This is a genomic window from Nocardia sp. NPDC047654 (assembly GCF_043205035.1).
Lineage (GTDB): Bacteria > Actinomycetota > Actinomycetes > Mycobacteriales > Mycobacteriaceae > Nocardia.
The window spans coordinates 340,190-397,195 of sequence record NZ_JBIDDF010000001.1 but is presented as its reverse complement, the minus strand read 5'-3'; the positions used below and the strand labels follow the sequence as shown (position 1 = coordinate 397,195).

53 protein-coding genes are annotated in these 57,006 nt (G+C 69.2%); 24 read left to right on the top strand and 29 right to left on the bottom strand.

Going from position 1 to position 57,006, the window contains the following annotated elements:
• Positions 1–158: 158 nt before the first annotated feature.
• The 3 genes from ACGF7Y_RS01820 (at position 159) to ACGF7Y_RS01810 (ending at position 2,105) form a co-directional block, all read left to right on the top strand.
• Positions 159–371 carry a hypothetical protein gene (locus ACGF7Y_RS01820; protein WP_040868487.1) on the top strand — a complete coding sequence of 71 codons (213 nt, stop codon included), beginning with the start codon at positions 159–161 and terminating at the stop codon, positions 369–371.
• A gap of 97 nt (positions 372–468) precedes the next feature.
• Positions 469–1,356, top strand: a complete 888-nt coding sequence (locus ACGF7Y_RS01815) for an HNH endonuclease (protein ID WP_393228283.1) — start codon at positions 469–471, stop codon at positions 1,354–1,356.
• Positions 1,357–1,490: 134 nt separating this feature from the next.
• Positions 1,491–2,105 carry a GNAT family N-acetyltransferase gene (locus ACGF7Y_RS01810; protein ID WP_393228281.1) on the top strand — a complete coding sequence of 205 codons (615 nt, stop codon included), beginning with the start codon at positions 1,491–1,493 and terminating at the stop codon, positions 2,103–2,105.
• A 213-nt stretch (positions 2,106–2,318) separates the two neighbouring features.
• Here the strand turns inward: ACGF7Y_RS01810 and ACGF7Y_RS01805 are convergent, their stop codons facing one another.
• On the bottom strand, positions 2,319–2,669 hold the full coding sequence (locus tag ACGF7Y_RS01805; protein WP_393228279.1) for a DUF6463 family protein: 351 nt from the start codon (positions 2,667–2,669) through the stop codon (positions 2,319–2,321).
• A 30-nt stretch (positions 2,670–2,699) separates the two neighbouring features.
• Between ACGF7Y_RS01805 and ACGF7Y_RS01800 the strand changes: the two genes are divergently transcribed.
• On the top strand, positions 2,700–3,308 hold the full coding sequence (locus ACGF7Y_RS01800) for a TetR/AcrR family transcriptional regulator (RefSeq protein WP_393228277.1): 609 nt from the start codon (positions 2,700–2,702) through the stop codon (positions 3,306–3,308).
• 21 nt (positions 3,309–3,329) lie between these two features.
• Here the strand turns inward: ACGF7Y_RS01800 and ACGF7Y_RS01795 are convergent, their stop codons facing one another.
• The 6 genes from ACGF7Y_RS01795 to ACGF7Y_RS01770 form a co-directional block, all read right to left on the bottom strand.
• Entirely contained in the window at positions 3,330–4,751 is a 1,422-nt protein-coding gene (locus tag ACGF7Y_RS01795) for a VWA domain-containing protein (protein WP_393228275.1), read from the bottom strand.
• A gap of 465 nt (positions 4,752–5,216) precedes the next feature.
• Positions 5,217–6,110, bottom strand: a complete 894-nt coding sequence (locus ACGF7Y_RS01790; protein ID WP_393228273.1) for an AAA family ATPase — start codon at positions 6,108–6,110, stop codon at positions 5,217–5,219.
• 21 nt (positions 6,111–6,131) lie between these two features.
• A complete protein-coding gene (locus ACGF7Y_RS01785; protein WP_393230857.1) occupies positions 6,132–7,106 on the bottom strand; it encodes an acyl-CoA thioesterase in 975 nt (324 codons plus the stop codon).
• Positions 7,107–7,553: 447 nt separating this feature from the next.
• Positions 7,554–8,555 (bottom strand): ketol-acid reductoisomerase, encoded by a 1,002-nt coding sequence (gene ilvC, locus ACGF7Y_RS01780; protein ID WP_174550026.1) that lies wholly within the window; start codon positions 8,553–8,555, stop codon positions 7,554–7,556.
• A gap of 229 nt (positions 8,556–8,784) precedes the next feature.
• Entirely contained in the window at positions 8,785–9,288 is a 504-nt protein-coding gene (gene ilvN / locus ACGF7Y_RS01775; protein ID WP_039799659.1) for an acetolactate synthase small subunit, read from the bottom strand.
• Entirely contained in the window at positions 9,285–11,219 is a 1,935-nt protein-coding gene (locus tag ACGF7Y_RS01770; RefSeq protein WP_393228270.1) for an acetolactate synthase large subunit, read from the bottom strand. Before ACGF7Y_RS01770 ends, ilvN begins: the two co-directional genes overlap by 4 nt.
• Positions 11,220–11,577: 358 nt before the next feature.
• On the opposite strand from ACGF7Y_RS01770, the gene ACGF7Y_RS01765 reads away from it, so the two are divergent.
• Both ACGF7Y_RS01765 and ilvD read left to right on the top strand, forming a co-directional pair.
• On the top strand, positions 11,578–12,132 hold the full coding sequence (locus tag ACGF7Y_RS01765; protein ID WP_393228268.1) for a PH domain-containing protein: 555 nt from the start codon (positions 11,578–11,580) through the stop codon (positions 12,130–12,132).
• A 322-nt stretch (positions 12,133–12,454) separates the two neighbouring features.
• Positions 12,455–14,296 carry a dihydroxy-acid dehydratase gene (ilvD, locus tag ACGF7Y_RS01760; protein WP_357131689.1) on the top strand — a complete coding sequence of 614 codons (1,842 nt, stop codon included), beginning with the start codon at positions 12,455–12,457 and terminating at the stop codon, positions 14,294–14,296.
• A gap of 79 nt (positions 14,297–14,375) precedes the next feature.
• On the opposite strand, the gene ACGF7Y_RS01755 is transcribed toward ilvD, so the two are convergent.
• On the bottom strand, positions 14,376–15,251 hold the full coding sequence (locus ACGF7Y_RS01755) for a DoxX family protein (protein ID WP_051175411.1): 876 nt from the start codon (positions 15,249–15,251) through the stop codon (positions 14,376–14,378).
• Positions 15,252–15,369: 118 nt separating this feature from the next.
• On the opposite strand from ACGF7Y_RS01755, the gene ACGF7Y_RS01750 reads away from it, so the two are divergent.
• A complete protein-coding gene (locus ACGF7Y_RS01750; protein ID WP_063048540.1) occupies positions 15,370–16,476 on the top strand; it encodes a PQQ-dependent sugar dehydrogenase in 1,107 nt (368 codons plus the stop codon).
• A 290-nt stretch (positions 16,477–16,766) separates the two neighbouring features.
• Here ACGF7Y_RS01750 and ACGF7Y_RS01745 read toward each other — a convergent pair whose 3' ends face one another.
• Entirely contained in the window at positions 16,767–17,651 is an 885-nt protein-coding gene (locus ACGF7Y_RS01745; protein WP_393228265.1) for a LysR family transcriptional regulator, read from the bottom strand.
• Between the two features lie 78 nt (positions 17,652–17,729).
• On the opposite strand from ACGF7Y_RS01745, the gene ACGF7Y_RS01740 reads away from it, so the two are divergent.
• From ACGF7Y_RS01740 to ACGF7Y_RS01730, 3 genes are all read left to right on the top strand, one after another.
• Positions 17,730–18,662 carry an EamA family transporter gene (locus ACGF7Y_RS01740; RefSeq protein WP_393228263.1) on the top strand — a complete coding sequence of 311 codons (933 nt, stop codon included), beginning with the start codon at positions 17,730–17,732 and terminating at the stop codon, positions 18,660–18,662.
• Complete coding sequence (locus ACGF7Y_RS01735; protein WP_393228261.1) at positions 18,659–19,246, top strand: NAD(P)-dependent oxidoreductase; 588 nt, start codon at positions 18,659–18,661, stop codon at positions 19,244–19,246. The genes ACGF7Y_RS01740 and ACGF7Y_RS01735 overlap by 4 nt, the downstream gene beginning before the upstream one ends.
• Positions 19,247–19,357: 111 nt before the next feature.
• Positions 19,358–20,296, top strand: coding sequence for an SMP-30/gluconolactonase/LRE family protein (locus ACGF7Y_RS01730; RefSeq protein ID WP_393228259.1), 939 nt, complete (start codon positions 19,358–19,360; stop codon positions 20,294–20,296).
• 4 nt (positions 20,297–20,300) lie between these two features.
• Here ACGF7Y_RS01730 and gatB read toward each other — a convergent pair whose 3' ends face one another.
• The 5 genes from gatB to ACGF7Y_RS01705 all read right to left on the bottom strand — a co-directional run bounded on the left by gatB (position 20,301) and on the right by ACGF7Y_RS01705 (position 26,105).
• Positions 20,301–21,806 carry an Asp-tRNA(Asn)/Glu-tRNA(Gln) amidotransferase subunit GatB gene (gene gatB, locus ACGF7Y_RS01725; RefSeq protein ID WP_357116497.1) on the bottom strand — a complete coding sequence of 502 codons (1,506 nt, stop codon included), beginning with the start codon at positions 21,804–21,806 and terminating at the stop codon, positions 20,301–20,303.
• A gap of 64 nt (positions 21,807–21,870) precedes the next feature.
• Positions 21,871–23,247 (bottom strand): alpha/beta hydrolase family protein, encoded by a 1,377-nt coding sequence (locus ACGF7Y_RS01720; protein ID WP_393228257.1) that lies wholly within the window; start codon positions 23,245–23,247, stop codon positions 21,871–21,873.
• Positions 23,248–23,283: 36 nt separating this feature from the next.
• On the bottom strand, positions 23,284–23,727 hold the full coding sequence (locus tag ACGF7Y_RS01715) for a hypothetical protein (protein WP_393228255.1): 444 nt from the start codon (positions 23,725–23,727) through the stop codon (positions 23,284–23,286).
• 202 nt (positions 23,728–23,929) lie between these two features.
• A complete protein-coding gene (locus ACGF7Y_RS01710; protein ID WP_062969957.1) occupies positions 23,930–24,964 on the bottom strand; it encodes an ATP-dependent 6-phosphofructokinase in 1,035 nt (344 codons plus the stop codon).
• Positions 24,965–25,046: 82 nt separating this feature from the next.
• On the bottom strand, positions 25,047–26,105 hold the full coding sequence (locus ACGF7Y_RS01705; protein ID WP_393228253.1) for a hypothetical protein: 1,059 nt from the start codon (positions 26,103–26,105) through the stop codon (positions 25,047–25,049).
• Between the two features lie 691 nt (positions 26,106–26,796).
• On the opposite strand from ACGF7Y_RS01705, the gene ACGF7Y_RS01700 reads away from it, so the two are divergent.
• The 5 genes from ACGF7Y_RS01700 (at position 26,797) to ACGF7Y_RS01680 (ending at position 31,419) form a co-directional block, all read left to right on the top strand.
• Positions 26,797–27,927, top strand: coding sequence for a Gfo/Idh/MocA family protein (locus tag ACGF7Y_RS01700; protein WP_393228251.1), 1,131 nt, complete (start codon positions 26,797–26,799; stop codon positions 27,925–27,927).
• 114 nt (positions 27,928–28,041) lie between these two features.
• A complete protein-coding gene (locus tag ACGF7Y_RS01695) occupies positions 28,042–28,629 on the top strand; it encodes a TetR/AcrR family transcriptional regulator (RefSeq protein WP_393228249.1) in 588 nt (195 codons plus the stop codon).
• A gap of 566 nt (positions 28,630–29,195) precedes the next feature.
• Positions 29,196–30,296 (top strand): cytochrome P450, encoded by a 1,101-nt coding sequence (locus ACGF7Y_RS01690; protein ID WP_393228247.1) that lies wholly within the window; start codon positions 29,196–29,198, stop codon positions 30,294–30,296.
• Positions 30,297–30,475: 179 nt separating this feature from the next.
• The gene (locus tag ACGF7Y_RS01685; protein WP_393228245.1) at positions 30,476–31,024 is read left to right on the top strand and encodes a cysteine dioxygenase; all 549 of its coding nucleotides are present in this window, start codon (positions 30,476–30,478) and stop codon (positions 31,022–31,024) included.
• Positions 31,021–31,419 carry a rhodanese-like domain-containing protein gene (locus tag ACGF7Y_RS01680; RefSeq protein WP_062969921.1) on the top strand — a complete coding sequence of 133 codons (399 nt, stop codon included), beginning with the start codon at positions 31,021–31,023 and terminating at the stop codon, positions 31,417–31,419. The genes ACGF7Y_RS01685 and ACGF7Y_RS01680 overlap by 4 nt, the downstream gene beginning before the upstream one ends.
• A 43-nt stretch (positions 31,420–31,462) precedes the next feature.
• Here the strand turns inward: ACGF7Y_RS01680 and ACGF7Y_RS01675 are convergent, their stop codons facing one another.
• The 3 genes from ACGF7Y_RS01675 to ACGF7Y_RS01665 form a co-directional block, all read right to left on the bottom strand.
• Positions 31,463–33,928, bottom strand: coding sequence for a protein kinase (locus tag ACGF7Y_RS01675; protein WP_393228243.1), 2,466 nt, complete (start codon positions 33,926–33,928; stop codon positions 31,463–31,465).
• A gap of 70 nt (positions 33,929–33,998) precedes the next feature.
• The gene (locus ACGF7Y_RS01670) at positions 33,999–34,652 is read right to left on the bottom strand and encodes a response regulator (protein WP_393230854.1); all 654 of its coding nucleotides are present in this window, start codon (positions 34,650–34,652) and stop codon (positions 33,999–34,001) included.
• Between the two features lie 199 nt (positions 34,653–34,851).
• Positions 34,852–36,165, bottom strand: coding sequence for a sensor histidine kinase (locus ACGF7Y_RS01665; protein WP_393228242.1), 1,314 nt, complete (start codon positions 36,163–36,165; stop codon positions 34,852–34,854).
• Positions 36,166–36,323: 158 nt separating this feature from the next.
• Here ACGF7Y_RS01665 and ACGF7Y_RS01660 point away from each other — a divergent pair, with 158 nt between their 5' ends.
• The 3 genes from ACGF7Y_RS01660 (at position 36,324) to ACGF7Y_RS01650 (ending at position 40,029) form a co-directional block, all read left to right on the top strand.
• On the top strand, positions 36,324–36,632 hold the full coding sequence (locus tag ACGF7Y_RS01660) for a hypothetical protein (protein ID WP_062969959.1): 309 nt from the start codon (positions 36,324–36,326) through the stop codon (positions 36,630–36,632).
• A 51-nt stretch (positions 36,633–36,683) separates the two neighbouring features.
• The gene (locus ACGF7Y_RS01655; protein ID WP_393228239.1) at positions 36,684–37,391 is read left to right on the top strand and encodes an ABC transporter ATP-binding protein; all 708 of its coding nucleotides are present in this window, start codon (positions 36,684–36,686) and stop codon (positions 37,389–37,391) included.
• 145 nt (positions 37,392–37,536) lie between these two features.
• On the top strand, positions 37,537–40,029 hold the full coding sequence (locus ACGF7Y_RS01650; protein WP_393228238.1) for an FtsX-like permease family protein: 2,493 nt from the start codon (positions 37,537–37,539) through the stop codon (positions 40,027–40,029).
• Between the two features lie 4 nt (positions 40,030–40,033).
• Here the strand turns inward: ACGF7Y_RS01650 and ACGF7Y_RS01645 are convergent, their stop codons facing one another.
• On the bottom strand, positions 40,034–41,821 hold the full coding sequence (locus tag ACGF7Y_RS01645; protein ID WP_393228236.1) for a protein kinase: 1,788 nt from the start codon (positions 41,819–41,821) through the stop codon (positions 40,034–40,036).
• Between the two features lie 267 nt (positions 41,822–42,088).
• Here ACGF7Y_RS01645 and ACGF7Y_RS01640 point away from each other — a divergent pair, with 267 nt between their 5' ends.
• Entirely contained in the window at positions 42,089–42,991 is a 903-nt protein-coding gene (locus ACGF7Y_RS01640) for a hypothetical protein (protein ID WP_393228234.1), read from the top strand.
• Positions 42,992–42,997: 6 nt separating this feature from the next.
• Here ACGF7Y_RS01640 and ACGF7Y_RS01635 read toward each other — a convergent pair whose 3' ends face one another.
• Positions 42,998–43,663, bottom strand: coding sequence for a response regulator (locus tag ACGF7Y_RS01635; protein ID WP_393228232.1), 666 nt, complete (start codon positions 43,661–43,663; stop codon positions 42,998–43,000).
• 103 nt (positions 43,664–43,766) lie between these two features.
• Positions 43,767–44,999 (bottom strand): sensor histidine kinase, encoded by a 1,233-nt coding sequence (locus tag ACGF7Y_RS01630; RefSeq protein WP_393228230.1) that lies wholly within the window; start codon positions 44,997–44,999, stop codon positions 43,767–43,769.
• Between the two features lie 167 nt (positions 45,000–45,166).
• Here ACGF7Y_RS01630 and ACGF7Y_RS01625 point away from each other — a divergent pair, with 167 nt between their 5' ends.
• The 3 genes from ACGF7Y_RS01625 to ACGF7Y_RS01615 are packed head-to-tail and all read left to right on the top strand — an operon-like array spanning position 45,167 to position 47,845.
• On the top strand, positions 45,167–45,955 hold the full coding sequence (locus ACGF7Y_RS01625) for a hypothetical protein (protein WP_393228228.1): 789 nt from the start codon (positions 45,167–45,169) through the stop codon (positions 45,953–45,955).
• Positions 45,952–47,343 (top strand): alpha/beta-hydrolase family protein, encoded by a 1,392-nt coding sequence (locus tag ACGF7Y_RS01620; RefSeq protein WP_393228226.1) that lies wholly within the window; start codon positions 45,952–45,954, stop codon positions 47,341–47,343. Before ACGF7Y_RS01625 ends, ACGF7Y_RS01620 begins: the two co-directional genes overlap by 4 nt.
• Before the next feature lie 55 nt (positions 47,344–47,398).
• The gene (locus ACGF7Y_RS01615; protein WP_393228224.1) at positions 47,399–47,845 is read left to right on the top strand and encodes an SRPBCC family protein; all 447 of its coding nucleotides are present in this window, start codon (positions 47,399–47,401) and stop codon (positions 47,843–47,845) included.
• Positions 47,846–47,900: 55 nt separating this feature from the next.
• Here the strand turns inward: ACGF7Y_RS01615 and ACGF7Y_RS01610 are convergent, their stop codons facing one another.
• Complete coding sequence (locus ACGF7Y_RS01610) at positions 47,901–48,488, bottom strand: TetR/AcrR family transcriptional regulator (RefSeq protein ID WP_393228222.1); 588 nt, start codon at positions 48,486–48,488, stop codon at positions 47,901–47,903.
• Positions 48,489–48,596: 108 nt separating this feature from the next.
• Here ACGF7Y_RS01610 and ACGF7Y_RS01605 point away from each other — a divergent pair, with 108 nt between their 5' ends.
• Positions 48,597–49,487 carry an SDR family NAD(P)-dependent oxidoreductase gene (locus ACGF7Y_RS01605; protein WP_393228220.1) on the top strand — a complete coding sequence of 297 codons (891 nt, stop codon included), beginning with the start codon at positions 48,597–48,599 and terminating at the stop codon, positions 49,485–49,487.
• A gap of 67 nt (positions 49,488–49,554) precedes the next feature.
• On the opposite strand, the gene gatA is transcribed toward ACGF7Y_RS01605, so the two are convergent.
• On the bottom strand, positions 49,555–51,078 hold the full coding sequence (gatA, locus tag ACGF7Y_RS01600; RefSeq protein WP_393228218.1) for an Asp-tRNA(Asn)/Glu-tRNA(Gln) amidotransferase subunit GatA: 1,524 nt from the start codon (positions 51,076–51,078) through the stop codon (positions 49,555–49,557).
• Positions 51,075–51,374: an Asp-tRNA(Asn)/Glu-tRNA(Gln) amidotransferase subunit GatC gene (gene gatC, locus ACGF7Y_RS01595; protein ID WP_040868555.1), complete on the bottom strand. Its 300-nt coding sequence runs from the start codon at positions 51,372–51,374 to the stop codon at positions 51,075–51,077. The genes gatA and gatC overlap by 4 nt, the downstream gene beginning before the upstream one ends.
• Positions 51,375–51,684: 310 nt before the next feature.
• Here gatC and ACGF7Y_RS01590 point away from each other — a divergent pair, with 310 nt between their 5' ends.
• Positions 51,685–52,335, top strand: a complete 651-nt coding sequence (locus tag ACGF7Y_RS01590) for a hypothetical protein (RefSeq protein ID WP_062977055.1) — start codon at positions 51,685–51,687, stop codon at positions 52,333–52,335.
• A gap of 210 nt (positions 52,336–52,545) precedes the next feature.
• Here the strand turns inward: ACGF7Y_RS01590 and ACGF7Y_RS01585 are convergent, their stop codons facing one another.
• The 6 genes from ACGF7Y_RS01585 to ACGF7Y_RS01560 form a co-directional block, all read right to left on the bottom strand.
• Positions 52,546–53,079, bottom strand: coding sequence for a GNAT family N-acetyltransferase (locus ACGF7Y_RS01585; protein WP_393228216.1), 534 nt, complete (start codon positions 53,077–53,079; stop codon positions 52,546–52,548).
• Between the two features lie 235 nt (positions 53,080–53,314).
• Positions 53,315–53,638, bottom strand: a complete 324-nt coding sequence (locus ACGF7Y_RS01580; RefSeq protein ID WP_393228214.1) for a hypothetical protein — start codon at positions 53,636–53,638, stop codon at positions 53,315–53,317.
• Positions 53,639–53,658: 20 nt separating this feature from the next.
• Complete coding sequence (locus ACGF7Y_RS01575; RefSeq protein WP_393228212.1) at positions 53,659–54,903, bottom strand: ATP/GTP-binding protein; 1,245 nt, start codon at positions 54,901–54,903, stop codon at positions 53,659–53,661.
• Between the two features lie 240 nt (positions 54,904–55,143).
• On the bottom strand, positions 55,144–55,950 hold the full coding sequence (locus ACGF7Y_RS01570) for an SAM-dependent methyltransferase (RefSeq protein WP_393228210.1): 807 nt from the start codon (positions 55,948–55,950) through the stop codon (positions 55,144–55,146).
• A gap of 11 nt (positions 55,951–55,961) precedes the next feature.
• A complete protein-coding gene (locus ACGF7Y_RS01565; protein ID WP_393228208.1) occupies positions 55,962–56,321 on the bottom strand; it encodes a DoxX family protein in 360 nt (119 codons plus the stop codon).
• Positions 56,318–56,596, bottom strand: a complete 279-nt coding sequence (locus ACGF7Y_RS01560) for a hypothetical protein (RefSeq protein ID WP_393228206.1) — start codon at positions 56,594–56,596, stop codon at positions 56,318–56,320. Before ACGF7Y_RS01560 ends, ACGF7Y_RS01565 begins: the two co-directional genes overlap by 4 nt.
• Positions 56,597–57,006 lie beyond the last annotated feature (410 nt).

The following is a 57,006-nucleotide window of genomic DNA, read 5'->3' as shown; positions in this document are numbered from 1 at the left end:
TGTCGAGACCGAAACCTTTCGGCCGCTTCTCCGTCGGCAAGACAAACCATGCTTGCCGCCTATACCGATCCTCCGGGCGGAGGGTACGTCGGAGGACGCGGCGAAGTGCAATGGCTCGATGAGGTCTCGACAGCATCGACAACTGATGAGGATCAACGATGACGTGGGATCGGTTGACGATCGGCAGTTGGGTCAGCACGAGTGAAGGCTGCCCTGTCAGGCTCGTCAGAGGCGAGGACGGTGAATCTGTCACCTTCGTGTTCGGCACGTCCGGCAACGAATTCGAGCTCACGATCGACCGCTCGACCTTGACCGCCATGCTTCAGCTCGGCTCCAGAGCGTTGGGTGAGGCGATGTCCGCTCAGACGTGACTCGAAGAGCGCACTCGCACGCGCGGCGCGGATTACGACAGCGCACTACTGCGCGGAAGCGTCGACACCGATCCGACGTCCGTGCCACACTCCACTTGTGGAGAGCGGGGCAGAGTTGGAACTGCGCCAGATGATCTTCGATCATCTCGCGCAGCGTGTCGCTGAACAAGGCACACTGACACGTGCAGAACTGACAGCTCTCCCGGTGAACGGGGGGACTCGACGTCTTATCGACCTGAACCGCGGCATCTGGAACCCGCGCGACTTGCAAGCAACACTGTCCATCGTTTCGAAGCCTGACAGTCCGTACTCGGATGGGGAAGTCGGCGAGTCACTCTTCGCGTACTCGTACCGTGAAGGGAGTACAAACGGCGACAATACGAAGCTGCGCCGAGCATGCGAGCTGGAACTTCCGATCATCTTGCTGCGGTGGATCCGCCCTGGCGTCTACGTCCCCGTGTTCCCGGTGTACGTGGTCGCAGACGACACCGAAGGCCGCAGGTTTATCTTGGCGCTCGACGAAAGCCTCCGGTTCGTAACGGATCCGCTCAAACTGAAGCCAATCGAGCGCAAGTACGCCCAGCGCGCCATACGCCAGCGGCTGCATCAGCCCGAGTTTCGTGGCAGGATACTGCTCGCCTACGATCGCAGATGCGCTGTGTGCGACCTAAGGCAACCACAGCTTCTCGATGCAGCGCACATACTCGCGGATAACCACCAAGAAGGCGTCCCCGAGGTCGATAACGGCCTGTGCCTTTGCAAGATCCACCATGCCGCGTACGACATGCAGCTTCTCGGCATATCGCCCAACTACGAAGTTGTGATCGGGGAGAAGATGATGCAGGACCCAAATGACGGTCCCATGCTCCGACATGGTTTCCGCGAGATGAACGGTCGCCAACTGTCTTTACCACACCGACGCAGTGACCGGCCATCAAGAGATCGGCTCGCTGAACGTTTTGCCGAATTCAAGGCCGCTAGCTGAAAATCGCAGCCGATTAGGCCAGTGTCCTCTACTCGAACGCTGCGGCTACTCGAACCCGTACGGGTAGTGACGGAAGGCCCGTCCGAGAAGTTCTCGACGCGATTCGATGAACTGGAGGGAAGGACGATCACCGTATGAGCTCACGGCATTCCGCGTTACCAGTGGATGGCATCGACTTTCGGCACTACACCGCCGCACAGGCTCGCGGACTGCGCGACGAAGTCGAGCTGATCTTCCGAGACTCCTACGTCGATGCGATCGAGTCCGGTGAAGAGTTCGAGTCGCCCGAGGCGTTCATGCACCGGTTCGATGCCTACACCGACCCCTCCCGCGCCGGCGCGTTCGAGTTGGTGATCGCTCGTCTCGACGGCGAACTCTGCGGGCAGGCGTGGGGTTGGCCGCTCACCGCCGAGACCGCGTGGTGGGATGGGCTGCGGCTCGACGAAGGCGACCACGTGGCGTTCACCGCCGAGAACGGTTCGCGCACATTCGCCTTCAGCGAGATCATGGTGCGCAAGCAATTCACCGGGAGGGGTATCGCGCGGGCCCTGCACGACGAACTGCTCGCGGGACGGCCCGAGCAGCGCGCGACACTGCTGGTCCGTCCGGATAATCAGCGGGCGTATGACAACTATCGCCGGTGGGGGTGGTACCGCGTCGGCACTTTGCGACCGAGCTGGCCGGAGGCCCCGCGTTTCGATGTTCTGATGCGTGGTCTCGAGCGAGTTCGGAGGGACGCGACCGACTGATCGCCGACAAGGAGTAAGCCGTCTGACCACATGGATCGCGGGTGGCGGTGTAGACCGGCCAGAGGAATTCGCGAATTACCGTGCGAAGTTTCTGCGGCTCTATGTCGGCCGCAACCGCGCGATGATCTCGGTCAACTGCGTAGCGTTCCGATTTCGGTCGGGCTCGCGGCGGCGGATACGGAGTCGGCTCACCTCCGCTGAGCGGGGCCGGACTTACCCTGCCGGAACCGCGGCGACGCGGCGATGGCGTAACCATCCGCGGACGCCGATGGCGAGCGGCAGCAGGACGGTGAGAAACCCGGAGACCGGCTCGAACGCGAGGCCGAACGCGGTGAGCACAGCGATCGCGGCGAGGATCGGCGCTGGAACGTAGCCGCGCGTTCGCTCCGTCTCGATCACGGCGACACCGAAACCGACGGCGGCGACTCCGAACGCGGTGAACCAGAAGGCAAGTTCGGTCTGTTCTCGGCCGGCTGCCCAGATGACGACGCCGAGTGCGGTATGCGCCGATCCGATGAACGCGAGCAGACTGCCCGTCACCGGGAACGGAGTTTTTGAATCCATATTCCTAAACATTGCCCTAAGCTCTTCCCCATGGCAAGACCCCGGCGATTCACCGATGACCAGATCCTGGATGCCGCGCGCGACTTGCTCGCCGATCCGGCGACGACCAGGCCGACCATCGCCGCGATCAGCGCTGCCTCCGGCGTCCACACCGGATCGATCTACGTGCGCTTCGCCTCCCGCGAAGAGTTGCTCGCACGACTGTGGCTGCGCTCGATCCAGCGCTTCCACACCGGATTCGTCGCCGCGCTGTCGGGAGCCGACCCGCTGCTCGCCGCCGCGATGCACCTGCCGCGATACTGCCGTGCACATCCCACCGAAGCTCGTGCGATGAAGATGTTCCGGCGTGAGGAACTGCTCGAGGTGGGCTCTGCCGAGTTGCGCGCCGACATCGCCGAGGTCAACGACCGCATGAACGACGCGCTACGCGCCGCCGTCGCGACGGAGTTCGGCGAAGCCGACGAGCATCACATGGCGATCGCGATGGCTGCCGTCAAAGCTATTCCCTACGGGCTCGTTCGCGAGTACATCGCGGGCGCGGCGCCCATTCCGGACTGGGTCGATGAGGTCATCGCCACCGCGACGGCCGCCGTGGTCCACAAGTTGCGTCCGGCGGTCAGTGAGCGGGCATCCCGCTGAGGCGCCATTCCGGCGGCCGAGTCAGGCCGGCAGCAGCCGCGCGATGACCTCGGTCAACTGCTTGACGTTCCGGCACTCGTGCATCGTCACGCAGTCCGCGTACACGTGGGCGGCGGAATCCCCCGTCGACCAGGCCCGCGACGGTTCCGGATTCAGCCAGTAAGTGTGTTTCGCTCGGTCGACAATGGTCTGCATCGCAGCGAGATTCGGGTCCGTGCGGTTGGTTCGCCCGTCCCCGAGGATGAGTACGGATGTGCGCGGCCCGAGGGCGTCGGCGTAGTCGTCGAGGAATCCTTGGAACGCTTCGCCGTAGTTGGAGCTGCCGAAGCGGGCGACTCTGGTGGAGCGGATGATTCGGGCGGCGGTGCCGGGGGTCGGTGGTTCGCCGGGGGTGAAGAAGTGGGTGATCTCGTCGCAGGTGTCGACGAAGCCGAAGCTGCGGACCTTGCTGAACTGGTCTTGCAGGGCCTGGATGAGGTGGAGGGTGAATTCGGCGAAGCCGGTGACCGAGCCGGAGATGTCGGCGAGGACGACCAGGTCGGGGCGGCCGTGTTTGCGGGCGCGCAGGACCGGGTCGATGGGGACGCCGCCGGTGGACATGGAGCGGCGCAGGGTGCGGCGGAGATCGATCCGGCCGCGCACGGCTTTGCGGCGGCGAACGGCCAGGCGGGTGGCGAGTTTGCGGGCCAAAGGGTGTACGAGGCGGCGCATTTCGGCGAGATCTTGTTCGCGGGCGCCGAGGAAATCGATCTGGTCGGTGCTGGATTCGACGCCGCGGCGAGCGATGTATTCGGTGCCGCGCAGTTGCGCCGAACGCAGCCGGGCCTCGGTCTGGACGGCCGTGCGGAAGGCGGCGAGGCGGCGGTTGGCTTCGATGGTGTGGACGGTGGTGTCGAGTGGGGAGGAGCCGTTCATACCCGCGACGATGCGATCGACGAGTTCTTCCGGGCGTAGGGCTTTCATAGTCAGGTAGGAGGACCAGCCCGCGCCGGACGCGGTGGTGACGGGCGCGGGGGACTGCCCGGTGCCGACTCCCCCGTAGCCGCCGAGTTCGGTCAGCGCCTGGCGGGCAAGTGCGGCGACCGACTCCGAATCATCCTGTGCCAGTGCGGCGACGAGCCGATCGCGCAGCTCTTCGATGGATTCGGGTGTCGATGGCTCGACGGGCTGCGGCTGCTGAGGGGTCAGGAAGTAGAGGTCGAAGAGTTGATCGAACACGGCGCGTTGACCATTGCGGCGCAGCAGGCACGCGGCCACGCCGGAGCGCAGGCGGTTGCGGTCATCGATGCCGAGGGCGATCATCGCCTCGGCCGCATCGATGGTTTCGCTCGGTCCGGCATTGATGCCGTGATCGCGCAGGAGGCCGACGAACTCGACGAGCCGATCGGTCATCGAGTCGGCTCGGCGGTCGGCTTCGGCGGCACGCCGCTCAGCCGTGCTCATGCCCGACTCCTGAACAACACCTCGTGCCTGCGACCCGGACGGTAGACGTGCGGGCCGCCCGGTTCCGCGTCGCCGCAATGCCACTGCGCTCGCCGATCCGGTCCTGACCTGCTCCGGATGCCTGGTCCGACTGCGAATATCCGGTGTGCCGGGACATGAGCGATGGCGTGAGGGGGCGCGTCGACATGACGGTGTGTCGAAGTGGATATGCCGCACAACATCTTGTGTCCCGCATCAGCCAGCGGCACGGCCGGGCTCCTGTGCAGGGTGGCATCTGGGCCGGCTCCGGCATAAACCCGAGTTCGTGCCGCGCCCTCGGGTAGGTGTTCACTTCGAGTTCTGGCACGGCCGACGCGGCTCGCCCAGACGATGCGTAGACGGGCCCGTTCGGGGGAATGGTGGCACCGCTCCAGGTGGCGAGTCCGGTTCCAACAGGTCGGCGTAGCGCATGATCCCGTACACGCTTCATTGCGAGGTCCGCCCTTGCTCGGCATCCGTATCGAGTAACCCGAGCCGTTCGATCGCCACGCGATGGTCGGACTGGTACTTCAAGAGCACGCCCAGCGTCGAGCGGACGACGCTTCCGCTGAGGTTTCGCGCACCGAGCGCGACCAATGTCTTCGCCCAGTCGACGGTCTCGGCTATAGAAGGCGCCTTCCGCAACGACAGCTGACGCAACGCGCCGACCACGCCGACCACCGGCTCCCCCAGCGCCTCGTCCAGCTCCGGAACCCGCATCCGCACGATCGCCCGTTCCAGCTCCGCCGTCGGGTAATCGATGTGCAGATAGAGGCAGCGCCGCTTGAGCGCTTCGGATAATTCGCGGTGCGCGTTGGACGTCACGATGACGAACGGCTTGCGCACCGCGGTGACGGTGCCGAGTTCGGGGATGCTGACCTGGTAGTCGCCGAGCACCTCCAGCAGCAGCCCTTCCAGCTCGACGTCGGCCTTGTCGAGTTCGTCGATGAGCAGCACCGTGGGACGCGGGTTACGGATGGCGGCCAGCAACGGGCGGGCGAGTAGGAACTCTTCGGTGAAGACGTGGTCGCGGGTGCTGTCCCAGCCTTCGCCGTCCGTGGCGGTGATGCGGAGCAGTTGCTTGGCGTGATTCCACTCGTAGAGGGCGCGGGCCTCGTCGATGCCCTCGTAGCACTGCAAGCGCACCAGGTCGGAGGTGGTCGCGGTGGCGACGGCCTTGGCCAGCTCGGTCTTGCCGACGCCCGCCGGACCCTCGACCAGCAGGGGCTTGCCGAGATGGCCTCCGAGGAACACGGCGGTGGCGATATCGAGGGACGGGAGATACCCGGCCTCGGTGAGGCGCTCGGTCACCTCGTCCACCGACGCGAAGAACTTACTCATCGGTAACTAGTCTAGCCGGGGTCAGCTCGGTGTCGGTATCCGGAAATGACTGGGCTCGGCGTCGGACGGCACGGCGCCGGCCGTGGTGAACGGTTCGACCAGCGACCGCAGCTCGATCAGGTGCCGGGCGTGCGCGTCGAGCGCCCGATCCTCCTCGGAGACCGGCTCCCACTGCCGCACGGCTCGCGCCTTTCCGTCGTCGTCGATCGCGACGACCACGGCGAGGCCGTGCGCCGCCAGCGCGGGTTCGTCGGAATGGGTGTCGGTGGAGGTGACGTGCACGCTGACATGCATGCTGCGCGGGCCGGTGTGGATCAGTCGCGCGGTGACCTCGACGACGTGGCCGATCACGATCGGCCGATAGAAGCGGATCCCGCCGAAGTAGGAGGTGAGGACGCGCTGCCCGACCCAGTCCGCGCCGCACACGTACGCGGCCTCGTCGATCCACCGCATGGTCCGGCCACCGTGAACCTTGCCGCCCCAGTTGATGTCCGAAGGCGCGGCGAGGAAACGCAGCGTGGCGCTCGGCGCGGTGCCCGCGGAGGTGTAGCGCTGCGCCGCCATCGCCTCCTCGATGTGCTTGCGCACGGAGACGCGGGCCCGGGCCTGCCGGTGCCGCTGCGATTCGAGCAGCGTCGTCGGATTCCATTGCGGGACTTCGACGGTGCGCCGATCGTCGTCCACCGCGACGAAAATCGTCAGGCATTGCGCCGACTGCACCGGCTTCACCCGGGTGGGATCGGTCGAATAGACCGTGACGAGGATGTGCATGCTGGTGCGGCCGGTGTGGACCAGATTGGCATGCAATTCGACCAGTTCACCGACCGCGATGGGCCGGTCGAGATGGATGTTCCCGACGTAGGCGGTGACGCAGTAGCGGCCGCTCCACTGGGCCGCCGCCGCGTAGGCGACTTTGTCGATCCACTCGAGGAGCTTGCCGCCGTCGACCGACCCCACGATGCCCGCGTCGGCGGGTTGAACGAGAAAGCGGTGGATCGCCTCTGGACGCCGACCGGCCGAGGCCGGATGCGAGACGGTCGCGCGAGGGTCGATATCGGTCGGGTTGGGCAAGGCTCACCATCCGTTCGGTCAGAGAATCTTCGGCTACCTGACCTCGTTGTCCGGGAGAACCTTAGGCCCCGACATCGGTACGAGCGAGTAACGAATCACCAGCCATGCGAAACGACCGCATCAGCCGACCCGCGAATAGTCTTCGGCGATCGATGAGCAACGCGCATGGGGGCGCCCCTGATGCCGCGGTTCGATTTTGCCCGCAGGGGAGGCGACACCCGTGACCTTTCGAGGCAAGTGCGCGAGTGAAGTCGTGCAGTCGCTGCCTCTTCGGTAAGCGCGACCGTGAAGCAGTGACCATCAGGAAGCCGCGAAGACGCGGGTGGCCCGCTCCGGAATCCGGAGCGGGCCACCCGTGAATCAGGAGATGTGTCAGGCGGTCTCGGTGATCGGACGATCGACCCAGCTCATCAGGCCGCGCAGCTTGGCGCCGGTGACCTCGATGGGGTGCTCGGCGTTCTGCTTGCGCAGCGCCTCGAGTTCCTTGTTGCCGCCCTCGACGTTGGCGACCAGACGCTTGACGAAGCTGCCGTCCTGGATGTCCTTGAGGATGTCCTGCATGCGCTTCTTGGTGTCGGCGTCGATGACCCGCGGGCCCGACAGGTAACCACCGAACTCGGCGGTGTCGGACACCGAGTAGTTCATCCGCGCGATGCCGCCCTCGTACATCAGGTCGACGATCAGCTTCAGCTCGTGCAGCACCTCGAAGTAGGCCATCTCCGGCGCGTAACCGGCCTCGACCATGACCTCGAAACCGGTCTTGACCAGTTCCTCGGTGCCACCACACAGCACGGCCTGCTCACCGAACAGGTCGGTCTCGGTCTCTTCCTTGAAGGTGGTCTTGATGACGCCCGCGCGGGTGCCGCCGATGCCCTTGGCGTAGGACAGCGCCAGCGCCTGGCCCTCGCCCTTCGGGTCCTGGTCGATCGCGATCAGAGCCGGAACGCCCTTGCCGTCGACGAACTGACGACGCACCAGGTGACCGGGGCCCTTCGGCGCCACCATGCCGATGGTGACGTTGGCGGGCGGCTTGATCAGGCCGAAGTGGATGTTGAGGCCGTGGCCGAAGAACAGCGCGTCGCCGTCCTTCAGGTTCGGCTCGATGTCGTTGGTGAAGATCGACGCCTGCGCGGTGTCCGGCGCCAGCACCATGATGAGGTCCGCCCACTCCGAGACCTCCGCGGGCGTGCCGACGGTCAGGCCGGCCTCCTCGGCCTTCGGACGCGACTTCGAACCCTCGGCCAGACCGACGCGGACCTCGACGCCCGAGTCGCGCAGGCTCAGCGAGTGCGCGTGACCCTGGCTGCCGTAGCCGATGACAGCGACCTTGCGGCCCTGGATGATCGACAGGTCGGCATCGTCGTCGTAGAACATCTCGACTGCCACTGTGGTTCCTTCCGGGATCATCCCCGCGCGAGGCGGGGCACACCGTGCTTGCGCCGGTGTTGATTTTCGTTGTTCTGGATCGGATCAACCCCCGCAGCAGCGGGAGGGGATCATTCCCGCGTAGGCGGGGAGGGCGGCACGCCAACCGTCGATCGCAAAAAGACTAGCGCGTGGCCGCCGTCGGCCGGCCGGCCCCATCGGTGTGCCGCTCGCTACCTCATCGAGTGGCGGTGATGGACTTCGGTCCACGTCCCACCGCGACGACACCGGACTGCACGATCTCGCGGATGCCATACGGTTCGAGCATCCGCAGCAGCGCGTCGAGCTTGGACCGGGTTCCGGTCGCCTCGACGGTGAGCGCGTCCGGCGACACGTCGATGACCTTCGCGCGGAACAGCCCGACCGCCTCGATCACCTGGGTCCGCACACTGGCGTCGGCGCGCACCTTCACCAGGATCAGTTCGCGGGCCACCGAGCTGTCGGAGTCCTGCTCCACGATCTTGATGACGTTCACCAGCTTGTTGAGCTGCTTGGTGACCTGCTCGAGCGGCAGGTCCTCGACGGTGACCACGATGGTCATGCGCGAGATCTCGGGCAGTTCGGTGCCGCCGACCGCCAGGGATTCGATATTGAAGCCGCGGCGGGAGAACAGCGCCGCGACCCTGGCCAGCACGCCCGGTTTGTCCTCGACGAGAACGCTGAGGGTATGCGTGGTACTCATCCGTTGTTCACCCTGTTCTGTTCCTGCGACATCGCCGCGTGGATGACCGCCGGCTCGGCGGCCTGCTCGTCCTCGTCGAACAGCGGGCGGATGCCGCGCGCGGCCATGATCTCGTCGTTGCTGGTGCCCGCCGCGACCATCGGCCACACCTGGGCGTCCTTGCCGACGATGAAGTCGATCACCACGGGGCGGTCGGTGATGGACTGCGCCTCGCGGATGGCGGCCTCCACGTCCTCCTCGCGCTCCACCCGGATGCCGTGGCAGCCGAGGGCTTCGGCGAGCTTCACGAAGTCGGGGATGCGCAGCGAGTGCGTGCCCAGGTCGGTGTTGGAGTAGCGCTCCTGGTAGAAGAGCGTCTGCCACTGGCGCACCATGCCGAGGTTGCCGTTGTTGATCAGCGCGACCTTGATCGGGACGCCCTCGACGGCGCAGGTGGCCAGCTCCTGGTTGGTCATCTGGAAGCAACCGTCACCGTCGACCGCCCACACCTCTTTGTCCGGCGCGCCCATCTTGGCGCCCATGGCCGCCGGGACGGCGTAGCCCATGGTGCCGAGGCCACCGGAGTTCAGCCAGGTGCGCGGCTTCTCGTACTTGATGAACTGGGCGGCCCACATCTGGTGCTGGCCGACGCCCGCGCAGTAGATCGCGTCGGGTCCGGCCAGACGGCCGAGCGCCTCGATGACGAACTCCGGCGACAGCGACCCGTCGGCGGGCGGGGTCCAGCCCAGCGGGTAGGAGTCGCGCACGCCGTCGAGGTAGGTCCACCAGTCGGTCAGCGCCAGCGGCAAAGCGTCACCCGCGGCGGGATCCGCCTTCAGCGTCTCGATGAGCTCGACGATCACCTCGCGGCAGTCGCCCACGATCGGGACGTCGGCGTGCCGGTTCTTGCCGATCTCGGCCGGGTCGATGTCGGCGTGGATGACCTTGGCGCCCGGCGCGAAGGAGTCCAGCTGGCCGGTGACGCGGTCGTCGAACCGCGCGCCGAGCGTGATCAGCAGGTCCGAGCGCTGCAACGCGGCGACGGCGCCCACGGTGCCGTGCATGCCGGGCATGCCCATGTTCAGGGTGTGGCTGTCGGGGAACGCGCCGCGCGCCATCAGCGTGGTGACCACGGGGATGCCGGTCAGCTCGGCCAGTTGCAGCAGCTCGGCCGAGGCGTCGGCCTTGATCACACCGCCGCCGACGTAGAGCACGGGGGCCTTGGCCTCCATGATCATCCGCGCGGCCTCGCGCACCTGCTTGCCGTGCGGCTTGGTGACCGGACGATAGCCGGGCAGCCGCATCTCGGGCGGCCAGCTGAAGGTGGTCTGCGCCTGCAACACGTCCTTGGGGATGTCGACGAGCACGGCGCCCGGGCGGCCGGACGCGGCGAGGTAGAACGCCTCGGCGATGATGCGCGGGATGTCGATGCCGTCGGTGATCAGGAAGTTGTGCTTGGTGATCGGCATGGTGATGCCGGAGATGTCGGCTTCCTGGAACGCGTCGGTGCCGATCAGGCTCCGGCCGACCTGGCCGGTGATGGCCACGATCGGGACCGAGTCCATCTGCGCGTCGGCGATCGGGGTCACCAGGTTGGTGGCGCCGGGGCCGGATGTGGCCATACACACACCGACCTTCCCGGTCGCCTGCGCGTAACCGGTGGCCGCGTGACCCGCGCCCTGCTCGTGCCGGACCAGGACGTGGCGCACCTTGGTGGAATCGAACAGCGGGTCGTACACCGGGAGAATCGCGCCACCCGGAATGCCGAATACGGTGTCGACGCCCAGCTCCTCGAGCGACCGGACGACCGACTGCGCGCCGGTGACCCGCTCGGGCGGGACCGGACGGCGGTTGGCCGCGGAGATCGCGTTGGCAGCGGGCGTGGCCTGCTGATTCGCCGAAGGCGCTGGCCTACGGGCGGAAGGCCCGGGCCGTGCGGTAGGTGCGCTCACCGTCTTCGTTCCTTACTGGTTGTCGTTCTGACCCCGGATTTTTGTGCCAGCGGTGTCTTGCGCTTCGCCATGCTGGAGGTTAGTCCGAACACAAAAAAGCCCCCGACAGCACAGGGCTGATCGAGGGTGGCGCGTCGCAACGCGAGCTGACGTATTCGACTCAGTGTGTCAGGCTCAACGCTGGACGCGCCGGCCGAGTACGAGCAACTCGTTTCGATTCACGCGCACGACGTTAAGCGGGTGTGAACCGAAGAGTCAAACAGATGACCCCGTGCGTCCCATTATGTGGGACAGTGCGGTTGCTTGTGTCCGTTCACCAGGATGCGAGGATGGTGGTGTGTCATCACCGCATCAGTCCGTGCCACCTTCTGAATCGTCCCACACGCCCGCGGCGGCGACGGATACGGGTAGCGCCTCCGACGCCCGTGTGATCCGCATCCCACGGCTGGCCTTCCTGGGCGTGTTCATCCTGCTGATGTGCGTGTTCTTCCCGTTCGTCGGCTGGCCCGCCGGACTGTGGTGGCTGCTGCTCATCCCGGTCGCGGTGCTGGCGTGGGTGCTGCGCACGCAGACCGCCGTCTCGGACGCGGGGCTGGAGCTGCGGACGCTGTTCGGTTCGCGCCATCTCGACTGGGCGCAGGTGAAGGGTGTGCGGATCCCCAAGCGCGGATACGTGCGCGCCGACCTGACCGATGGCACCGAGGTGAAGTTGCCCGCGGTGAGCTACGACCGGCTGCGCGATCTGGCGGCGTTCTCCGGCGGACGGATTCCGGACCCGTTCGCGCAGCCCGCGACCGAAGAGTCCCCCACCGAAACGAGCGGGCACGACGCGAACCCGAGCGGCGAGGACAGCGCGCCGACCGACGGGGTCGCGAAGTCGGGCGAGGACGCCACCGGCGAAGACACGCGCTAGAAGGCGGTCGTGTCCCCGACCGGCTCGAGCAATGCGCGGAACATCCACCGCGGTTAGGTTGTTGCGGCCGAGTGATGGGATGATTTCTCCGGAGCAGTGATCCTCCTTCTCGTCCCCACCCCTCGACGGTCCGGTACCTCCGGCGACCCGTCGTCGCCTGCGACACCACGCACAGCGACAAACCCGATCCGGCTGACAGCCATGGCCGCCGCGCCCGGCGCACCACCGACCGGTGGACACGCCCACCGGGAGTAACGTGGTGGACCGCCGAGCAGGCTCTGCGCCGTCGCACGTCAGCCCCCGCGACCCGAGGACCATCCACATGCCACCGCTTCGTTCACGAACCACGACCATCGGCCGCAATGCCGCAGGCGCACGCGCACTCTGGCGCGCCACCGGCATGACCGACACCGACTTCGGCAAGCCGATCGTCGCCATCGCGAACTCCTACACCCAGTTCGTGCCCGGTCACGTGCACCTGAAGAACGTCGGCGACATCGTGGCCGACGCGGTGCGCGCCGCCGGCGGCGTGCCGCGCGAATTCCACACCATCGCCGTCGACGACGGCATCGCCATGGGCCACGGCGGCATGCTCTACTCGCTGCCCTCGCGCGAGATCATCGCCGACTCCGTCGAATACATGGTGAACGCGCACACCGCCGACGCGCTGGTCTGCATCTCCAACTGCGACAAGATCACCCCGGGCATGCTCAATGCGGCCATGCGGCTGAACATTCCGGCGGTGTTCGTCTCCGGCGGGCCGATGGAGGCGGGCAAGGCGGTGGTCGTGGGCGGCGTCGCGCAGGCGCCCACCGACCTGATCACGGCGATCTCCGCGAGCGCGAACCAGGCGGTGTCGGAGGAGGGGCTGTCGGAGGTGGAGCGGTCGGCGTGCCCGACCTGCGGCTCGTGCTCGGGCATGTTCACCGCGAACTCGATGAACTGCCTCACCGAGGCGCTCGGCCTCGCGCTGCCCGGCAACGGCTCCACCCTCGCCACGCATGCCGCGCGCCGGGCGCTGTTCGAGCGGGCCGGCACCGTCGTGGTCGACATCGCCAACCGCTGGTACCGCGAGGACGACGCGTCCGTGCTGCCGCGCAACGTCGCCAACGCCAAGGCTTTCCGCAACGCGATGGCGCTGGACGTCGCGATGGGCGGCTCGACCAACACCGTGCTGCACACCCTGGCCGCCGCGCAGGAAGGTGAGATCGACTTCGATCTGCACACCATCGAGGAGACCAGCCGCCGGGTGCCCACCCTGTCGAAGGTGTCGCCGAACTCCGACTACCACATGGAGGACGTGCACCGCGCGGGCGGCATCCCCGCCATCCTCGGCGAATTGCGCCGCGCGGGCCTGCTGGAGACCGACGTCACCACCGTGCACACCGCGAGCTTCGATGAATGGCTCGACACCTGGGACATCCGTTCCGGCAAGGCTTCCCAGGAAGCCATCGAACTCTTCCACGCCGCGCCGGGCGGGGTGCGCACCACCGAGCCCTTCTCCACCGACAACCGCTGGTCGTCGCTGGACACCGACGCCGAGGGCGGCTGCATCCGCGACCTCGAGCACGCCTACACCACCGAAGGCGGCCTCGTCGTGCTGCGCGGCAACATCGCGCCCGACGGCGCGGTGCTCAAGACAGCGGGCATCGATGAGGAACTGTTCACCTTCCAGGGGCCAGCGGTGGTGGTGGACTCTCAGGAGGAGGCCGTGTCGGTCATCCTCGGCAAGAAGATCAAGCCCGGCGACGTGATCGTGGTCCGCTACGAAGGCCCCGCGGGCGGCCCGGGCATGCAGGAGATGCTGCACCCGACCGCGTTCCTGAAGGGTTCCGGGCTCGGCAAGCAGTGCGCGCTGATCACCGACGGCCGGTTCTCCGGCGGCACCTCGGGCCTGTCGATCGGGCACATCTCGCCCGAGGCGGCCAGCGGCGGTGTCATCGGCCTGGTGGAGAACGGCGACCAGATCCGCATCGACGTGGCCACCCGCACGCTCGAGGTCCTCGTCGACGACGCCGTCCTCGCCGAGCGCCGCGCGAAGATGGAAGCCTCCGAACGGCCCTGGCAGCCGGTCAACCGCGATCGTCCGGTGACGACCGCGCTGCGCGCCTACGCCGCCATGGCCACCTCGGCGGACAAGGGCGCCGTGCGGCACGTGCCGTAGCTCCCGCGTCTCGCGGCCGACCGAACGCGAAGGCCCCCTCGTCCCATTGCGGGGCGAAGGGGCCTTTGTCCGTCCGGGCTCAGTCGAAGGGGCCGATGCCGGTGAGCGGGTTGCCGCCGTGCAGGTACCAGTAGGCGCCGACCGCGGCCGCCACGGCGAGGAGAAGGACGACGAAGGACCCTGCGGCGGGGCGAACGGCCCAACCCCGGTTGCGGTCGAAGGACAAGCGGCCCGGACCGGTCAGGATGATCGCGGCGGCGGCGCCGGCGAGGATGCTCTCCAACTCCACAGCGCCCGGCCCGGCTTTGTACTGGAACCCCGGGGCCATCCCCTGCTTCCAGGCCCACGCGTCGAGGATCACCGCGAGCACCGCGCCCGCGGCCAGCGGGGTGGCCAGCCCGAGGATCAGCAGCGCGCCGCCGCCCACCTCGCCCGCCGTGACCAGCATGGCGGACACGCTCGGGTGATCCCAGCCGCCGCGCTCCATCATGTCGCGGGTGCCGTCCAGGCCGGGGCCGTGGAACCAACCGGTGAGCTTCTGCAGACCGTGGTACAGGAAGGTGCCGCCGACCACCCAGCGCAACAGCAACAAACCGAGATCGAGTGTGCCGCGCCTGGTCTCGCCGGTGCGCCTGCGCAGGCGGCCGGTATCGTTCGGCGGAGTGGGGGCGGGCGGGATGCTGGCGTACTCGTAGGTGGACCCCTTGCCCCCGGCGGCTTTGCTCTCGGCGGTGGTCGGCACCTCCGGGTCGAGCCCGAGTTCGTCATCGGTGCGCGGAACGTCCTTGGACATCTGCGGACGCTGGGCCTCATCCACCCGCGCGAATTGCTCGGTCGGCGAGTCGTACGGGCTGGTCACCCCTCGACCGGTGGACGACACCGCCGACTGCTCGGCCGTAGCGGCAGTGGCCTCCCCGGCCTTGGATTCCGGCGTGTCTTTCGGCTTGTCGGTCACGGCCAATACCCTATGCCGCGCCGTGCCACGGCGGGCAAGTACCGCACGGCGTGTCAGTGTGCGCGCAACACGCACCCGGAGGGGGCGCGGGCAACGGTATTTCCGTAACGTCTGAGCTATGAGTTTGGTTGTCGTGGGCCGCGTCGCGGCGAGCTTGGCGCTCGGCTCCGTCCTGCTGGTCGGGTGCGCCCGGTTCGACGATTCGGCGTCCAGTCCGTTCACCCCGGAACCGACCCTGCGCGGAGCCAACATCGACCCGAAGAAACCGAGCCAGTCGCCCACCTCGACCACCCGGCCGAGCGGCCCGTGCATCGACCCGGACCCGGCGGTGGTCGCCACCTGCCTGGACACCACCGGCGGCCTGGTCACGCTCGCCGACGGCGCGCTGGTGGCCGAGCGCAGGACCGGGCGGATCATGAAGGTGGCTCCGGAGCAGCCGCCGGTCGAGATCGCCAAGCTGGACGTGGACGGCTCCGGCGACGGCGGCCTCAGCGACATCGCGCTGTCGCCCACCTACCACGAAGACGGCCTGATGTACGCCTACATCACCACCGGCAGCGACAACCGGGTGGTCCGCATCGCCGAAGGCGGCTCCCCCAAGGACGTCCTCACCGGTATCCCGAAGGGCGCCACCGGGAATCACGGCGCGATCGACTTCGCCGCGCCCGATCAGATGCTGGTGCTGACCGGCGACGCGGGCAACCCCGGCGCGGCAGCCTCGGCGGGCTCGCTCGCGGGCAAACTGCTGCGCGTGAAGTCTCCGGTGCCCGGCCGTACGCCCGCGCCGGAAATCGCCGTCTCGGGCATCGGCACCGCGGGGGACGTGTGCCGGGACAGCAAGGACAGCATCTGGATCACCGACCGCACCCCCGCCGAGGACCGGCTGCAACGGCTCGGCGACGACGGCGTGGTCACGACCACGTGGACCTGGCCGGACCGGCCCGGCGTCGCGGGCTGCGCCGCGGCGACCGACGGTGTCGCGATCTCGCTGACCCGCGCGAAGGCCCTCGCCATCGCCGCCGCCGACCCCAACACACACGCGGTCACCGCGGCGCCGACCCTGATGGCGCAGGACAAGTACGGGCAGCTCGGCGGGGCGGCGGTCGGCGCCGACGGCACCATCTGGGTGACCACGGTGAACAAGACCGACGGCCAGCCCGGCCCGTTCGACGACCGCGTCGTCCGCATCCCGCCACCGCAGGCCGGCGGCGGCGGACCGGACTGAGCGGTGTTTGTCCGGCCGCTGTGTTTGTCCGGCCGCGACTTCGTCGCGGCATGTTCGCGGCCCCTTGATGGTTCGCGTCCGAGCGACCGCCGCTGGCGACTTCGTCGCGGACGCGGCGGCCACTCGGACGCGAACCGGGCCGCGAACGGCGCATGCTCGGTCTCGCTTCGCTCGGAACCGGTGGTTGAGCTGGTGGGGGTGAAGGTTTCGACGTCGCTCCACAACAGATCCGGCACCCTGCCATGCTGCCGGTCCGAGCCATCGGACGCAGCCCGATTCCTCGGCGATTGTCAGGAGTCGTCACGCTCTACCGGGACGCCGAGGACGGTGAGGAAGGCGGTGGCCGCTGGTGGGCGGCTGCGGCTCCAGATGATGTATTCGACGCGGGCCGGGGCGTCGGAGACCTCGATGGTGACAACGCCCTCGAGTTGCGGCGCGTAGGCGGAGGGCAGCATGGCTACGGCGAGGCCGGGGCGGACCAGTCGAGCGATGTAGTCGGCGCTGGTCACTTCGAAGGCGACGTCGCGGTCCAGACCGGCGGCCGCGAAGGCCTGGTCGGATTGCAGACGTCCGGCTGTTCCGGCCGGAAGGTCTACGAACACCTCAGAGGAGAGTCTGCGCAAATCGACCGTGGGCGCACCGGCGAGGGGATGGTCGGGTGCGACCACGGCGACGAGCCGGTCACGGGCGAGTTCATGGGCGGCGACGCCTCGTGGTCGCGCAGTGGTCGGCAGTCCCAGGAAAGCCACGTCGAGGGCTCCCTGCGTGACGCGCTCGACGAGTTCCTCGCTCGCGCCCACCCGCAGGCTGATGCGCACGTGCGGGTACCGCTGCCGGAAATCACGCAGCGCCTCCGGGATGTCGACCGCCGCGACGGTGGGGATCAGGCCGACGGCGAGCCTTCCGCGTACCTCGCCGACCGCCGCGGCGACCTCGGCGGCCGCGCGCTCGGCGGCGTCCAGGCATTGGCGGGCGGCCGGGAGGAACGCCGCACCGGCCGGTGTCAAACGCACCCGGCGGCTCGTGCGCTCGAACAGTCGCGCGCCCAATTCCCGTTCCAGGCGGGCGATCTGGTGACTCAGCGCGGACTGCACCACCAGGCATCGTTCGGCGGCCCGGGTGAAGCTGTTCGTCTCGGCGACGGCGAGGACGTACCGCATCTGCTGAAGCTCCATGAATCAATCATGTATCGCGATCAATGATGTGACAAACATGTGTTGGACTCATTGATAGGCACGGGCGAGACTGCTCACGTGGAAAGTTCAGCAGCACAGCGGATCTCCGGCAGAGACGGAAGTCTCCCTCGCACCGTCCTGACGGCGCTCGCTCCCGTGTCCTGGGGCACGACATATGTCGTCACCACCGAACTCCTTCCCCCGGGGCACCCGCTTTTCGCAGGGCTCCTGCGTGCGTTGCCCGCGGGTGTGCTCGCGCTGGCGTTCACGCGGACCCTGCCGAGGGGAGCCTGGTGGGGCAAAGCCGCGGTGCTGGGCGTGCTCAACATCGGGCTGCTGTTCCCGCTGCTGTTCCTCGCCGCCGAACGCCTGCCGGGCGGGGTGGCCGCGACGTTGGCGGCGGCCCAGCCGCTCGTCGTGGCCGTCCTGGCCGTGGTGGTCCTGCACGAGAGCCCGTCGGCGTGGCGTCTGGTCTGGGGCGCGGTAGGCGTCGTCGGCGTCGGCATGGTGGTGATCGGGCCGCATGCGACCCTCGACCTCGCGGGGATCGTGGCCGGCCTCGCCGCCGCGGCGTCGATGGCGCTGGGCCTGACGCTGACGAAGAAGTGGGGACGGCCCACCGAGGCGAGCCCCACCGCTTTCGCCGGCTGGCAACTCACCGCGGGAGGCCTGTTCCTGCTGCCTCTCACGTTCCTTGTCGAGGGTTCGCCTCCCGCGATCGACCCGCCCGCTGCCCTCGGCTACCTCTGGCTGGGTCTGGTCGGCGGCCTGCTCGCCTATGTCCTCTGGTTCCGCGGGATCGGGACACTGCCGGTCACCTCGGTCGCGGTTCTCGTCCTGCTATCGCCGCTGGTCGCCGCGGTTCTCGGCGCGATCCTGCTCGGCCAGACGCTCGGCCCGATCCAGCTCGCCGGGTTCGGGCTCGCGCTGGCCGCGATCGTCGCGGGACAGCTTCCCGCGCCCAGCCGCTCATCCCACATCGTCTCGACACCCGAAGGGGTACTGAAATGAAGATCACCGTCATCGGAGCAAACGGCATGGTCGGCTCCCGCGTCGTCGGCGAAGCCTCGAGCCGGGGCCATGAGGTTGTCGCCGTGTTCCGGAAACAGCCGCCGACCGTTCTGCCTCCCGGGGTGACCGCGGTCGAGGGCGACGCGAACGACCCCGCTCGGATGGGTGACCTGTTCCACGGCACCGACGCGATCGTGGCCGCGACCCGCCCGGGCTCCGGCCAGGAACACACCGTCACGGAAACGACGACGGCCCTGCTGGACGCGGCCACGGCTACCCGGACCCGCATCCTCGTGGTCGGCGGCGCTGCCCCGCTCCGGAATCCGGAGCGTCCCGATCGGCTGGTCCTCGACAGTCCGGAGTACGTACCGCCCGCGATCCGCCCGATCGCCGCCGCCAGCGTCACGCAATGGGAAACCTGCCGAGCGCATCCGGCCGACTGGGTCTATCTCAGCCCGCCCGCCCTCCTCGAACCCGGACAGCGCACCGGCACGTATCGACGCGGCACCACCACCCTGATCACCGGCGCCGACGGCGCGTCCCGGATCTCGGCGGAAGACTTCGCCGTGGCCGTCCTGGACTAACTCGAGAACCCAGGCGAGAGCAGGCATTTCACTGTCGGCTACTGAGCGCGGACTCCGGGACCGCCGGACGCCATCCGCGATCGGCAGTCCCGGGGACGGAGGGACGATGGGATGAGGCGAGTCCTCGTGATCTCGGCCGCACTGGCCTGTCTCGGCGCTACCGCGCTGGTATCCACCGACCGAACAGCGGCACACCGCCCGGTTCGCACCACCATCGACCTGCCCGCCGGATTCCAGCCGGAGGGCATCGCGATCGGATCGCGACCGGTGGCCTACTTCGGTTCGCGGACAGACGGCTCCATCTACCGCGCCGACCTGGTGACCGGTCGAGGCGACATCCTGAGCCCAGGGCCGGGTACCCCGGCACTGGGGATGCGGATCGACCACCGCGACCGGCTGTTCGTCGCCGGAGGCACCGGAGGCGACGCCCGCGTCATCGACACCCGCACCGGCGCGGTGCAGGCGAACTACCGGCTCGCGACGCCGCCACACACGTTCGTCAACGACGTGATATTCACGCCCGCGGGCGCGTGGTTCACCGACTCACGGACGCCCGTGCTGTACCACCTGCCCATCGGCGACGACGCTACCCTGCCGCCACCCACGGCGGTGGTGCGTCGCCCGCTGACCGGCGACATCCGCTACCAGCCCGGAGCGATCAACGCCAACGGAATCGTGCGCACGCCGGACGGTACCGGGCTGATCATCATGCAGTCGGTGACCGGCCGGTTGTTCCGTGTCGACCCGGCGACCGGTACGACGCGGCGGATCGATCTCGGCGCCGAGTCGCTGCCCGACGGCGACGGACTGCTGTTGTGCGGCAGCACATTGTTCGTCGTCCAGAACCGGTCCAACGCGATCGCCGTGGTCGCGCTCGATCCCGCGGGCACGACGGGCACGATCGAACGACGCGTCACCGACCCGCGTTTCGACGTACCGACGACCGTGGCCGAGTTCGGCGAGCACCTGTACCTGCCGAACGCCCGCTACACCACGCCGCCGACCTCGAGCACGCCCTACACCTCCATCCGGATCGATCGACCCCGATAGAGAGTCAGCTGCAAGCAGCGAGCACGAGCTCCCGGACGCGGGCCGCGTCGGCCTGCCCCCGGGTCGCCTTCATGACATCGCCGACGATCTTGCCCGCCGCCTGCACCTTGCCGGAGCGGATCTTGTCGGCGATGTCGGGGTTGGCGGCCAGGGCCTTCTCCACCTCCGACTGCAAGGCGCTGTCGTCGCTGACCATGCCGAGGCCCTTGGCTTCAACGATCTGCGCCGGGTCGCCCTCGCCGGCCAGCACGTGGTCGACGACCTGCTTGGCCACCTTGTTGTTGATCGTCTTCGCGTCGACCAGCTTGATCACCTCGGCGACCTGGGCCGGGGTGATCGGCAGCTCGTCCAGCGCGACCTCGCGCTCCTTGGCCTTCTCGGTGAGGTAGGCGACCCACCAGGAGCGCGCCTCGTTGGCCGGGGCGCCTGCGTCGACGGTGGCGATGATCAGGTCCAGCGCACCCGCGTTGACCAGGTCGCGCATCACCTCGTCGGACAGGCCCCAGTCGGACTGGATGCGCGCGCGGCGCAGCCAGGGGTACTCGGGGATGGTGTCGCGCAACCGCTCCACCCACTCCGCGTCGGGCGCGACCGGCTCGAGGTCGGGCTCGGGGAAGTAGCGGTAGTCCTCGGCGGTCTCCTTACGGCGGCCGGGCGAGGTGGTGCCGTCGGTCTCGTGGAAGTGGCGGGTCTCCTGCACGATCGTGCCGCCGCTCGCCAGCACCGCCGCCTGCCTGCGCATCTCGTAGCGCACCGCGACCTCGACGCTGCGCAGCGAGTTGACGTTCTTGGTCTCGGTGCGGGTGCCGAATTCGGTTGCGCCGACCGGCATCAGGGAGACGTTCGCGTCGCAGCGCAGCGAGCCCTGCTCCATTTTCACGTCGGAGACGCCGAGCGACTTCAGCAGATCCCGCAGCGCCGTCACGTAGGCCCGCGCCACCTCCGGCGCCCGCTCCCCCGCGCCGGTGATCGGCTTGGTGACGATCTCGATCAACGGCACGCCCGCCCGGTTGTAGTCCAGCAGGGAGTGGCTGGCGCCGTGGATGCGGCCGGTCGCGCCGCCGACGTGCACCGACTTGCCGGTGTCCTCCTCCATGTGCGCGCGCTCGATGTCGACGCGGAAGGTGCTGCCGTCGTCGAGCAGCACGTCCAGGTGCCCGTTCGTGGCGATCGGCTCGTCGTACTGGCTGATCTGATAGTTCTTCGGCTGATCGGGGTAGAAGTAGTTCTTGCGCGCGAACCGGCCCCACGGGGTGATCGAACAGTTCAGCGCCAGCCCGATCCGGATCGCGGACTCGACGGCCTTCTGGTTCACCACCGGCAGCGAGCCCGGCAGACCGAGGCACACCGGGCACACCTGGGTGTTCGGCTCGGCGCCGAACTCGGTCGGGCAACCGCAGAACATCTTGGTCGCGGTGTTCAGCTCGACGTGGACCTCCATGCCGAGCACCGGCTCGAACCGGGCGAGGACATCCGAGTAATCCATCAGGTCGACCGTGGGTGCGCTCATGGCCATCAGTTTAGGTAAACGCTCCCGCCGCAGCGCAGCGGCTCTCGCGTCGTGCGGCGGCGCGCTACTTCACCGGGACCCGCTGACGCAGCCAGCCGGTGACGTAGTCGAGCACCTCGGGGGCGATGGTCGTCTCGATGGTGCTGTACTCGCTGGGACGGCCGGTCTCGGTGGGCTGCATCAGATGGTTGAGCCCCGGGAAGACGTGGACGGTCGCATCGGGATCGGCGGCGAGATGGTCGCGCATCGGCTGCTCGCTCTGCGCGGGGGGCACCTGGAGATCCTTGCCGCCGAAGAACGCGAGCACCGGAACGCGCAGGGCGGCGAGGGCGGGCGCCGGATCGTAAGCGACCAGGGCGGCCAGATACGGCGTGATCTGGGCGGCCGCCTGGTCGTCGGGCACGCGCTGGTCGGCGGGCAGCGACTGGTTCTGCCGGATAGCCAATTGCCGAGCGCCGTCCAGGTCACCCGCTTTCAGCAGGGCGGCCAGTTCGGTGGTGTCGCGTACCCGGGTCTCCACCTGGTCCGGAGGAGTGCCGTTCGCGGCGGCGAGCAAGCGGGTCTGCTCGATGAGCACATCCGCACCGGGGACGCCGGGCCCGGCCATCAGGACGGCGAACGCGACGCCGCTGTCGGGGCGCGCGGCGACCAGCGGTGCGAGGTAGCCGCCTTCGCTGTGCCCGAAGAGCCCGACCCGGGCCGGGTCGACATCCGGGCGGGCGCGCAGGAAGCGGACACCCGCGGCGGCGTCCTCGGCCAGGTCGGCGTAATTCGCGTCGTCCAGTTTGCCGCCGGTGCCGCCGACGCCCCGGTCGTCGGTGCGCAGCACGGCGTAGCCCGCGCGGGTGAAGGTGTCGGCCAGCAGCAGGAACGGCTTGTGGCCCATGAGGTCTTCGTTGCGGTCCTGGGGGCCGCTTCCGGAGATCATGAGGATGGCGGGGAACGGGCCCGGCCCCTGCGGTTCGGTCAGTGTGCCCGCGATGGTGAGGTCACCGGCGCGGTAGGTGACGTCCTCGGTCTGGTACGGGAACGGCGGCTTCGGTTCCTGGGGGCGGGCGGGCGGCGTCACCTTGCCTCGGCTCAGCGTGAGCCGGAAGCTCTGGCCCGCCTGGGTGAAATCGCCGGTGATCCGGTCGTTTCCGGACTCGTACTCGCCACGGAACACCGGGTCGCCCGGGATATCGGGGATCGCGAACGACACACCGTTGCGGTCGGTGCTGACGTCCTTCAGCTGCGTGCCGCTCACGCCCTGCAAGGGGATGTCGATGGTGGCCGTTCCGTCGTCGCGGAAGCTCACTCCGACTAGCAGGGGCTGACCGGGAACCTCGATGGCACCGTGCCAGTCACCGGTGGTCGGCTCGGGCGGATTCGACTCCGAACACCCTGCCACCAAAGCCGCGATGACGAACAGAGCCAACGCGATCAGTCGCCCACTGCGCATGCGACTCACAGTACCGACGATCCGGACCGTCCCCCGCTATTCGCCGCGCGCATACCGCACCGCCGCGGCGATCTCCGCCATGTCCAGGCGCAGGCCCGGCTCCCGCTCCTGCAGCTCACGGAATTCCAGCAACGCATCCTCGACGGTGGACTGCCTAGCGAGCCGGATCAGTTCGCGGCGCACGTACTCTCCCAGCGGCAGTCCAGCGGAGCGAGCGCGCCTGCCCAGCACGTCGAGAGTCTCGATCGGCAGGTCGTAGCTCCGCACGAGCGCTACGGCGTCTGCGTCGATCTCCGGCGCCAGGTCGCGCCCTTCGGATTCCAGGAATTCGACGACCGTGTCGTCCGCGGTGCGGCGCAGCGCCAGCGCGACCAGCTCACGCCCGAGGTATCGCGGCAGCGGTATCCCAGCCGCACGCGCCCGGCGGCGCAGGACGTCGACGGCGGTATCCGGCAGGTCGTGCACAGGGAGTTCGGCCATACCGGCCAGGGTATCCCGGCACGTGCACGGACGCGCCGAAGAAGATCAGCACCCCTCGGGGGCATCATCGAGCCGGTCTTCCCCGAAGACCCCATCCACCTGTGCGCGTTCCTCGGCGCTGGTATCCGCACGGGCGAAGCGAGCAAACCGTCGCTTCAGCTCGACGGTACCGACCTCCGACGGCGGCCGAGACGGCTGCGGCTCACCCAAAAAACGCCTCCGCCTCGCGGTGGCGTTCCGGCGGCACCCGCTTGAGCTGCTTGGTGGCCTCCGACAGCGGAACCAGGTCGATGCTGGTGCCGTGCAGCGCGACCATCTGACCGAACTTGCCCGCGTGCACCGCCTCGGCCGCGTGCAGGCCGAAGCGGGTGGCCAGCACCCGGTCGTAAGGCGTGGGGCTGCCGCCGCGCTGCACGTGGCCGAGCACGGTGGTGCGTACCTCTTTGCCGATGCGCCGCTCGATCTCCACGCCCAACTGCTGGGCGACGCCGGTGAACCGCTCGTGGCCGAACTCGTCGATACCGCCCTCGCGCAGGGTGAATCCGGAGTCCGGCGCCGGGTGCGACCCCTCGGCGACCACGCAGATGAAGTGTTTGTCGCCGCGCTGGAAGCGCCGCTTGATCATCGCGCACACCTCGTCCACCTCGAACGGGACCTCGGGCACCAGAGTCAGGTGCGCGCCCGCCGCCATGCCCGCGCCGATCGCGATCCAGCCCGCGTGCCGGCCCATCACCTCGATGAGCATGACGCGCTGGTGCGACTCGGCGGTGGTGTGCAGCCGGTCGATCGCCTCGGTGGCGATGTTCAGCGCGGTGTCGTGGCCGAAAGTGACGTCGGTGCAGTCGATGTCGTTGTCGATGGTCTTCGGCACGCCGACCACCGGCACGCCCTCGTCGGACAGCCAGCTCGCGGCCGTCAGCGTGCCCTCGCCGCCGATCGGGATCAGCGCTTCGATGCCGTTGTCGTCCAGGGTCTGTTTGATCCGGCCCAGGCCTGCGCGCAGCACGTCGGGGTTGGTCCGGGCGGTGCCGAGGATGGTGCCGCCCTTGGTGAGGATCCGGTCGGTGCGGTCGTCATTGCGGATCTGGATCTTGCGATCCTCCAATAGACCGCGCCAACCGTCCTCGAAGCCGACGATCGCGTCTCCGTAGCGGCCGTTCGCGGTACGAACGATGGCGCGGATGACCGCGTTCAGTCCTGGGCAGTCTCCGCCTCCGGTCAGAACTCCGATGCGCATGGCCGCTATCTTGCCCTTCATGTCCGATCTCGGCAGCCCCGCCCCCGTGAACGGCGTGTAACACTGACCTGGACGGATGGCCTCATGCGGCCGGGCAGCGCCCCCCGGCCAGCTCGTCGAGATGCTCGGAGACGACCGTGGCCAGTTTGTCCAGGATATTCATGCCGTCGCTGAACGATCCGGACTCGGGCTGCACCGCGATCGCGATCGCGATCTTGCCCGAGGGGATGGCGATGACCCCGAACTGGCGCACGAGATAGGCGCCCGAGGTGTCCGGCCCCCAGCCGCCCTTGAACTCGGCGCCGCCGAACTCGCCGAGACCCCAGCGCTGGCTTGCTATGACCTGTTCCATCAGCGAGGTCACGCGCTCGGCCTGGGGCAGACAGGGCAGCCGCGAGGCGAACCGCACCTGGTCGGTCAGTGACCATTCCGCCTGCCCGAAGGCCGAATGCTCGGCACGGGCACGGGTCGCGGGTACGACGGTCCTGTTGTCACCGCCCTCGCGCAACACCGCCTGCACAGCCTGCGCCGCCTCCTGCGCGGTGCCCAGCGACTGCCAGAGCGCGTCGGCGGCGGCATTGTCGGACTGCGTGATCGCCGCCGACGCGGCGTAGCTGGAGCTGCTCGAACTGCGCCGGAGCGCGGCGATGGTCAGCGGGACCTTCATCGTCGACCAGGCCGGGCCGCTGGTCCATTCGCCGAAGGTGACCGCCTGCTCGCCGCCGACCGGCATGATGGCCATGCCGAGCTTCCCGCGCACACCCGCCGCCAGTTCGGCGTAGCTCGCGGCCAGGGTGCCCGGCACGATGAGCGACAAGCCCTTCTGGTCGGTACGCGCCGCGGCCTCGGTGATGCTGGGTTCGGTCGACGCCGGATCTTCCGCGCGGTTGGTTCCACATCCGGCTACCAGAGATACGACAAGCGCCGCACAACCCAGGACGGTTCGAGTTCTGCGGAATAGATCAATAGACATTCTCGACACATTCTTTTCGCGAGCTCCGCCGGGCTGCACCGCTGGTCCGGCGTCCCGATACCGTACTTGCCCGGCTCGTCGGCCGTCGGCCGCGACGGCGGGGGCGCGGCCACGGGTCGGCTGATCCTTGTGGCCCCGCCAGGTGACGACGGCGTGGTCAACAAGCATGGACACCTCCACCTACCCGCCCGATGTCGCCGAGCGGCCGGGGTCGGCAGCGGCGCTGCTCGCCGCGACCTCACCCGAGAACTGCTTCTCGTTATCCCGGAGAACGTACTAGATGAATTGATTACGCCCCAGTTCGCCGAAAACTCCTGACCGCCACCCGCACTGCCGGACCGAGCGCCGCACACCGGTTCCGCTCAATAGCATCGGAGTATTACCGCAGGATCTATCGGGTGCCGCGACACGGTATTCGATGGTCCGACTTTCGGGGAGCGCGTTCGGAGGTTCACGACGAGATGCCTCGGACCCATCCGCGAGCCCGCGCTACTACCGGCACGCACCCTCGAACCCGAGATCGGACGGCCGACACACACCGAACCGCCGATGACGACGGGTGAGTCCGACTCGGCGGCGACACCGCTCGAACGGCTTCGGCGGCGGTCGACATCGCGCCGATGACGACGGGCGGGCCCAGCTCGGCGGCGCCACCACCCGAGGACGTGCCGTCACCATGCGGCGCGAACTCCACGCCGTCGGACGCGCAATCGCGTAGCAACCTCTGCGCTACCCGGACCCACGCCAGACCGGTCGCTCACAGCAGCCGGAAGTTTCTTACCGATCGGTACTTTACCTATTGCCCAAGCGTCGTGCGCCGCCTAGTTTATTACCAAACGGTACAGAACTAGGAGTGTGCGTGACCGCTCGCATCACCGCCCCGCTTGGCGTCGGCATCGTCGGCGCGAATCCCACCGGCAGCTGGGCCGCCGCGGCCCATCTACCCGCGCTGGCGCAGCTGCCCGAATTCCGCGTCACGGCGGTGGCGACGACGAACCGCGCCTCGGCCGACGCGGCAGCCGAGGCCACCGGCGCCCGGCACGCGTTCACCGACGCGGCGCAGCTGGCGGCACATCCGGAGGTGGATCTGGTTGTGGCGGCGGTCAAGTCGCCGGGGCACGGGGAGGTGGTGCGCGCGGCGCTCGCCGCCGGAAAACACGTCCTCTGCGAGTGGCCGATGGGCACGAGTGCCGCCGAGGCCACCGAACTGACCAGCGCGGCGGTGGCGGCGGGCGTGGTGCACGCCGTGGTGCTCCAGGGCTACCACTCGCCTTCGGTGAACTACGTCAGGGACCTGCTCGCGGCGGACCGGATCGGCGCCGTTTCCGCGATCACCCTCATCGCCGCCGGAGATCCGTTCGGCGGCAGCTCGATTCGGCCCGAACTCGCCTGGACCACCGATCCCGGCAAGGGCAGTGGCCTGCTGACCATCATGGCCGGGCATGTGCTCGGGGTGCTCGAACACCTGGCCGGTGAACTCACCGAAGTATCCGCCGTCCTCGCCACACTGCACGACGAGCTGACCGTGCTGGGGACCGGCCGCACGGTCCCGAATCGGCAGCCCGGGCAATTGGCCGTGGTCGGCCGCCTGGCAAGCGGCGCCGTCGTCGCGGTGACCGTGCACGGCGGACACGCGGACGCACCGCACGGATTCGCGCTCTACATTCGCGGCACGCAGGGAACCCTGACCATCACTCCGGTCCAGTCCGGGATGTATCCACACTGGGCGGATTGGCGCGTCGAACTTCGCGGCAACGAGGGAGCGGTCAGCGACCTCCAGATCCCTGATCACTACCGCGGACTGCCCTCCACACTGCCCGCGGGCCCGATCGCGCACGTGGCGGGCGTCTACCGCGAGACCGCCACCGCCATCGTCGAGGGCAGGTCCGCCCACCCCGACTTCACCGTCGGCCTGCGCCAGCGCCGCCTGCTCGACGCCGTCGCCGCGGCGGCGGAAACCGGCTTGCGCCAGCAGGTCACAGTGCTGTGACTCCGCGTCATCGAAGCGGGACCGTGGCGCGAGCCGCCCGCCGCCCCGGCAACCGCGGAGACTCCACGGCGGCACCCAGTACAGTACCGACAGGTAAGAAACTGGGAGGTGTCCATGCCCGGAGGCCGGCCGCGCGGCTTCGACATCGACAGCGCGCTGGATCGAGCGCTGGAGGTGTTCTGGAGGTACGGCTACGAGGGCGCCGCGCTGTCGGATCTCACCGCGGCGATGGGCATCAACCGTCCGAGCCTGTACGCCGCTTTCGGCAGCAAAGCCGAGCTGTTCGACCGCGTCCTCCAACGCTACGCCGACGGTCCCGGGCACTACGTCGCCGAGGCACTCGCACGTCCGACCGCTCGAGCGGTCGCCACCGCTTTCCTCCAAGGCGCGATCGGGCTCACCACCGGGCATGACAGCCCCGGCTGCCTTTCGGTGCGCAGCGTGCAAGCATGCGGGCCGGAGGCGGAGCACAGCCGCAAGGCCGCGATCGCGGTCCGGCTCGCGGGCGAGGCGGCGCTGCGACGGCGCTTGGAGCGGGCACGCGCCGACGGCGACCTGCCACGGGACAGCAAACCGGCCGATCTCGCCCGTTATCTCCTTACGATCTCCGACGGAATCGCCGTCCAGGCGGCCGCGGGCGCGAAGCCGACTCATCTGCGCCGCACCGTGGACATCGCCCTGCGGTCGTGGCCGCAGCCCTGATCACAGCCGCACGGTTCGAACGCAGGCCGGCCCCCCCGGAGAAGGTGTGGCGTGCGATCAGCGACCTGAGCGAAATGGCCGTTCGGTTCCCGGCCGGTCACCGGCCCGCGATTCCGTCTCGGACGAACGGAGATTCGCGCGGCCCCGGGGCATGCTCGGCAAAGCGATCCGGCGGCCGCGCCCTGGCCTGATTCGGCAGCCGCGGCTCGATCACCGCGCCGCGTGCCCAGCGGATAGCTCCGCATTCACGGATCGAGCGGCTCAAACCACCCCGCCACCGGGCGGGAACTGCTTACGATCCCGTAGCACATCGCGAAACATGCACCTGCTCGGCGCGTAGCCGACCCGCGTGACAGCACGCGTCGGTGAAGCGCCTTCCCCTGGAGTCATCACCTTTGTCCACGCCACAGTCCCCACAATCCGCCTCCGAGAGCACGAAAAGCTGCCCCGTACAGCACGGTTCGCCACTCGATTCCGACGGGCCCCGGTTCCCGCTGTATACGGAGGCATTCGCCGCCGATCCCCATCGCGCCTACCGGGAGATGCGCCACCGATACGGCTCGCTCGTGCCGATCGAACTTGCGCCGAACGTGCCCGCCACGTTGGTGATCGGCTATTACACCGCGTTGCGAATCCTCAACGACCCCGTGCATTTTCCCGCGGACCCGCGGACTTGGCAGCAGGACATTCCCGCGGGTTGCCCGATCCTGCCGATGATGGAGTGGCGACCGAACGCGTTGCGCAGCACCGGATTCGAGCACCAGCGCTATCGGCAGGTGAATGTCGCGAGTATCGGCGAAGTGGATTTACACGCGTTGCATTCGACGACCGAGCAGATCGCGGGCCCGCTGATCAATGCCTTCTGCCAGGACGGCGCTGCGGACCTGATCAGCCAGTACGCGTTTCCGCTGACGTTCGCGGTGCTCAACTCGGTGCTCGGCTGCCCGCCGGAGATCGGGCAGCAAGTCGCGACGGGCATGGCCGCCATCTTCGAAGGCGTCAACGCGGACAAGGGCAACGCGATGCTCGCCGACGCGCTGTACGACCTGGTGCAGATGAAGCGGAGCAGTCCGGCCGACGACATCACCTCGCGATTGCTGCGCCACCCCGCCGGGCTCGACGACATGGAGATGATCCACCAGCTGGTCACCCTGTACGGGGCGGGCATCGAACCCCAGCAGAACCTGATCGCCAACACTTTGCGATTGATGCTCACCGACCGCCGGTTCGCGGGCGGGATATTCGGCGGCAGTCTTTCCACCCGCGACGCGCTCGACGAGGTGCTGTTCGACGACCCGCCGGGGGCCAACTACTGCTTCAGCTACCCGAAGCAACCGATCCTGATCGACGACGTCTGGTTGCCCGCGCACCAGCCGGTCGTGATCAGCATGGCCGGTTGCAACCACGACCCGGCGATCCACACCGGCGAGTACACCGACAGCCGTGCGCACCTCGCCTGGGGAGCCGGACCGCACGCCTGCCCCGCCCGATCGATGGCCTACCTGATCGCGCAGGACGCCATCGACCAGCTCCTCGACGCGCTGCCCGAGATACGGCTCGCGGTCCCGGCAGAGGAGCTGACCTGGCGACCGGGTCCGTTCCACCGGGCCCTCGTGTCGTTGCCCGTCGTGTTCCCCGAATCCCCGCCGATGCCCGCGTTCGGGTAGCGAACCGCGCTCGCCGGGCGCCGCGGCGGCCGGCCCCCGGGCCGTACGACCGCGCCCTCACCGCGATCGATCGAATTTTGTTCGCGCTGATCGTGATTGGTGTCAAACGCACCGCGACGGCGCAGAATCCACGCGGCAGCCGCGAAGCGCTCATCCGACCGATCCCGTCAGGAGCACATGTGACCACTTCCCTTCCGGTGAACCTCAAGCACGCGCGTGACATCCATCCCGACATCGACGTGCCGCTGGTTCGAGACGCCATCCACCCGGAGCGGGCGCTGTGGTCGGCTGCGGAACTACACCGGCTGACCAGCCTGGTGGCCGCCGAATTGGCGACGCCGCTGCTGGACATCGTGCGATTCGATGCCGATCAGCGCTGGTGGACCCGCCTGGCCTTGACCATGGGCGTCGAGTTGTGGCTGCTGTCCTGGGCGCCGGGACAGGGCACCGAACCGCACGACCACGGCGGCGCCTCCGGTGCGTTCACCATGACCGTGGGGGAACTCAGCGAGGAGTATCTGCATCTCGGCGGTTCGATCCGGAAGGCGGAACGGCGAGCGGGCGACACGGTCGGCTTCGGCCCCGATCGAGCGCACCAGCTGCGCAACGACAAGCTGTGGCCGGCCGCGTCGGTCCACGCGTACTCGCCGCCGCTCCGACCGGTCCGCGAATACCGTACGCTGGTTGACTTCGCAGGAACGTCGGTGAGCGGAGTGGGAGCACGATGAGTACAGGCGCCGAGGACATGGTCGCGCGCGCCAGGGCGCGACTGGAGCGGGTGACACCGGAGCAGGCCGCCGCGGTGCAGTCCCGGGGTGGACTGATCGTGGACATCCGGCCGCACGCGAACCGGATCGCCGAGGGCGAGATACCCGGTGCGGTGGTGGTCGAACGGATCGTCCTGGAGTGGCGCTTGGATCCCAACGGCGATCACCGGCTACCGAGCCTCACCTCGGACACTCCCGTGGTGATCGTGTGCAACGAGGGCTACGCCTCGAGTCTCGCGGCGGCCGACGGGTTGCGCCTCGGGCTGCGGCGGGTGACCGACCTCGTGGGCGGTTTCCGGGCGTGGAAGGCGGCGGGCCTGCCGGTGGTCGCGGGCGGAACCCCGGCCGTGCCCTAGCCGGTCCCCCATTCCGGGCGACACGGCATCATTCGGGCAGCCGTCAGTAGACGTAGACGACCGCGTTCTCCCCGCCGCTGCAAGTGACGAGCGGCCCCTCGGGCAGGCAGTTCATGGTGTAGGACCGGCCGGTGACCGGACTGGTCGCGACGACCGTGCGCGGTGCGTCGCGAGTCGCGTTCTGCGCCGCACCGTTCGCGGCATAGGCGCTGCGCACCGCTTCCGCGAACGCGCAACTGGTCACCGGGGTACCCGTCGCCGACTGGGTGAACGTCCCGGAGGCGGCTTGCCCCTGGCCGCACGGTTTCGCGCCGGGAGGCAGCGTCACCGGAGTCGTCTTCGCCGAGGTGGACGTCGCGGGCGAGGACGACGTGCGGGTCGGCGCCTGGGTGCTGGGCCGCGCGGCAGGCGCGGGCGCCTCGGAAAGGGCGGCGGCGGAGGTCGGCTCGACCTCGCCGGAGCCGAACGACTGCCAGGCGATCGCGCCGCCGACGGTCAGCGCGACGATGGCGAAGACGGCCACCATGATGGGCAGCGCTATCGAGCGACCCGCACGCGACGAGGAGTAATCGGACTCGTCGTAATCGTCGTAGCCGTACTCCGGCTCGTCGCGGCCCACCGGATGGCCGGTGCGCGCGGGGTAGTCACCGGGCGGCGGATAGTCGGTACGCGCCGCGTAGCCGTCCTGCCCTGCCGGTTCCAGATACTGGGTCGGCGCCGCGTCCGGTGCGGGAAGATAACCGGACGTGCCCTGCGGGGCGACGGAGCCGGGTCCTAGACCCGGAGAGGGCGTGGTCTCCGGGTAGTTCTCGACTCCCGGATGCGGCCCCTCGGCGAAGGCGTAACCAGGCGCCTGGGAGTATGCCTGCGGCGGCACATCGGAGTACGCCCGAACCTCGGTCGGTGCCGCATAGCTTCGCGTGGCAGCCGGATCGGCCTGCGCGAAGTCATCCGCCTGTGCCGCGTACGGCTGTGACGGCACATCGGAATACGCCTGCACCTCGGTCGGTGCCGCATAGCTTCGCGTGACAGCCGGATCGACCTGCGCGAAGTCATCCGCCTGTGCCGCGTACGGCTGCGGCGGCACATCGGAATACGCCCGAATTGCAGTCGGTTCCGCGAATCTCCGCATGGCATCGAACTCGGCCTGCGCGTGGTCCGCCTGTCCCGCGTACGGCTGCGGGCGCACATCGGAATACGCCCGATCGCCAGTCGGTTCCGCATAACTTCGCGTGGCGTCGGGATCGGCCTGCGCGAAGCCCTCCGGCTGTCCCGGGTAGGCCTGCCCAGGATCGAAGTAGTCCTGTGCGGCCGGATCGGCGAAATTCTGCGGATGCACCTGCGTCGGCGGGGCCGGATGCTCCGGTGCCTGCGGGTATCCCGCGGATTCCAGATATGCCTGGGTTTCCGGGTAAAGGTGCGCGTCCGGGAAGGGGCGCATCGGAGGCAATTCCACCTCCGGCGTCAACGGCGCTCGCGGCCCCGAGGGGGGCGGGCTCGTTTCCGCGGGCGGAAGCGGCGTGAACTGGAATTCCGCCGGCCGGATCACCGTCGGCGCGCTCGGATGGATCACCGCGGGAAGCGAGAGTTCGCCCGTCGATTCCGGCGCGGCCGCCGCACCGGGGCGCTGGGACCGGTCGGGTGCCCGCACCACCAGCATCGGACCGGTGGCGGGCGCCGAGGTGAGCGCGGCGCGCGCCGCCCTGGCCAACGCGGTCGCGGTCGGGAAGCGGTCGGCCGGGTCCTTGGCCATACCGCGGCTCACCACCTCGTCCAACGCGGCGGGAATGCCGGCGACCTGTGCGCTCGGCCGCGGCGGCGGATCGGACATGTGCGACTTGATCAGCACGTTCATGCTGGCCGACGGGAACGGCGTCGCTCCGGTCAGGCATTCGTGCAGCACGCAGGCCAGCGAGTAGACGTCGGCGCGGCCGGTCACCGGTCCGACGTCGAAGCGTTCCGGGGCCATGTAGATATAGGAGCCGACCGCCATGCCGACCAAGGTCACCGCGCTGTCGCCCTCGGTGTGCGCGATGCCGAAATCGGCGAGATACGCGAAATCCGCGTCGGTGACCAGAATGTTCGCCGGTTTCACGTCGCGGTGCACCAGATTGCTCGCGTGCGCGGCGTCCAGGGCGGAGGCGATCTGCTCGATGATGCCGACGGCGCGGGCGGGGCTCAGCGCGCCCTGACCGCGCAACATGGTGCGCAGGTCGGCGCCCCGGACCAGCCGCATGTCGATGAACAGCACGCCGTCGATCACGCCCCAGTCGTGGATCGGGATGACATGCGGTTCGGCCAGCCGGGCGGCGGCCTGCGATTCGCGCCGGAAACGCAACTGGTACATCGGGTCTTTGGCGAGTTCTTCCGACAGCAGCTTGACCGCGACCGCGCGGTCCTTGACCGTGTCGTATGCCTCGTAGACCTCCCCCATTCCCCCCTTGCCCAGCAGCGACCGCAGTTCGTACGGCCCGAAACGCGTGCCGGTTCTCGGCCCAGGTTCCTGCACCCGTCATCCTCCGCATCCCGGGCGGGGATCGCACACCGAGATCACGCGGTACGCGACCGGAGCCCACCCGTCACAGAGTGGATTCTCCGGGTGTCACCACCCCGTGGTCAAACGCGAACACGATCGCCGCGGCGCGATCCCGGAGTTCGAGCTTTCCGAAGATATGTCCCACATGACTTTTCACGGTCACTTCCGAGATGCCGAGCTCGCGAGCGATCTCCGCGTTCACCCGGCCGCGCCCGATCAGTTCGAGCACCTCGTACTCGCGGGCGGTCAGGTCGGACAGGCGGGCATCGGTGTCGGTGCGCACCGGGCGCACCGTGCGATAGGCCGACAGCACGCGGCCGGTCACCGCGGGGTCGAGCCAGGCTCCGCCGCCCGCGACCATCCGCACCGCGCGGATGAGGTCCTCGGCGGGCGAGTCCTTCAGGATGAATCCGGCCGCGCCCGCGCGCAGCGCCCCGGACAGCAGCTGATCGTCGTCGAAGGTGGTGAGCACGAGAACCGGCGGAGCACCGTCGCGCGCCCGCAGCATCCTGGTCGCGTCGATGCCGCCGACCCGTTTCATCCGCAGGTCCATCAGCACCACGTCGGGGCGGGCCTGGGCCACGGCGGCCGGGACCTCGTCGCCGTCGGCGCACTCGCTGACCACGAATCCGTCCCGCCTGCGCAGGATTCGCCGCAGCCCGCCGCGCACGAGTTCCTGGTCGTCCACCACCAGCACCGTCACGGCATCTTCGCCACTCGCGGGCGAGGTCAGGCTCACGACCGAACCTCGCCGACGCCCGGCTCTTCCGTGCGCGACGGCACACCGCATCCTCGGCTCACCCGCCGACGCTCACGCACAACCACCTCACCCACGCCCCGCTCGACCGTGCGCGACGACGACACGCCGCATTCCCGGACCACTCGCCGACGCTCGCTCACGAACCCTCCCGTCCGTTCGTCGTCGACCCGGGCAGCACCGGACACGACGGTTCGCCCCGGCCGGGCGCGAGCGGAATACCGGCGCGCACCGACCAGCCGCGGTCCGACGGGCCGGCGGTCATGCGGCCGCCGAGCACTTCGGCGCGCTGGCGCATGCCGGAAAGCCCCATGCCCGCGCCGCGGTGGCCGGGCAGTCCGCCGGGCACCGTGTTGTCCACCGTGAGGGTCACCATCGTCGCGTCCACCGCGAGCAGGACTCTGGCGGACGCGCCGTGCGCGTGCTTGACGACGTTCGCCAGCGACTCCTGGCAGATCCGGTACAGCGCGAGCCCGACCGCGGGCGACACCGCGCCCACATCGCCGTCGCGGTCGTAACGCAGGTCCAGGCCCGCCCGCACGAAATCGCCGACCAAGTCCTCGATGTCCTCCACGCCCGGTTCCGGGACCTGCTTCCAAGGTCGCGCGTCGAGCAGGCCCACGGTGCGGCGGATGTCGGCCATCGCCTGCCGTCCGAGCCGCTCGGCATCGGTCAGCGCTTCCACGGCTTCGTCCACGTCGCGGTCGGTCTGCAACGCGTGCCGGGCTGCGGTGAGATGCAGCAGCGTGACGCTCAGCGAGTGCGCGATCACGTCGTGCACTTCCCTGGCGATCCGGTGGCGCTCCTCGTCGGCGGCCTGCGCCGCGCGGATGTCCTGGTAGCCGCGTTCCTGGTAGAGGAAGCGGCGCTGATATTGCAGCATCAGCCCGGCCATCCAGCCGAACGCGATGCCGACCAGGTAGGTGGGCAACCCCTCCGGGACGTGGCCGATCGCGTCGAAGGCGACCAGTTGCAGCATCATCGCGACCGTGACCGGGATGCTCACCCGTTTCGGCGCGATCGCCGCGATCTCCCCCGCGGCGGCCACCAGGACGAACGGAGCGAAGTCGGCCGCGACCGGTTGGGCGAGGAACAGCGCCTCGGCCGCCATGGCCAGCACGCCGAGCAGCAGCGGGCGCGGCAGCACGCCGAGCAACGCGTGCAACGGACCGAAGGCACAGGTCAACAGGACCGCGATGATCGGGAGCGGGGTCGGGAAGTAGCTGTGCCGCTGCACCGCCGCCGCGACCGCCACGGCGAAGACCGCGATATCGACGCTGACGATGACCGACGGCGGATAGTCGTAGGGCAGCTCCTCGACGCTGCGCCGGAACGCCGCGATCGGATCGCGCGCGAACTCGGCGCACCGCTCCCGGACACGCCGCATCGAGGCCCGCGCGCGGCCCGCGCGAGGGGCACCGGGCGGTGCTTCGGCTACGCCGGTCGAACCCATTCTGTAAGGCTAGCCGCCGCATCCGGGCCGGTACATCGTCCCGCGAGCGGGCCGACGCTCCTACCGTGGGCGGAGACATATTCGGGTCCCTGGCACGACGACAACAAGACCCTCGCGTCCGTAGCGTGGGCGAGAGTTCACAGAGGAAGGCGATGGCCATGTCCTGGACGGATCAGCACGCTCGAACCGACATCGTGCACACGGTGCTCACCCGCGCGGCGCTCGACCCGGCCGATCCCGACCTGTTCGAGGGGTTCGATGACCTGGATCGGCTGTTCGGTGGCGCGGAGGGGCTCCTGCTCACGCTGCGCTACCGGTGGAACCTGCATTTCGCCGCGAAACTCGACCAAGGGCTGACGGCGATGGAGGCCTATCTGGAACTGTCGGCCGAGCAGCCGGTGCTGCGCGCGGTGCTCGACGCGCAGTATCGTCGCCGCAAACTCGCGTCGGAGGCCATGGCGCGGTAACGCGCGATGAGGAACGAAGAATTGATCGACCGTACGGAGCGGGGGACAACGATGCCGGAACCGGCGATGCTGGAACTATCGGGAGTGACGAAGGAGTATCGGGTCGGCGGCCAGGCGGTCCGTGCGCTCGACGACGTCGGATTGCGTATCGAGACGGGGGAATTCACCTCGATCATCGGGCCCTCCGGTTCCGGCAAGAGCACTCTGTTGCATTTGCTCGGCGCGCTGGACAGTCCCGACGCGGGCTCGATCCGGTTCCGGGGCGAGGAGATCGGCGCGCTGGACGAGGAACAGCAGTCGGCATTCCGGCGCCACCAGGTCGGTTTCGTGTTCCAGTTCTTCAATTTGCTGCCCACACTCTCGGCGTGGGAGAACGTGGCGATACCGAAATTGCTGGACGGCACGGGTTTGCGCAAGGCCAAGCCGCGCGCTCTGGAATTGCTCGACCGGGTCGGGCTCGCCGAGCGGGCCGAACACCGTCCCGCCGAATTGTCCGGCGGGCAGATGCAGCGAGTGGCGGTGGCGCGGGCGCTGATCATGGACCCGCCGCTGATCCTGGCCGACGAGCCCACCGGCAACCTCGACTCCAAGACCGGCGCCGCCATCCTCGAATTGCTCGGTGAGATCGCCGGAGCCGGCAGTTCGGTGGTGATGGTGACCCACGACATGGGCGCGGTGACCTACTGCGACCGGGTGATCACGCTGCGCGACGGCCGGATCGGGTCCAACGACAAGGTCGCGCGGACGGTCAACGCATGAGCGGTCAGGGCCGGAGGCGGCAGCGAAGCGTGACCACGAAGGACCCCGCTCAGGCGACAAACGAACACCGCATGAGCGGTCAGGGCCGCAGACGGCAGCGAAGCGTGACCACGAAGGACCCCGCTCAGGCGAGGGAGGTCACCGCGTGATCGGCGCGGCGTGGGATCGTCTGCGGCTGTTCAATATCGGCGAACTGCTCGCCCATCGCGGCCGCACCCTGATGTCGCTGATCGTGATGGGCGTCTCGGCGTCGCTGCTGGTCGCGGTGCTGAGCATCTCCGGCTCGGTCACCGGTTCGGTGGACAAGCTGACCCGCGGCCTGGGCGGCAAGGCGCAGCTGGAGGTCAGCGGTATCACCGACGCGGGCTTCGACCAGCAACTGCTGCGCCGGATCGCGACCACACCCGGCGTCGCGGTGGCGGTGCCGATGCTGCGGACGCAGATCGGCACCGGCGCCGACCGCGCGCTGCTGATCGGCGCCGATTCGAATATCGGCGCGCTGGGCAGCGAATTGACCACGCCGATGAGCGCTTTCACGGGAAAGCTGCTCTCGGTGCCCAACGGGGTCCTGGTGGGCACGGGAGTGGGCCGCGCCGAGGGCGAGCAGTTCACGCTGGGCGGTACGACGGTCACCGTCGCGGGCGTCCTCGATGAGAAGACTTCCGACAAGCTCAACGGCGGTCACCTCATCGCCGCTCCGCTCGGGCTCGCGCAGAAGGTCACCGATCGCGCGGGACGGCTGGATTCCGTGCAGATCATTCCCGCCGAGGGGGCCGACCTCGCGCAGGTGCGCGCGGCGCTCACCGAGGCGGTGGACGGCCGCGCGGTGGTGGCCGAGCCGAGTCTGCGCACCGCGCAGGCGGGCGGGGCGATTCAAATGGTCCGCTACTCCACCACCATGGCGTCGGCCGCCGCGCTGATCGTCTCGGCGTTCCTCATCTACAACGCGATGAGCATGGCGATCGCCCAGCGCAGACCGATGCTCTCGCTGTTGCGCGCGATCGGCGGCAAACGCGGACCGATGGTGCGCGATCTGCTGGCCGAGGCCGCGCTGCTCGGCGTGCTGGGCGGCGCGGTCGGCGCGGCGTTGGGCGTGTTCATGGGCAGCGTCGCGATCGGCACGCTGCCCACCGCGATCGTGCAGTCGGTGGAGGCGCGTACCGAATACTCGGTGCCCTGGTATGTGATTCCGTTCGCCGTCGTGGCCTGTGTGTTCACCAGTGTGCTCGCGGCGTCGCTGGCCGCGCGGCAGGTGTACAAGGTCCAGCCCATCGAGGCGCTGGCACCGGTCGGGGCCGGGCGGACCGATACGGCGAGCCCACTGCTGCGCTGGCTGGCCGTCGTGGCAGGCGGCGGCCTGGCCGGGGCCGCGGTGCTGATCGCGAGCAGCGATCTCGGCCGCTATTCGCTCACCGCCATCTCGATCTCGTTCATCGCCGCGATCCTGCTCTGTTTCGCCGCCACCGGCCCGATCGTGCGGGCCGCCGCGGGAATCGCGCGCTGGTTCCGCGCTCCCGGCGCACTGGGCGCGACCACCCTGGAACGCGCGCCGCGGCGGGTATGGGCCACGGCGATGACGGTGATGATCGGCGTCGGGGCCACCGTCGGCATGAGCGGCGCATCGAGCAACATGATCGACTCGGCCACGGTCACTTTCACGGATCTGGCGCGCAACGACGTCTATATCAGCCCCGCCTCGATGGCGCAGTTCCCCACCGGGCCGCTGCTGCCCGCGGATCTGCGGGACAAGCTCGCTGAGGTGCCCGGCGTCGCGCACCTCAGCCCGGCCCAGATGGCCTTCGCCACCCTCGGCGGAACTCGCGTGATGCTGCAAGGTTTTCCGCCGGATGCGCGCGAGACCCGGATGCGCATGCTCACCGACGATTCGGTCGCCCGGCTGTCGGCCGGAGAGGGCGTCGCGATCTCCCGTGACGTGGCGCGCTCGCTGGACGTCGGTGTGGGCGCGGAACTCACCCTCCCGACGCCCACCGGCCCGCACACGGTGCGGGTGCTGCAGGTGATCCCGTATTTCTCCGCCATCGCGGGCGTGGTGATGATGGACCTGAACCTGCTACGCACCTGGTACGAGCGGCCCGGCGAGACGGTGATCGCCGCCGACATCGCGCCCGGCGCCGATCGCGCGGCGGTGCTCGCGGCGATCCGGCAGGTGGTGCCGCCGGAGCTGAACGTGGACACCGGCGCGGACACCGTGGTTGCCGCGTCGTCGAGCATCGAGCAGGGCATGGCGATGAGCAACGCCATCCTGTGGATCGTGGTGCTCGTGGCCACGGTGGCATTGCTCAACACGTTGATGCTCTCGGTGCTGGAGCGCCGCAGGGAACTCGGCGTGTTGCGCGCCATGGGCACCGGGCGCAAATTCCTGATGCGTTCGGTGCTGGCCGAGGCCGCCGGGATCGGGATCGTCGGCGCGGTGCTGGGTCTGGCGCTCGGCGCGGCGGTGCAGTTCCTGGGCACGGTCGCCATCGGGCACGCCCTGACCATCGACGTCGCCTACCGGCCGAGCCCGATGCTGCTGGTCTACGGCATGATCGCGCTGGCGCTGGCGCTGCTCGGGTCGATCCCGCCCGCGTTGCGCGCGGCCCGGCTGCCCATCGTGGAGGCGCTCGCGGTCGACTGAGCGTTCACAGCGGCAGGTCGGCGAACCACGTCTTGAACTTCGCCGCGGTGATGCCGAAGCCGGAGCCCGGGTTGCTGTCGGTGAGGGTCACCGTGGCGAACAGCAGGTAGCTCGACCGGGCCGGATCGTCGTCGAAGTCGACGACGAGGTAGCCGTCCGGAAACCCGCTGGTCTTCTCCTGCCAGCGGTAGGTCGAATAGGACTTGCCGCCGTTGCGTTCGGTCGCCGCCGTGTTCGACGGCAGGTCCCGCACCGCGGCCTGAGCGTCCTGCGGCGACTTGAAGCCGATGAGGACGTAATCGGGGTCGGCGATCGGCGTGCCCCAGCAGTTCCAGGCCCTCGCCCAGTTCGGGAAGTCGGGTACGCCGTTGGCACTGGACACCTTGCCGCCCGGTTTGGCGGTGCCGAGGAAACAGGTCTTACCGCCATACCCCGGGCCGGAGCCGATGTCGTATTTCGTGTCGACACCCTGGGGTAGCAGCTCGGGAAACGCCTTGGCGAGCTTGTCCGCGTCGGAGGGGCCCGCTGGCGTCTTGGTGCCGAGGTCCAGCGGCGAGGCGGAATCCGAGAATCCCACCTTCGCGACGATGATGCCGGCCCCGACCAACAGCGCCACGATCACCACAACGATCGTCACGATCAGGCCGGTGTTGGAGCGCCCTTGCGACGGATAACCGGGCGGCTGGTGCGACGGGTAACCGATCGGTGGCGGGGCGGAATGTGGCGGCGCCACGGGATAACTCGGCTGCGGAGCTGCCGCGGCATAGCCGTTGGACGCCGGGAACTGCTGTCCGCCGGTCGGATTCGGGTGGTACTGCGGCGGCGCGGTGTAGCTCGGGGAGGAGGCCGTGGGGACGTAGGTCGGCGGACTCGCCTCCGGCCCGGGGTACGCCGGTTGCGCTAGGACGGTGGGCGCGGGTTGCGGCTGGTACTGCGCGGCCACCACCGTCGGAGCGGGTTCGGTGAGCGCGCGCCGTGCGGCGGAGGCGAATTCGACGCAGGAGGCGAATCGGTCGTCGGGCCGCTTCGCCATGGCCCTCGCGATCACCGCGTCGAGCGCGGGTGACAGACCGGCGCGCCGTGCCGCGACGGAGGGCGGCGGCAACTGGAGGTGTCCGCGAATGATGTCGGCCGGGGCGGGAGCGTCGAACGGGGCGATGCCGGTCAGCAACCAATACAGCGCGCAGGCCAGCGAGTACTGATCGGAGCGGTGGTCCAGGTGCGCACCGGTCATCTGCTCGGGCGAGGCGTAGGCGAGCGTCGCGGTGAACATGCCGGTCTGAGTCAGGTGGGTGGAATCCTCGCGCAGCCGGGCGATGCCGAAATCGGTGAGGAAGACCCGCTCGCCCTGGCCGCCCACCGCGCGCGCCAGCATGATGTTCGCGGGCTTGACGTCACGGTGCAGCACACCCATCCCGTGCGCGTAATCCAGCGCGGACGCGACGCCCTCGATGATCTGCACGGCCCGCTCCGGCGGCAGGCTCTGCGGGTTCACCGTCGCCGCGTCGACCCCGTCGACGTACTGCATGGAGATCCACAGCTGTTCGTCCTCGGTGCCGCGGTCGTACACCGCGACGATGTTCGGATGGTCCAGCTGCGCCGCCAGGTCCGCCTCCCGCTCGAACCGGGCCCGGACCTCCGCGTCGGTGAACAACTCCCGGTTGAGCAGTTTGAGCGCGGTCTGCCGTGGCAGCCTGGGGTGTCTGGCGAGATACACCGATCCCATGCCGCCCTGGCCGAGCAGCCTCTCTATGGTGAACCCGGCGAACACCGCACCGCTGTTGAGCAACACGCCCCCTTCAGGTGACCGCGGCGGCCGGACGGCACGTCCGGGCGCTTTCATACCGATCCTGGAGCCTACCGGGTGACGCCGTGGCCACGGAGTTTCGAATTCTTCGGGAAGATCGGCAAAACTATTGTCGAGACATCGCGCCGTCGACGCCGCCGCGCGCCGCGGCGATGTCTCTCGTCCGGTCACCGGCCGGACGAGCCCGATGAGCTATTTTGCACCGCCGATTTACAGTGTGACCGCGTCACCGGTGGTGGGGAGGACTCGGTGGTGAGGTCGACGAGATCCGCTTCGACGTGTCGTGCGGCGCTACGCGCCGGAGCGATGGTGGTGCTGCTCACGCTGACCTCGTGCACTCTGTTCCCCGTCGATCGGGCCGCCACCGAGACACCCGCCGTGGTCGTCGACACGGCGGGAGCCTGGCGGCCGAACCTCGCGGTGTCGGTGCCGGACTCGCTGGCCGCCGACTTCACCCACTTGCAGCCGCAGCTGGGCGGACAGGTCGGCATGGCGATCATGCCCGTGGGTGGTGGCCGGATGACCGTCTACGGCGACTGGATCAGCGGCATCGCGTGGTCGACCATCAAGGTGCCGCTCGCGATCGCGGCGCTGCGGCACGACTCCCAAGAAGAGATCCGGCAGGAGGTGGAGGCCGCCATCACCTGGTCGGACAACGACGCCGCCGAGGCGCTGTGGCAATCGCTCGGTGACGGGCTGGCAGCGGCCAAGGCGGTCCAGGACGTGATCGACGAGGCGGGCGACGCCACCACCGGGGTGGCGGGCCCACGCACCACCCTGGACTACAACTCCTTCGGCGGCACCGAATGGACGCTGGCCAACCAGGCCCGTTTCGCCTCCCGGCTGCCCTGCCTGCCCGAGGCGTTCCACGTCACCGAGCTGATGACGGAGATCACCCCCGAGCAGGCGTGGGGGCTGGGCGTCTTGGAGGGCACGGCCTTCAAGGGCGGCTGGGGCCCCGACGACGTGACCGGCGTCTACACCGTCCGCCAGTTCGGGCTGGTCCCGGTGCGGTCCGGCATGATCGCCGTTGCCATGGCGGCGACGGCCGATTCCGGCAGCTTCGACGACTCCACCACCATCCTGAGCCGGATGGCGCGGATGCTCGGTCGTCATCTGGGCGAGTTGCGCGGCGGGTCCTGCCCGCCGCTGTGATCCGGCTCAGCCCGGGGTGACCAGGCCGGTCTCGTAGGCCAGGACCACCGCTTGCGCCCGGTCCCGCAGGTTCAGTTTCGAGAAGACCTTGGAGACATGGGTCTTCACGGTCTGCTCGGCCACGAACAGGGCTTCGGCGATCTCGGAGTTCGACATGCCTTTCGCGATCAGTTCCAGCACTTCCCGCTCGCGGGGAGTCAGCGCGGACAGTTGCGGCGCAGGCTTGGCGCGGGCCGCGCCGCGGCGGCGGGTGACGTCGGCGATGAGCCTGCGGGTGACCGTGGGCGCGAGCAACGCCTGACCGTCGGCGACCACGCGCACCGCGCGCACCAGCTCCTCGGCGGGCGCGTCCTTGAGCAGGAACCCGCTGGCGCCGAGACCGAGCGCCTCGTAGACGTAGTCGTCGATGTCGAAGGTGGTGAGCATCAGCACGCGCACCGGCGGCTCGAATCCCGCGGCCAGGATGGCGCGGGCGGCGTCCAGCCCGTTCATCTCCGGCATGCGCACGTCCATCAGCACGACATCCGGGCGCAGCCGCTTCGCCTCGGCCACCGCGGCCTTCCCGTCGGCCGCGTCGCCCACCACACTGATATCCGGCTGCGCCGCGAGCAACGCCCCGAACCCCTGCCGGACCATCGCCTGGTCGTCGGCGATCAACACCGTAATTGCCACCCGCTCACCCTAATTGCCTTGGGCCTCCGCCCGCCGAGCCCGTTCCTGTGTGCCGAGGCGAGGGCACACGACTACTTCGCCCGGCGCGGCAGCAGATCGACACTCAGCGACCTGATTCGCCGTGCGCGGATACGACGACATCGACAGCGGCGGCAGTGGCGTCCGGCGCGGTGAGCGGGAAGCGCGCGTGGACTGTGAAACCACCGTCCGCCCGCGGCGCCGCCGTCACCTCACCGCCGACTGCCAGGGCTCGCGCCTGCATGCCCGCGATGCCGTGGCCGCCGTTGCCGACCGGCCGGGCGGGCGTCGCTCCCGGCCCGTTCTCGACGTCGAGCAGCAGTTCCGCCCCGTGGGTGATGCGCACCTGCACCGGGGCGCCCGGGGCGTGCCGGGAAGCGTTGGACAGCGATTCCTGCACGACGCGATAGAGGGCGAGGCCGGTGGTCTCCGCGATCGCCTCCAGCGCGCCGTCGACGGTCCACTCGATGTGGACGCCCGCGCGTCGCGCGCCCTCGAACAGGGCGATCACGTCGGCCGCCTTGGGCTGGGGCGCGTGTTCCGGCAGCTGACCGTCGCTGCGCAGAACACCGAGCATGCCGCGGATCTCGTTGAGCGCTTCCCGGGCCGTGGCGCCGATGGACTCGAACTCGGCGCGCGCGTCCGGGGTGACGCCCTCGACCCGGTACGGCGCGGTCTGCGCCTGCACCACCACCAGGGACATGTGGTGGGCCACGACGTCGTGCAGATCGCGGGCGATGCGAGCCTTCTCCTCCAGGATGGCCCGGCGGGCCCGCTCGAGCTCGTTGGCCTCCTCCTGGCGCACCAGCTGCCGCCGCGACAGCGCCAGCCAGCGGATGAGCAGGCCGAACAGCACCAGTGCGGCCAGCGCGATCGGCCAGCCCCAGGCGGCGTTCGCGAAAGCCTCCCCTTCGCCGGGCATGGTGGTCGCGAACAGCAGGGCCGTCGCCGCCCACGTCACCGCCGCGATCTGCCCCGGGGCGCGCACCGCCACCGCGAGCAGCAGTACCAGCAGGCACAGCACGTGGACGACCTGGAACGGCAGGTCGTTGTTGGGTTGATGCGGAATCGCCAGCGCGATCACCAGCGCGGAGGCCGCCGAGATCGACCAGCCCAGCGCCGGGTTGATCCGTACCAGCAGCACCGGGAACGCGGCGAGCGCGGCGATGAACGGTTGCGCCGCGGTGGGGACGGCGTGGGTCAGGTGCAGGGTCGGCCAAGCCACCGAGTACCAGATCAGCGCGACCAGTACTGTGCCGAGGTCGAACCAGGTCCGCGCGTCCAGCCGTCGCGTCCAGGCGCGACTTTCTCCGTTCATGCCTACGACACTAGGAACTCGCAGTTCACCGCGGCCTCATACCCACGGGTGATTTCCGGCCCGCTACCCCGGTGGGAGACCGTGCGGCCGCTCCCCCGGCGGCACGGCACGGGAAACGTCCCCGGGCGTGAGGCGGCCGCCGGAAGCGATTCCCTAACGTCGTCGCCATGAGCACACCGACCAGCGCCGGGCGCGAGACCCGGTCCGCATCGGCCGCAGGAGCCCGAATCCATTCCGCCGCAATTTCATCCGTCACCGCGCAGACGCGACGCTACGCGGCGCTCACCGCGTCGGCGTTGACCACCGTGGCGGCGACGGCGTTTCTCGCCCCCGCTCCGCACGCCGCCGCGGCGGCCGCGCCGATCGAGAGCGCGCAGGCCGGCGCCGCTGTCGCCGAACTGGCCGCGGGCGGCCCCGACGCGCTCACCGCGATCCCGGCGGATTTCGTCACGTCGTTCGGTTACCGGCCGAGCACGATGGACGGCCTGCTGGTCAATCCGGGCGGCGACTGCTCTTCCCCGGTGACGCTGCCCGCGGAATTCGACACCGCGTGCAAGGCCCATGACCTCGGCTACGACCTGTTGCGCTATGCCGACCGGCGCGGCGAACCGCTGGGCCCGTGGGCGCGGCAAGCCTTGGACGCGACGCTGGACCGGCAGATGCACCAGGCCTGTGCCGCCCGAGTCGACTCGTTCTCCCGCGCCCGCTGCGATGCGATGGCATCGATCGCGAACACCGCCGTCGATCTGAACTCGCGCAGGCAGGACTACGGCGCGCCCGTAGTCGAGCCCCTGCTCGGCGCGGCGGATGCGGATTCGACGACGAGTTGGCAGGTACTGGGCGCGCTCGGCGCCGGAATCGCCGGGCTGACGGCGGTTCTCGTGCTGCGCGACCGGCGGCGAGGCCCCGTACCCGCGGCGGCCCTGTCGTACGCCACGGGCGCGGTACAGCCATGACCTGGTCCGTCCTGGAGTTCTCGAATCGCCGCACATGGCTCGCCGCCGGGGTCCGCCGGGTCACGCCGCCGCGGATCGGCACGACGCTCGGCATCGGGACCGGTGTCCTGGCCTCGCTGGCACCCGGACTGCTTCCTCGCACGCCGAGCGCGCAAGCCGTACTGACGGGGCTCCTCGCGGCGCTCGCTCTCGGCGTGGCGGGTGTATTGCGGATCACCCTGCGGCGCTGCGGATTCGACATCGACGATCGCCAGGCGTTGGCCCGACTGCCGCTGCTGATCGCGACGGCCGCGCTGGTGGTGGGCGCGACGGCGAACGCAGGGCACTGGCAGAACCGGCTTCGCGCCGCGATGAACACCCCGCCGATCGGCACGGACTACTGGGTGCGGTGCGCGCTCGGCGCCGCGTTGATCATCGGATTGTTCGCCTGCGCCACCCGCTCGATCGCCTGGGCGGCGCGGAAACTGGGTTGGGCGCGGGGCGTCTCGCTGGCCGCCGTCGTCGCGGTTCTGCTGTATCTCGTCGGCGTACCCGCGATGGTCGGATGGCGGGAGTCGGTGTACGCGCGGGCCAACGCCGAGCTGGATCCCGCTCTGATACACCCGGTTTCGTACTCCGGGTCCGGTGGCGCCGAATCCGCGGTGAGCTGGACGTCGCTGGGCGCCGAGGGGCGGAAGTTCGTCAGCGATCCGCCGGTTCGAGCCGTGCGGGTCTACATCGGGGTGGCCTCGGCGCCCGACCTGGACACTCGCGTCGCGCTGGCGATCGGGGAGTTGGAGCGCTCGGGCGGCTTCACGCGCTCCCACCTGGTCGTCACGGTACCCACCGGCTCGGGCTGGATCGACGCGAACGCCGTGGCGGGGTTCGATCAGCGCTTCGACGGCGACGTGGCGCTGGTCGGGTTGCAGTACTCCTATCTCCCGAGCTGGGCGACGTTCGTGTTCGGCCGAGACGCGGCCGTCACCGCCGCACGCACGCTGTTCACCGCCGTGGAACGCCATATCCAGGGACTGGCACACCCGCCGAAGCTGTACCTGTACGGGCAGAGCCTGGGGGCCCTCGGCGGCGATGCCGTCTTCTCCTCCGACGCCGAGCAGGACGGCCGGACCTGCGCGGCGCTATGGGCGGGACCTCCCGCCAACCGCGTCCACCGTGGCGGCGCGACAGTGCTGGCGAACAGCTCCGACCCGGTGATCCACTGGTCGCTCGCGCAGCTGTGGCGCGCGCCCGACCTCACCGGGGCCCGCGTCGACGCCCCGGTTCCGCAGTGGCTTCCGGTGATCAGCTTCGCGCAGACGACCGCCGATCTGCTGGGCGCGTTACACGCTCCGCCGGGCCACGGCCACCGCTACGGCGCCGATCAGGGCACCGCCATGGGTTCCTGCTGAGCCGTTCGGCGCGGCGCCCACACGGGACCGTCATAGAACATGTTCTAATTTCCGCATGGCCTTCGTCATCGATCTCGCCGCCGACATCGACGCCCCCGCCGAACTGGTGTGGCAGGTGATCACCGACTTCCCCCGCTACGGCGAGTGGAATCCCTTCGTCACCGAGTGCCGCAGTTCACTGGTGCCCGGCGAGCCGATCGACATGCTCGTCCGGGTCTCCGGGTCGAGCCCGCGCAAGCAGCGGGAATGGATTCGTTCGCACACGCCGGGCCGGGAACTCAGCTACTCGATGAAACCGGTGCCTCCCGGCGCGCTGCACAGCCTGCGCTCGCACACAGTGACGGCACTCCCGGACGGTCGCACGCGCTACGAGTCGCACTTCGAAATCGGCGGATGGCTGCATCCCGTAGTCGTCGCACTGCTCGGCAAGAACCTGCGGCGCGGCTTCGAGGGTATGACCGACGGCGTCCAGAAGCAGGCCGAATCGCTGCGGGCCTCCTGAGCGCGATCGGCCGGAAGGCGTCGAAGCGAACTCACGAGCGGCCCGCCGAGCGGCTTCACCCGCGCAGATAGGCCAGTGCCGCATCGAGCGCGGCGTCGGCGTAGGCCTCGGTGAGCCCGCCGAGCCCCAACGACCACCGCATCTGCGTCGGACCGAGCAGCAGATCGACGGCAAGCTCGAGATCCAGGCCCGCGCGCAGGTCCCCGGCGGCGACGGCGGCGGCCAACCGGTCGGCCACAGCGGCGCGCTGGGGCAACAGCAGGCGATCGCGATAGGCGGCGGCCAATTCGGCATCCTGCTGGATCTCGATGTACATCGCGCGGAGGAAGGATTCGAACCCGGGATCGGTCAGCGCGACGACCGAACCGCGCAGCAGCGGGCGCAGGTCCGCGGCGATGTCGCCGGTGTCGGATAGCGCGAGACCCATTGGGCCCGAGTCGGATTCGAGCATGGCGTCGAAAACGACAGCACCCTTCGACGGCCACCAGCGGTAGATCGTCTGCTTGCCGACCCCCGCGCGGGCCGCGATCGCCTCGATGCTCAACTTCGCGTAGGACACCTCGCGGATCAGCTGGGCTGTCGCGGCGAGTATCGCCGCACGGGCGCGCTCGCTGCGGCGCGCGGCAGTGGGGGTGTCGGGCATGCCGCCACGGTAACAGATAACGAGACGAAACGTCTCGTCTTGACAAGCGGGGCCCGCCTTGACACGGTATCCAACGAGACGGAGCGTCTCGTGACGAAAGGATCTCCCGTGACCAGAACCTGGTTCATCACCGGCGCCAGCCGGGGACTCGGCCGCGCATTCACCACGGCCGCTCTCGCGCAGGGCGATCGCGTCGTCGCGACCGCGCGGAATACGGACTCCCTCGCGGAGCTCGCCGACCCCCGCCTCACCGTGCTGCCCCTGGACGTTCGCGACCGCGAGAGCGTCCTGGCCACCGTGGGCGAAGCGTTCGCGGCGATGGGCACGATCGATGTGATCGTGAACAACGCGGGCTACGGCCTGGTCGGCGCCGTCGAGGAACTGACCGAAGCGCAGATCCGCGAGCAGATGGACACCAATTTCTTCGGAGCCCTCTGGGTTTCCCAAGCCGCCGTGCCGCACCTACGGGCGCAGGGCTCCGGCCACATCGTGCAGATCTCCACCGTCGGCGCCGTGGGCAGCCTGCCCCTGTTCGGCCTCTACAACGCGAGCAAGTGGGCCCTGGAGGGATTCAGCGCCGCGCTCGCCGACGAAGTGCGGCCTTTCGGCATCCGGGTCACGCTCGCACAGCTGGGCGGCTTCGACACCGAGTGGGCCAAGTCGAGCATGCGGTTCGCCTCGGCGATCCCCGCCTACGCGCAGCTGCGCACCGCCGTCCTCGGCATGCCGGATTATCCGGCACCGTCCCAGGGCAGCGCGGACCTGCCGGAGGCGAACGAACCGGTATCTCCCACAGCGGAATCCGCACCGGAAGATGGATCCGAATGGACCGAAGCTCCGCCCGAAGTCGGCGCGGCAGGCCTGATCGCATTGGTGGACATGCCGAATCCCCCGCTACGCAAGATCATCGGGCCCGGCGCACATCACATGGTCACGCTCGCATTGGATCAACGCCGCCGCGACTACGCCGAAGACCCCGAATTCATCTGGCCCGCATAGCGATCTCGCGGAGCCGCTCGGTTACCGCACAACCCGTGCGGGGATCGAGCGGCTCCCGCGAAGAACGTCAGGCGATCGGGCCGCGGGCGGCCTCGTAGGCCGCGCCCACCCGGTAGAGGCGGTCGTCGGCGAGGGCGGGCGCCATGATCTGGAGGCCGACGGGCATGCCGTCGTCCTTGCTCAGACCGGAGGGAACCGACATCGCGGGATGGCCCGCCAGGTTGGTCGGCAGCGTGCACAGGTCCGACAGGTACATGGCCAGCGGATCGTCGACCTTCTCGCCCAGCTTCCACGGAGTGAACGGGCTGGTCGGCGAGACGAGCACGTCGACCTGCTCGTAGGCCTGGTCGAAGTCGCGGGCGATGAGGGTGCGCACCTTGAGCGCCTGGCCGTAGTAGGCGTCGTAGTAGCCCGCCGACAGCGCGTAGGTGCCGATCATGATGCGCCGCTTGACCTCCGGGCCGAACCCGGCCGCGCGCGTGGCCGCCATGACCTGCTCGGCGCTGTGCTGCCCGTCGTCGGCGACGCGCAGGCCGTAGCGCATGGCGTCGAACCGCGCGAGATTGGACGACACCTCCGACGGCATCACCAGGTAGTAGGACGACAGTGCGTACTCGAAGTGCGGGCAGGACACTTCGACCACCTCGGCGCCGAGATCCTTCAGCACCGCGACGGCGGCGTCGAAGGAGGCGAGCACGCCGGGCTGGTAGCTGTCGGAGTGCAGTTCTTTCACCACACCGACCTTGACGCCGCGCAGATCGCCCTGCGCTCCGGCGCGGGCGGCGGCCACCACCGGCGGCACCGGCACGTCGCGCGAGGTGGAATCGCGCGGGTCGTATCCGGCGATCACCTCGTGCAGCAGCGCGGTGTCCAGCACCGTCCGGCCGCACGGGCCGCCCTGGTCCAGCGACGACGCGCACGCGACCAGGCCGAATCGCGACACCGTGCCGTAGGTCGGCTTGGTGCCGACGGTGGCGGTGACGGCCGCGGGCTGGCGGATCGACCCGCCGGTGTCGGTGCCGATGGCCAGCGGCGCCTGGTTCGAGGCCAGCGCCGCCGCGGAGCCGCCGCCCGAACCGCCGGGGATGCGGGTGGTGTCCCATGGGTTGCGGGTCGGGCCGTAGGCGGAGTTCTCGGTGGAGGAGCCCATGGCGAACTCGTCCATGTTGGTCTTGCCGAGGATCGGGATGCCCGCCTCGCGCAGCCGCCTGGTGACCGTCGCGTCGTAGGGCGAGACCCAGCCCTCGAGGATCTTCGACGCACAGGTGGTCGGCATGTCCGTGGTGGTGAACACGTCCTTGAGCGCCAAGGGAACTCCGGCCAGCGGCGAGGCGGGCGCGGCGCCCGAACCGATCGCGGCGTCCACCGCGGCCGCGGCCTCGAGCGCCTGCTCCTCCGCGACGTGCAGGAAGGCGTGGTACTCGCCGTCGACCTCGGCGATCCGGTCCAGGTGCGCTCGGGTGACCTCCACCGACGACAGCTCGCGGCCGTGGATCTTGTCGGCCAGCTCGGCCGCGGACAGCGTGGTCAGGTCGGACCCACCCGTCTCCCGGCCGCCACCCATGGAGTCGGGATGCGATGCTGCGTTCATTCGCCCTCTCCCAGGATTTGCGGCACCATGAACCGCTGCTCTTCCACCGCGGGCGCGCCGGACAGCGCCTCGCGCGGGGTCAGGCCGGGCACCACCTCGTCGGGCCGGGTCACGTTGGTCGCCGGGTTCGGCGACGCCGTGGCCGGGACGTCGGCGGCGGTGACCTCGGAGATGGTCCGCACGTGGCTCAGGATCGAATCCAGCTGTCCGGCGAACTGATCCAGTTCGGCATCGGACAGCGCGAGCCGGGACAGCCGGGCGAGGTGTGCGACCTCGTCGCGGGAGATGGCGGGCACCGCGGGACCCCTTTCGGCTTCGGTATCAACTATCGACTGTGCTCAACCCACACAGCCTAGCCACCGGCGACCAGGTCACCCTCCGGCACCCGCGCTTCGTCGGCGCGGCGGCGCGGGCGACACCCGGCAACCCCCTCCCGCCCGCGACACGTCCGATCGGACTAGCCCGACACGCCGCTTTGGCGCGAATTCGCCGAGTGGCGTGCGTCACTGGAGGGTCTTCGACTCGATAACCGGCCGTAAGGGGTGTAAGTATTGCGTGACCCGGGTATTCGTTCAGAGCCTCGGCCGCTCTAAGAAAGGAACGCACGTGTCGTATCTGCTCCGCGTGCAACTTCCGGATCGACCGGGAAGCCTCGGCTCTCTCGCTCTCGCACTCGGCTCCGTCGGCGCCGACATCCTCTCGCTGGATGTGGTCGAGCGCGGCGCCGGCTACGCCGTCGACGATCTGGTCGTCGAGGTGCCCTCCGGAGCGCTCCCCGACACCCTCATCACCGCCGCCGAATCGATCGGCGACGTGCACGTGGACTCGATCCGCCCGTACTCCGGCGTGCTCGACACCCACCGTGAGCTCGAACTCATCGATCAGGTCGCCAGCGCTCGCGACGACCGGATGCAAGTACTGGTGGACGGTGTGCCGCGGGTACTGCGGGTGGGCTGGAGCACGATCATCGACATCGGGCCGCAGGGCGCCTACCGGGTGGTGGGCAGCCCGAGTGCGCCGCAGACGCAAGCGGGTTCGGCGCCGTGGATGCCGCTGGAGAAGCCCTCGGTGCTCGATCCCGAAGCCGACTGGGTGCCGGAGATCTGGCGCGACATGGACACCAAACTGGCCGCCGCTCCGCTCGGCAACACCGGCAAGGTGCTGCTGCTCGGCCGGCCGGGCGGCCCCGACTTCCGGCCGTCCGAGGTGGCCCGGCTGGGCTACCTCTCCGGGATCGTCGCCACCGTCCTCGGCTGATTCCGCAGCGGCGCCGCGGGTTTCGCGCCGCAAGCGCACACCGATGCGAACTCTCGCCGCCTACCTCGTTCCGGTCCCTGCGCGGTGGATGTCACCCAGCCGAGTCGGGCAGGATCGTTCCGCCGGAAGCACGCCGAGGGCGCGGCCGCTGCCGACACGGCCGAGCGCTTTCGCTCAACGCCGCCTCCGCGGCCCGGAATCGGTAATTCTTCAGACGGATTCGCCGGAAGGGTCGAGCGGTAGCCGCAGCACGTGCAACAGCTCCCCCGCGCTGGTGCGCCAGTTGCGGCTCGGCACAGGACGGAAGCCGAAGCGGTCGTATATCCGGCGGGCGTCGACCATGGCAGGCATGGTGGTGAGAGCGACCGCGGCGCGGCCTTCCGCGCGAGCCTGATCGATCACCGTGCGTACCAGAGCCGTTCCCGCACCGAGCCCGCGCGCGGACTTCGCGACGGCGAGCATGCGGAACTCCAATTCACCAGGCAGCGCGATCTCCGCGTACGGATTGCCCGCCGGTGCGACCGTGAGCGAACCGACGATCCGGCCCGCGTGCGTGGCGACCAGGATCCGGGCCGAGCCGGCACGGCGGGCGGCGCCGGCCAGCTCGCCCGCGTACCAGCTGCCCGCCTCCACGAAGCCCTCGCCGACGTAGACCTCCACCGTCAGCTCGCCGACCGCGTCGTACTCGTCCGGCCGCGCCTCCCGGACGACGACGCCCGCGTCCCGCACATCCATACCCGGCATGATGCCATCGACCATGACGTGGGCTACGGCACGTCCGTCCTCCTGCGAGGTGGTACGCCACGAGCACCGCGGGTGCACCCTGCCCGTCGACTCCGCGATGCCCGGCACTCCGGACTCGGTGAGTCCGCTTCGTCGCTGTCATACCCGGTCAGGGCGAGAAGGACGGCCGCCGCACGTCCACCTCGCGCGACCGCGCTGCCCCGTGTGCGGCGTGGCGTCGCCGCGCGGAGGACGCTCAGCCGGACCGCGCGATCTGCCAGCGATCGGGCTTGCCCGGCGGATAGACGACGGGGAGCAGATCGCCGGTCTCCGGCCACGAACTCGTGTCCCACACGAAGCGGCCGTACACGACCTTGCCGGAGACCGAAGGACCGGTCAGGTTCCCGGTGATGGTCACGTACTGCTCGCCGGGAGCATCGGGGCGCGGGCTCACACCGGTGATGTAGAGCGTCCCCTCCTCCGGGTTCGCCGGTTGATAGCCCCGCCTGCCGCGGATCACGAACACGATCAGCGACACGAGCACCGCGGTCAGGGTCACCAGCGCGACGAACTCCAGCATGTCCCCATGCTAGGTGCGCGTCACACCGGGGCGAGCTCGCTGGTGCCCCGGCCGGTGCGCCGGACCTGCCAGACCGACATGCGGGTGCGTTGCGAGCGCCCGTTGCCCCGATCGATCAGCATCCGGTTGTCGGTGGTGAAGATCAGTTGAGCGCCACGGGCATTCGTCTCCGGGTTCTGGAACAGCTGGATCAACCGATCGGTCTCCTCGGCCGACAGGCACGCGCCGATGTCGTCGACGGCGAGCACGCGGCCCGCATCCAGCGCGTCGAGCATGGCGGGCAGCACCCGCAGCAACGACAGCGTGGCGGAGGATTCGTCGGCGATCCCGAACGGGGTGTCGATGCCGTCGTGCACGAGGTTCAGGCCGACCCCGCGCCGTGCCACCATCCGCGCGTACAGGGCGTCGCGCGCGGCCTTCAGGTTGGTCAGCTCGCGCTCGAGCAGCACGGCGGTCAGGCCGTTGTCGCGCAGCAATTGGTCGGCATAGCCGGGCGAGGTGGCGCACAGGTCGATCTGTTTGCCGAGGCCGATGATGTCGGCGTCCAGTTCGCGCAGGTAATCGGCGTACCGGGGGTCGGGCTCGGCGACGAGCAGATCGGTGATGCCCAGCTCGGCCGTACGGAGCAGCATCAGCAGCCGCACCGCGTTGTCCGGGGAGCGGGAGATGTGGCTGCCCAGCCGGTGGGCGATGGCGTCGGGTTCGGCGGGACCGCGCTGCACCTCGAGCATGGACTCGAACCATCGGTAGGCGGGCACCAGCGCGTCGGAGTACATCTGGCCCGCGAGGCTGAGCAGCAGGGCGTTCGGACGGACCAGCGGAGCCAGCGCGGTGATCCCGTACCGCGCCGCTTCGAACATCGGGCCGATCTTGATCTGTTCGCCGCCGCGCTCGAACACGATTCGCTTGCGCGAGCGCGGGTGGGTGTGCAGCCATTCGGCCGTCACATCGGCGTTGTCCAGCCGGAAACCATAGGTATACGGCACGCCTTCGGCGACGAACGCCGCCACGAATTCCGTGGGCCGCTCCGGGAATCCGAGATGCGGGGCACGCACCGGACCCGCGTACGGATCCCACCCCGTCACCGAGTGCAGCACCGCGTCACGCATCTGCCCGAGCGCGTCGATCAGGTTCGTCTTTCCCGCAGCGGCGCCGCCGTGCACAGCGGTTACCGGCACGGCCACCGGCCCGCTTCCCTTGGTGAGCCGCAGCTCCTGCTCATCGGCCAGCGATCTGTGATTGGTCACCTGAAAACTGCGCAGCATGCCGCCATACTTCCGTCCGCTCGCGTGTGCAGCGACATCACCCCGCTGACACCCGCGATCCGCGCCGCACGCCGCCTCGCGCGAGCAGTCCCCAGGGCCGGGCGCACGCACCGCTGTCCGCGCCGGCTCACTTTTCGGTGACGACCTCGGCTTGTTCGGTGTCGACACCTCGTTCGAGCCGTTGCTGTACTGCATGGCGAGCGTTCCTCCGCCGCAAGGGGGTGCCTGCGGCAGCGATCATCACCGGTGTTCCGGTCGGCTCTCACGCAGCAGTGGACGCGGCTGATAGGTGGTGGCCACAGTGGTGATCGGCGGGTCGAGGACGCAGTCGGCACGGTGGGCGACGACGCGCACGTAGCCGAGGTACCTGCCTCTGTCCTGTTCGAGCGTGCGGATCTCGACGGTGTTCTCCGGCGCGACCGCGAGCTGCCAGTCCAGCCATCGTCGCCAGCCGTCGGGCATGGTGTCCGCGGTGTCGACTTCGAGGACGCCGCTGCTTCGCCAGTGCCGCCGCCACCAGGACGCCGAGTGCAGGCACGCCATGCTCGGCTCCCACCAGGGCCGGAGATGATCAGGAAACGGTTCGTCGATTTCCTGGGTCAGACCCGCGCCCGCGATCGCGATCGTCCCGCCGGGCCGAACATAGGCGGCCAGGTAGTTGGCATAGAGGTCGTCGGTGCCGTAGTAGACGAACGAGTCGATGCTCACGACAGCGTCGAAGAACTCCCCGGCGAACGGCAAGGCGCGCGCGTCGGCGCGGATCGGGAACACATGGTCCGCTACGCCCGCGTCGCGGAAGCGGGCCGCGCGTTCGTCTGGGCCGAACCACAGGTCTGCCGCCCACACCTGCACGCCGAACTCCCGGTGCAGAAACACCGATGACGCCCCTCGCCCGCAGCCGAGATCCAAGACCCGCATACCGGGCCGGAGCTCGAGCACTTCTGTCAACCATTCGGTGAGCCACAAAGGATTGGCTCCCCCACTGACACCGGACCGCACCCAATCGGGGTGGTAGGCGTTCGAGCGAGGGAAATTGTCGTTGAGCATGATCGGTGTCCTTAGTGTGTGAGGCGAATTCCGACCGCCGCGAGCAGCAAAGTCACCACCGACAGAGCAAGGAATACCGCCGGCGCAGCGATGTCACGCTGCCGCATGCGCAGATGCATTCCGATCGCGGCACAGAAGTAGACGACGAGACCGCAGGCAGCGGCTATCGCGATAGGCGACCACAAGAGCCCGCAGACCAATCCGAGGGCCGCTGCGAGCTTGACCACTCCCAGCATCCACATGTGGCGCACCGGGAAACCGACCCCGGCCACGATGCCGACGAGCTTCGGCTGACGCGCGAGGGTAGCCGCCGCGGAACCGGCCACGGCCAACGCCAGCACACCTCCGACAAGCGCTGTCACGATGTTCATTTCGACTCCTGAGTCTGTCGAGCACGGTCCCCGGCGGCGGCCAGCACCGCCACGCCGAGGGCGAAGGGAACCAGCGTCGCCATGAATGGGATGCTGGTGACGAACGCGATGATCGCGGGAAGCTCATCGACCGACCGGGGCATGACGACGGCGAGTACGGCACCGGCCGACAAAGCGGCCGCCAGCCCGTAGCCGGTCCGAGTGAGGACCACCCCCGCGCGCCGAGGCACGGCCGCTTCCGCTGTGACCAGCCGGGACAGGGCCGCTGCCGCCATGTATGCGGGCAGATGTACGCCAGCTGCACCAGATCCAGCCAGACCAGCGTGTAACCGACGAAGTCCGCGGGACCGTCCAGCCCGCGCAGGTATCGCCAGGCCATCCAATGGGTTTCCTCGACCGCAAGTTGCTGCCGATCGGCACCCGTGAGCACGATCGCGAATCGAGCCAGCAGGTTCATGCAGAACCCACAGGTACCGATTGCCAAGAGCACGATCGCCCGCACCGCCGTGGCTATCGAATCCGACCGCCGATGCTGTAGCAGCAGTCCGACAGCGCCGGTCAGCAGCGCCACGGACATGACGAGCAGCGCGGCGGTGTTCACCATCATGGATGCGGGGTGGCGGGCCGTGGGTCCGCCGGTGAATCCGCAGAGAGCGAACAATCCGATCCCCACCAGCACGAACGT

Bases quoted from the DNA above. Each gene is read 5' to 3' on its own strand.
- ACGF7Y_RS01610 (WP_393228222.1), bottom strand. From the start codon at position 48,488: ATGCCCGACACCCCCACTGCCGCGCGCCGCAGCGAGCGCGCCCGTGCG.
- ACGF7Y_RS01620 (WP_393228226.1), top strand. From the start codon at position 45,952: ATGACCTGGTCCGTCCTGGAGTTCTCGAATCGCCGCACATGGCTCGCC.
- ACGF7Y_RS01805 (WP_393228279.1), bottom strand. From the start codon at position 2,669: ATGGATTCAAAAACTCCGTTCCCGGTGACGGGCAGTCTGCTCGCGTTC.
- ACGF7Y_RS01665 (WP_393228242.1), bottom strand. From the start codon at position 36,165: ATGGGTTCGACCGGCGTAGCCGAAGCACCGCCCGGTGCCCCTCGCGCG.
- ACGF7Y_RS01680 (WP_062969921.1), top strand. From the start codon at position 31,021: ATGAGTACAGGCGCCGAGGACATGGTCGCGCGCGCCAGGGCGCGACTG.
- ACGF7Y_RS01660 (WP_062969959.1), top strand. From the start codon at position 36,324: ATGTCCTGGACGGATCAGCACGCTCGAACCGACATCGTGCACACGGTG.
- ACGF7Y_RS01790 (WP_393228273.1), bottom strand. From the start codon at position 6,110: ATGAGTAAGTTCTTCGCGTCGGTGGACGAGGTGACCGAGCGCCTCACC.
- ACGF7Y_RS01575 (WP_393228212.1), bottom strand. From the start codon at position 54,903: ATGCTGCGCAGTTTTCAGGTGACCAATCACAGATCGCTGGCCGATGAG.
- ACGF7Y_RS01745 (WP_393228265.1), bottom strand. From the start codon at position 17,651: ATGGAGCTTCAGCAGATGCGGTACGTCCTCGCCGTCGCCGAGACGAAC.
- ACGF7Y_RS01560 (WP_393228206.1), bottom strand. From the start codon at position 56,596: ATGGCGGCAGCGGCCCTGTCCCGGCTGGTCACAGCGGAAGCGGCCGTG.
- gatA (WP_393228218.1), bottom strand. From the start codon at position 51,078: ATGAACGCAGCATCGCATCCCGACTCCATGGGTGGCGGCCGGGAGACG.
- ACGF7Y_RS01630 (WP_393228230.1), bottom strand. From the start codon at position 44,999: ATGAACGGAGAAAGTCGCGCCTGGACGCGACGGCTGGACGCGCGGACC.
- ACGF7Y_RS01750 (WP_063048540.1), top strand. From the start codon at position 15,370: ATGAGTTTGGTTGTCGTGGGCCGCGTCGCGGCGAGCTTGGCGCTCGGC.
- ACGF7Y_RS01625 (WP_393228228.1), top strand. From the start codon at position 45,167: ATGAGCACACCGACCAGCGCCGGGCGCGAGACCCGGTCCGCATCGGCC.
- ACGF7Y_RS01655 (WP_393228239.1), top strand. From the start codon at position 36,684: ATGCCGGAACCGGCGATGCTGGAACTATCGGGAGTGACGAAGGAGTAT.
- ACGF7Y_RS01795 (WP_393228275.1), bottom strand. From the start codon at position 4,751: ATGAGCACGGCTGAGCGGCGTGCCGCCGAAGCCGACCGCCGAGCCGAC.
- ACGF7Y_RS01800 (WP_393228277.1), top strand. From the start codon at position 2,700: ATGGCAAGACCCCGGCGATTCACCGATGACCAGATCCTGGATGCCGCG.
- ilvC (WP_174550026.1), bottom strand. From the start codon at position 8,555: ATGTTCTACGACGACGATGCCGACCTGTCGATCATCCAGGGCCGCAAG.
- ACGF7Y_RS01730 (WP_393228259.1), top strand. From the start codon at position 19,358: ATGAGGCGAGTCCTCGTGATCTCGGCCGCACTGGCCTGTCTCGGCGCT.
- ACGF7Y_RS01570 (WP_393228210.1), bottom strand. From the start codon at position 55,950: ATGCTCAACGACAATTTCCCTCGCTCGAACGCCTACCACCCCGATTGG.
- ACGF7Y_RS01710 (WP_062969957.1), bottom strand. From the start codon at position 24,964: ATGCGCATCGGAGTTCTGACCGGAGGCGGAGACTGCCCAGGACTGAAC.
- ACGF7Y_RS01585 (WP_393228216.1), bottom strand. From the start codon at position 53,079: ATGCCGGGTATGGATGTGCGGGACGCGGGCGTCGTCGTCCGGGAGGCG.
- ACGF7Y_RS01580 (WP_393228214.1), bottom strand. From the start codon at position 53,638: ATGCTGGAGTTCGTCGCGCTGGTGACCCTGACCGCGGTGCTCGTGTCG.
- ACGF7Y_RS01615 (WP_393228224.1), top strand. From the start codon at position 47,399: ATGGCCTTCGTCATCGATCTCGCCGCCGACATCGACGCCCCCGCCGAA.
- ilvD (WP_357131689.1), top strand. From the start codon at position 12,455: ATGCCACCGCTTCGTTCACGAACCACGACCATCGGCCGCAATGCCGCA.
- ilvN (WP_039799659.1), bottom strand. From the start codon at position 9,288: ATGAGTACCACGCATACCCTCAGCGTTCTCGTCGAGGACAAACCGGGC.
- ACGF7Y_RS01715 (WP_393228255.1), bottom strand. From the start codon at position 23,727: ATGGCCGAACTCCCTGTGCACGACCTGCCGGATACCGCCGTCGACGTC.
- ACGF7Y_RS01695 (WP_393228249.1), top strand. From the start codon at position 28,042: ATGCCCGGAGGCCGGCCGCGCGGCTTCGACATCGACAGCGCGCTGGAT.
- ACGF7Y_RS01705 (WP_393228253.1), bottom strand. From the start codon at position 26,105: ATGCTTGTTGACCACGCCGTCGTCACCTGGCGGGGCCACAAGGATCAG.
- ACGF7Y_RS01810 (WP_393228281.1), top strand. From the start codon at position 1,491: ATGAGCTCACGGCATTCCGCGTTACCAGTGGATGGCATCGACTTTCGG.
- gatB (WP_357116497.1), bottom strand. From the start codon at position 21,806: ATGAGCGCACCCACGGTCGACCTGATGGATTACTCGGATGTCCTCGCC.
- ACGF7Y_RS01735 (WP_393228261.1), top strand. From the start codon at position 18,659: ATGAAGATCACCGTCATCGGAGCAAACGGCATGGTCGGCTCCCGCGTC.
- ACGF7Y_RS01720 (WP_393228257.1), bottom strand. From the start codon at position 23,247: ATGCGCAGTGGGCGACTGATCGCGTTGGCTCTGTTCGTCATCGCGGCT.
- ACGF7Y_RS01565 (WP_393228208.1), bottom strand. From the start codon at position 56,321: ATGAACATCGTGACAGCGCTTGTCGGAGGTGTGCTGGCGTTGGCCGTG.
- ACGF7Y_RS01820 (WP_040868487.1), top strand. From the start codon at position 159: ATGACGTGGGATCGGTTGACGATCGGCAGTTGGGTCAGCACGAGTGAA.